This window comes from Empedobacter sp. 225-1 (assembly GCF_030328185.1).
Taxonomy (GTDB): Bacteria; Bacteroidota; Bacteroidia; order Flavobacteriales; family Weeksellaceae; genus Empedobacter; species Empedobacter stercoris.
Window position 1 is genome coordinate 1 of sequence record NZ_JACALO010000031.1, and the last position, 41,345, is coordinate 41,345.

The 41,345-nt window shown below is 31.1% G+C and carries 39 protein-coding genes; 12 read left to right on the plus strand and 27 right to left on the minus strand.

The annotated features are described in order from the left end of the window. Positions 1 to 362 precede the first annotated feature (362 nt). Positions 363 to 1,460, minus strand: a complete 1,098-nt coding sequence (locus HX088_RS09880; RefSeq protein ID WP_171623586.1) for a calcium:cation antiporter — start codon at positions 1,458 to 1,460, stop codon at positions 363 to 365. Positions 1,461 to 2,374: 914 nt separating this feature from the next. Here HX088_RS09880 and HX088_RS09885 point away from each other — a divergent pair. Beyond that, a complete protein-coding gene (locus tag HX088_RS09885; RefSeq protein ID WP_171623587.1) occupies positions 2,375 to 2,566 on the plus strand; it encodes a cold-shock protein in 192 nt (63 codons plus the stop codon). Between the two features lie 241 nt (positions 2,567 to 2,807). Here HX088_RS09885 and HX088_RS09890 read toward each other — a convergent pair whose 3' ends face one another. From HX088_RS09890 to HX088_RS09900, 3 genes are read right to left on the minus strand one after another with little or no spacing between them, the layout of a single operon-like run. Beyond that, positions 2,808 to 2,975, minus strand: coding sequence for a T9SS type A sorting domain-containing protein (locus tag HX088_RS09890; protein WP_286484052.1), 168 nt, complete (start codon positions 2,973 to 2,975; stop codon positions 2,808 to 2,810). A 32-nt stretch (positions 2,976 to 3,007) separates the two neighbouring features. Further along, entirely contained in the window at positions 3,008 to 3,559 is a 552-nt protein-coding gene (locus HX088_RS09895) for a lipocalin family protein (RefSeq protein WP_286484053.1), read from the minus strand. 2 nt (positions 3,560 to 3,561) lie between these two features. Then, positions 3,562 to 4,404: an alpha/beta fold hydrolase gene (locus tag HX088_RS09900; RefSeq protein ID WP_284583516.1), complete on the minus strand. Its 843-nt coding sequence runs from the start codon at positions 4,402 to 4,404 to the stop codon at positions 3,562 to 3,564. 187 nt (positions 4,405 to 4,591) lie between these two features. Here HX088_RS09900 and HX088_RS09905 point away from each other — a divergent pair, with 187 nt between their 5' ends. Continuing rightward, complete coding sequence (locus HX088_RS09905) at positions 4,592 to 5,806, plus strand: NAD(P)/FAD-dependent oxidoreductase (RefSeq protein ID WP_038330343.1); 1,215 nt, start codon at positions 4,592 to 4,594, stop codon at positions 5,804 to 5,806. Between the two features lie 63 nt (positions 5,807 to 5,869). On the opposite strand, the gene HX088_RS09910 is transcribed toward HX088_RS09905, so the two are convergent. After that, entirely contained in the window at positions 5,870 to 6,028 is a 159-nt protein-coding gene (locus tag HX088_RS09910) for a lmo0937 family membrane protein (protein ID WP_115000514.1), read from the minus strand. A 46-nt stretch (positions 6,029 to 6,074) separates the two neighbouring features. Continuing rightward, positions 6,075 to 8,684: a cyanophycin synthetase gene (gene cphA, locus HX088_RS09915; protein WP_286484056.1), complete on the minus strand. Its 2,610-nt coding sequence runs from the start codon at positions 8,682 to 8,684 to the stop codon at positions 6,075 to 6,077. Between the two features lie 145 nt (positions 8,685 to 8,829). On the opposite strand from cphA, the gene HX088_RS09920 reads away from it, so the two are divergent. Both HX088_RS09920 and HX088_RS09925 read left to right on the plus strand, forming a co-directional pair. Then, a complete protein-coding gene (locus HX088_RS09920; protein ID WP_171623593.1) occupies positions 8,830 to 9,711 on the plus strand; it encodes a cyanophycinase in 882 nt (293 codons plus the stop codon). 2 nt (positions 9,712 to 9,713) lie between these two features. Further along, entirely contained in the window at positions 9,714 to 10,556 is an 843-nt protein-coding gene (locus HX088_RS09925) for an isoaspartyl peptidase/L-asparaginase (RefSeq protein ID WP_284583513.1), read from the plus strand. 4 nt (positions 10,557 to 10,560) lie between these two features. On the opposite strand, the gene HX088_RS09930 is transcribed toward HX088_RS09925, so the two are convergent. The 3 genes from HX088_RS09930 to HX088_RS09940 form a co-directional block, all read right to left on the minus strand. Next, positions 10,561 to 10,830: a hypothetical protein gene (locus HX088_RS09930; RefSeq protein WP_171622171.1), complete on the minus strand. Its 270-nt coding sequence runs from the start codon at positions 10,828 to 10,830 to the stop codon at positions 10,561 to 10,563. Positions 10,831 to 10,842: 12 nt separating this feature from the next. Beyond that, positions 10,843 to 11,832, minus strand: a complete 990-nt coding sequence (locus tag HX088_RS09935; protein WP_171622172.1) for an SDR family NAD(P)-dependent oxidoreductase — start codon at positions 11,830 to 11,832, stop codon at positions 10,843 to 10,845. A gap of 183 nt (positions 11,833 to 12,015) precedes the next feature. Continuing rightward, positions 12,016 to 14,127: a catalase gene (locus HX088_RS09940; RefSeq protein WP_188319935.1), complete on the minus strand. Its 2,112-nt coding sequence runs from the start codon at positions 14,125 to 14,127 to the stop codon at positions 12,016 to 12,018. A gap of 431 nt (positions 14,128 to 14,558) precedes the next feature. On the opposite strand from HX088_RS09940, the gene HX088_RS09945 reads away from it, so the two are divergent. Genes HX088_RS09945 through HX088_RS09955 form a run of 3 tightly spaced genes read left to right on the plus strand, consistent with a single transcriptional unit; the run spans position 14,559 to position 16,212 of the window. Beyond that, complete coding sequence (locus HX088_RS09945; protein ID WP_286484061.1) at positions 14,559 to 14,972, plus strand: Crp/Fnr family transcriptional regulator; 414 nt, start codon at positions 14,559 to 14,561, stop codon at positions 14,970 to 14,972. A 19-nt stretch (positions 14,973 to 14,991) separates the two neighbouring features. After that, positions 14,992 to 15,843, plus strand: coding sequence for an SDR family oxidoreductase (locus tag HX088_RS09950; RefSeq protein WP_171622175.1), 852 nt, complete (start codon positions 14,992 to 14,994; stop codon positions 15,841 to 15,843). Positions 15,844 to 15,852: 9 nt separating this feature from the next. Next, positions 15,853 to 16,212: a hypothetical protein gene (locus tag HX088_RS09955; protein ID WP_171622176.1), complete on the plus strand. Its 360-nt coding sequence runs from the start codon at positions 15,853 to 15,855 to the stop codon at positions 16,210 to 16,212. Between the two features lie 232 nt (positions 16,213 to 16,444). Here HX088_RS09955 and HX088_RS09960 read toward each other — a convergent pair whose 3' ends face one another. The 11 genes from HX088_RS09960 to HX088_RS10010 form a co-directional block, all read right to left on the minus strand. Next, positions 16,445 to 17,044 carry a Crp/Fnr family transcriptional regulator gene (locus HX088_RS09960; protein WP_286484062.1) on the minus strand — a complete coding sequence of 200 codons (600 nt, stop codon included), beginning with the start codon at positions 17,042 to 17,044 and terminating at the stop codon, positions 16,445 to 16,447. Between the two features lie 191 nt (positions 17,045 to 17,235). Beyond that, a complete protein-coding gene (locus HX088_RS09965; protein ID WP_284583511.1) occupies positions 17,236 to 17,802 on the minus strand; it encodes a YciE/YciF ferroxidase family protein in 567 nt (188 codons plus the stop codon). A gap of 53 nt (positions 17,803 to 17,855) precedes the next feature. Then, positions 17,856 to 18,452, minus strand: a complete 597-nt coding sequence (locus tag HX088_RS09970; protein ID WP_286484065.1) for a KGG domain-containing protein — start codon at positions 18,450 to 18,452, stop codon at positions 17,856 to 17,858. Positions 18,453 to 19,339: 887 nt separating this feature from the next. Further along, positions 19,340 to 20,611: a chloride channel protein gene (locus HX088_RS09975; RefSeq protein ID WP_286484066.1), complete on the minus strand. Its 1,272-nt coding sequence runs from the start codon at positions 20,609 to 20,611 to the stop codon at positions 19,340 to 19,342. Between the two features lie 47 nt (positions 20,612 to 20,658). Continuing rightward, the gene (gene hmpA, locus HX088_RS09980) at positions 20,659 to 21,864 is read right to left on the minus strand and encodes an NO-inducible flavohemoprotein (protein ID WP_286484067.1); all 1,206 of its coding nucleotides are present in this window, start codon (positions 21,862 to 21,864) and stop codon (positions 20,659 to 20,661) included. Positions 21,865 to 22,228: 364 nt separating this feature from the next. Further along, positions 22,229 to 25,312 carry an efflux RND transporter permease subunit gene (locus tag HX088_RS09985; protein ID WP_286484068.1) on the minus strand — a complete coding sequence of 1,028 codons (3,084 nt, stop codon included), beginning with the start codon at positions 25,310 to 25,312 and terminating at the stop codon, positions 22,229 to 22,231. An 11-nt stretch (positions 25,313 to 25,323) separates the two neighbouring features. Beyond that, a complete protein-coding gene (locus HX088_RS09990) occupies positions 25,324 to 26,373 on the minus strand; it encodes an efflux RND transporter periplasmic adaptor subunit (RefSeq protein ID WP_286484070.1) in 1,050 nt (349 codons plus the stop codon). A gap of 65 nt (positions 26,374 to 26,438) precedes the next feature. Then, positions 26,439 to 27,764, minus strand: a complete 1,326-nt coding sequence (locus tag HX088_RS09995) for a TolC family protein (protein ID WP_286484071.1) — start codon at positions 27,762 to 27,764, stop codon at positions 26,439 to 26,441. 16 nt (positions 27,765 to 27,780) lie between these two features. Further along, complete coding sequence (locus HX088_RS10000; protein WP_188319933.1) at positions 27,781 to 28,068, minus strand: cupin domain-containing protein; 288 nt, start codon at positions 28,066 to 28,068, stop codon at positions 27,781 to 27,783. Further along, on the minus strand, positions 28,065 to 28,520 hold the full coding sequence (locus tag HX088_RS10005) for a hypothetical protein (RefSeq protein WP_171622186.1): 456 nt from the start codon (positions 28,518 to 28,520) through the stop codon (positions 28,065 to 28,067). Before HX088_RS10005 ends, HX088_RS10000 begins: the two co-directional genes overlap by 4 nt. Before the next feature lie 12 nt (positions 28,521 to 28,532). Beyond that, positions 28,533 to 29,129 (minus strand): TetR/AcrR family transcriptional regulator, encoded by a 597-nt coding sequence (locus tag HX088_RS10010; protein WP_171622187.1) that lies wholly within the window; start codon positions 29,127 to 29,129, stop codon positions 28,533 to 28,535. A gap of 319 nt (positions 29,130 to 29,448) precedes the next feature. Here HX088_RS10010 and HX088_RS10015 point away from each other — a divergent pair, with 319 nt between their 5' ends. Next, positions 29,449 to 30,894 carry an FAD-dependent oxidoreductase gene (locus HX088_RS10015; protein ID WP_286484072.1) on the plus strand — a complete coding sequence of 482 codons (1,446 nt, stop codon included), beginning with the start codon at positions 29,449 to 29,451 and terminating at the stop codon, positions 30,892 to 30,894. Between the two features lie 76 nt (positions 30,895 to 30,970). Here HX088_RS10015 and HX088_RS10020 read toward each other — a convergent pair whose 3' ends face one another. Next, a complete protein-coding gene (locus HX088_RS10020) occupies positions 30,971 to 31,432 on the minus strand; it encodes an Lrp/AsnC family transcriptional regulator (protein WP_225539524.1) in 462 nt (153 codons plus the stop codon). Positions 31,433 to 31,760: 328 nt separating this feature from the next. Between HX088_RS10020 and metK the strand changes: the two genes are divergently transcribed. Further along, positions 31,761 to 33,020 carry a methionine adenosyltransferase gene (gene metK / locus HX088_RS10025; protein WP_286484073.1) on the plus strand — a complete coding sequence of 420 codons (1,260 nt, stop codon included), beginning with the start codon at positions 31,761 to 31,763 and terminating at the stop codon, positions 33,018 to 33,020. A 61-nt stretch (positions 33,021 to 33,081) separates the two neighbouring features. Here the strand turns inward: metK and HX088_RS10030 are convergent, their stop codons facing one another. Then, positions 33,082 to 33,459 (minus strand): hypothetical protein, encoded by a 378-nt coding sequence (locus HX088_RS10030; RefSeq protein ID WP_286484074.1) that lies wholly within the window; start codon positions 33,457 to 33,459, stop codon positions 33,082 to 33,084. Between the two features lie 99 nt (positions 33,460 to 33,558). After that, a complete protein-coding gene (locus HX088_RS10035; RefSeq protein WP_284583500.1) occupies positions 33,559 to 33,942 on the minus strand; it encodes a hypothetical protein in 384 nt (127 codons plus the stop codon). Positions 33,943 to 34,087: 145 nt separating this feature from the next. On the opposite strand from HX088_RS10035, the gene fabG reads away from it, so the two are divergent. Together fabG and menD are read left to right on the plus strand one after the other, a co-directional pair. After that, the gene (gene fabG / locus HX088_RS10040) at positions 34,088 to 34,831 is read left to right on the plus strand and encodes a 3-oxoacyl-[acyl-carrier-protein] reductase (protein WP_171622256.1); all 744 of its coding nucleotides are present in this window, start codon (positions 34,088 to 34,090) and stop codon (positions 34,829 to 34,831) included. Between the two features lie 82 nt (positions 34,832 to 34,913). Continuing rightward, positions 34,914 to 36,584 (plus strand): 2-succinyl-5-enolpyruvyl-6-hydroxy-3-cyclohexene-1-carboxylic-acid synthase, encoded by a 1,671-nt coding sequence (gene menD / locus HX088_RS10045; protein WP_286484075.1) that lies wholly within the window; start codon positions 34,914 to 34,916, stop codon positions 36,582 to 36,584. 40 nt (positions 36,585 to 36,624) lie between these two features. Here menD and HX088_RS10050 read toward each other — a convergent pair whose 3' ends face one another. The 4 genes from HX088_RS10050 to HX088_RS10065 all read right to left on the minus strand — a co-directional run bounded on the left by HX088_RS10050 (position 36,625) and on the right by HX088_RS10065 (position 40,824). Next, a complete protein-coding gene (locus HX088_RS10050; protein WP_171622194.1) occupies positions 36,625 to 37,038 on the minus strand; it encodes an SRPBCC family protein in 414 nt (137 codons plus the stop codon). Positions 37,039 to 37,041: 3 nt separating this feature from the next. Beyond that, positions 37,042 to 39,360 carry a hypothetical protein gene (locus HX088_RS10055; protein WP_286484076.1) on the minus strand — a complete coding sequence of 773 codons (2,319 nt, stop codon included), beginning with the start codon at positions 39,358 to 39,360 and terminating at the stop codon, positions 37,042 to 37,044. A 66-nt stretch (positions 39,361 to 39,426) separates the two neighbouring features. Next, positions 39,427 to 40,182 carry a peroxide stress protein YaaA gene (gene yaaA / locus HX088_RS10060; RefSeq protein ID WP_171622196.1) on the minus strand — a complete coding sequence of 252 codons (756 nt, stop codon included), beginning with the start codon at positions 40,180 to 40,182 and terminating at the stop codon, positions 39,427 to 39,429. A gap of 21 nt (positions 40,183 to 40,203) precedes the next feature. Beyond that, the gene (locus HX088_RS10065) at positions 40,204 to 40,824 is read right to left on the minus strand and encodes an L-threonylcarbamoyladenylate synthase (protein ID WP_171622197.1); all 621 of its coding nucleotides are present in this window, start codon (positions 40,822 to 40,824) and stop codon (positions 40,204 to 40,206) included. 290 nt (positions 40,825 to 41,114) lie between these two features. Here HX088_RS10065 and HX088_RS10070 point away from each other — a divergent pair, with 290 nt between their 5' ends. Then, positions 41,115 to 41,291: a hypothetical protein gene (locus HX088_RS10070; protein WP_286484077.1), complete on the plus strand. Its 177-nt coding sequence runs from the start codon at positions 41,115 to 41,117 to the stop codon at positions 41,289 to 41,291. Positions 41,292 to 41,345: the final 54 nt, after the last annotated feature.

Genomic DNA, 41,345 nt, shown 5'->3' on the forward strand with positions numbered 1-41,345 from the left:
TTTAGCACTTGGCTAATCATTGGGGGCTAGCCCCCAATGATTTAATTTGAGTTGCACTTATTTGTTGAACTTAGAAATTATAAATATGAGTTAAATTTATACTACAATTAATTTAAGAATTATGGCAGACAATAAACAAAACACAAAAAACGAAAGTGTCTCCGTCGTAGAAATACCTACAGTTCTGGAGCAACCTATTGATCTAAAATTTGCAGATCACTACATCTATTGCCCTATTTGTAGTATAGAGATTAATTTAGAAAACCGATTAATAAGAGATGGTGATTCGGCATATTGTGAGGATTGTGAACATAAAATACTTCTCAGAGTGGTTAAAATTTAGATAAATATGCAACTATATTTTAAGGAAATACTATTGTAAAAAGATAAATTAGAAAAATTGAAATCAATACAAATCCTTGCATAATATTGGTTTTTCCTGTTGCCAAAGAGATTGTAATAATAAATAATGATAATCCCAATAAAATAGTAGATTTAGTATCAATTCCCAAACTCATTCTTATTCCTGTAACAACAGATGTTATTGCTATTACAGGAATACTAAGCCCAATACTTGCCAAAGCAGAACCGAAAGCTAAATTCAACGATGTTTGAATTTGATTATTTTTCGCAGCCCTAAATGCAGCCAAACATTCTGGAAGAAGTACAATACCCGCTATTATTACACCTACAAGAGATTTTGGTGCACCTGCCCATTTTACCATATGTTCCACATCTTTTGAGAGTAATTTTGCTAATAATACCACAATACCAAGACATAAAATTAAAAATACAATACTGATGTACATTTCTTTACGAGATGGTTTTTCAGGAAGTTTAGGTAACACCATATTTTCAGATAATTTGTTCTCTGGAGAGACAAAATAACTACGGTGTCGAATCGTCTGCATCATTGTAAAACCAAGATATAAGCCTAAACTTATAATAGACACAAAAATTAATTGGGTAGATGTATATTCACCTCCATTATGACTAATCGTATAATTAGGTAAAATAAGCACAAAAATAAGAATAGAAGTAAGCGTAATTAAAGCGGTACTCACACCTTGAAGTGTAAAATTTTGTACCTTGAACTTTATAGAACCTATAATAAGACATCCACCTATAATTCCAGTAATGATAATCATTACAGCTGCATACACAGTATCTCTGGCAAGTGTGATGGTTTCCAAACCTTTTGCTCCCAGCATAATTGAAATAATCAAAGCAACTTCGATTACAGTAATGGCAAATGCCAAGAGAAGCGTACCAAATGGTTCCCCTACCCGATAAGCAATAACTTCAGAATGGTGCACAGCAGCAAGTACACTTCCTATAAGCATGAAAGATAAAATAAACGAATAAAATGTTCCAGAAAAATAGTAGTGACCAAAATAAGCCAACCAGCCAAATATAGGAATAAGGATGGTCCATACTAAAAGATATATTTTTTTCTTCATAGAGGTTAACAGTGTTGTTTTTGTTCATTTTAAAAAATTAAAAATGAATCTATTGTTTCATTTCATATACACAAACGATAAGAAACATTCATTTAGAAATAGGAGGAATGAACTAAACTTATATAGTTCTACACATCTTAGATTAAAGTATTAAAATCAAAGTGGTAAGTGAATAAAAGTCTAGAAAAACCAGAAAAAAACATTGAACAATCTTTGAAAAAATAAATTGGAATAAGAATTATCGAATTTAATTATATGCATATAATATATCTTCAAATGTAGTGTAAATCCATAAACTCATTAGTATAAATGATAGATTATTTTGGATGATACCGCCCGAAAAATTGTCAATTATATCCTGAAGCAAAAGTTATTGGATTTATAGTATATAAAAATATGACAAAATTAACTGAACAATTAAACTAAATTTATGACGTTAATAGCTACTACTATTGTGCACTATATAGTAAGATGGATTATAAAATAATTAGCTCCTTACACTTTTTAGATTTTAAATATTTGCAATAATATTTAAAATTTACTGCTATTTAAATAAATATTATTTAATTTTATTAATATATTTTTATTTTCAACTATTTTAGTATACATTTGTACAAATATCAGAGATGAGATATTATTAGTTACAAACTAAATAGTTTGATTTACATTTTTATTATTTTTAGCTTTTTGCTAAATTCCTTTAAGACTACTGTAATTTTTTCCTTTTAATTTATACTTTTTATTATTTACAATTTTTAAATTGTTTTAATCTCCAATATTACCGTTAATTATCACGCGTTAAGTTGATAAATTATAGAGAATAATGAAATAATTTTTACTAAAGAAAAAATTAGTTCCTTTTGATATAAGGTAATAATTATTTATTTATTCTCTACTTTTTAAAAATATAAATTATGCAAGAAGGTATAGTAAAATTTTTTAATGATGCTAAAGGATTTGGTTTCATTACAGTACAAACAACAGGAAATGAAATTTTTGTACACACATCTAATTTAATTGATCATATAAAAGAAAATGATAAAGTTTCTTTTAAAGTAGAGCAAGGTCAAAAAGGGATTATGGCTACTCAAGTTAGAAAAATGTAATTCTTATTTATTTTATCATTTCTATAGTATACATTTAAATAAGTAAACTTCAATTTGAAAAAATAATTTAATTATATAAGGCTGATTCTTAACAAGAATTCAGCCTTTTTTTTATTCAATATATTCTTAACCTTCATTATTTTTAACAGGCTATTATCTTATTTATAACGAAAGCTCTTTTATGATTTTTAGTATTCAGAAATTGGTTGTTTTACCATTCATTTGAGCTCTGGACGAATAGCTATTTTTTTATCAATTTTAGGGTTTCTGATGTAGCGTCTAAATAATCAATTTTTACAATATAATTTCCTGGCGTTAAATGCTGAACAGTTAATGTATTTTGATTTTGAATAACTTGAATCAGTTTTCCAGTTAAGTCAAAAATACCCTCTGTTTCATTTTTAAACACAGAGGGTATTTTATAAACAAATGAATAGAAAATCAATCTTGCTTTGTCCACGTTAATTGGGAAATATCATAACCTTTTTCTTCTGCATATCTCAGGTAATTTTGTTTTATATTTTCTGGTATGCTTTTCTTTCGGGATAATATCCACATATACTCGTGGCTTTCACCAAAAACTAAAGCTGTTTCGTACGCTGGATCCATCATCACAATATTGTAGCCTGAATAAAACGGACCAAAAAAAGAAACCTTCAATGCTCCTCTTCCTTCTTCTCCGTTAAAAGTTGCTTTTCCGTGTGCTTCTTTCCACTTCTCTTCTTTAGCATCATACCCACGATTATGAACTTCAATTTTTCCATTTTTACTCAGAAAATAAGTTGCTGTAACTTGACTTAGATTTTTTTCATACTTAAAATCCAAACGAGCCATTTCGTACCATTTTCCCATGTATTGTTGTGGATCAAAATTCTCTACGACCTCAACAAAATCTGGTATTTTTACTTTTCTACAATTTAACCATGCATAACAAAGTCCTCCTATTCCTGCTATTGCTACCCCAGAAACAATCGTTTTATTTATTTTTCTCATTTCTAATGTTTCTTATGTTCGATACTTAAAAGAAATTCTATCAAATCCATATTCAACTGTTCTTTATGCGTAATATTCAGTCCATGCGGTGCATCGTCATACACGATATAAGTTGAATTCGAAATCAGTTTTGCCGCTTGATCACCCGCCGTTTTTATTGGTACAGTTTGATCATCTTTTCCATGAATAATTAATGTTGGCACCTCAATCATTTTACATTCAGTTCTAAAATCTGTATCCATCCAAGAGCGTGCAGCTTTTAGAGTTGCAATAGGTGAAGCATGAGAAGAAACAGAGAAATCAAAATCTAATTGTTCTTTGCTTACAGATTTTTTTAACAAACCATGATTGTAAAAGCCTTTATGAAAACCTTCTAAAAATTCCAAACGACTTGTTTCAAGTTGCATCACAATCTCATCCAAATCCTTTTGTGGAACACCATGTTCATTATCGGGTGTTTGTTTTACAAGCGGAATGATTGAACTGATTAATGCAATCTTCGAAATATTCTGATTTCCATAATTCGCAATATAGCGTACAACTTCTCCTCCTCCCATCGAAAAACCTACCAACACGACATTTTTTAGTTGTAATTCGTCTATAAGCGCATGTAAATCTTCTGCCAACGCATCATAATCGTAACGATCCCAAGTAGCACAAGATTTCCCAAATCCTTTTCGATCATAGGCGATACAACGGAAACCAGCTTCTACAATTTTCGGAATTTGATATTCCCATGATTGTAAACTCAGCGGCCAACCATGTATCAAAATAACAGGCTGTGCAAGTTTATCACCGTAATCAATATAATTCAGTTTATAATCTTTTCGTTTTAATTTAGCCATAATTTTATTTTTAAGTGATTTTATAATCTAACTTAGATTAACTTCTAATTCATCACAAGCATCAAGCCAATTATCACATTTTTAAATGTTTAACATTTTCAAAATTATTTCACACAGCAAAAGAGATTTACTATTTTTGGCTTGATTTTTAGGGTATAGTTTATCTAAACCACTTAACGCAATAAATATGGATTTACATTCTGGATTACCTTATTGGATTGTTAAAAATGAATTTTTTGACTTATACAATCCACTTCGAAATGATTTTAAAATTGATGTTGCTATAATCGGTTCTGGCATTACAGGTGCATTAGTAGCTCATGAATTATGCGAAGCAGGAATAGAATGTGCGTTAATTGATAAACGAACTATTTCTACTGGAAGTTCTGCCGCAAGTACAGCACAATTACAATATGAAATTGATACGCCTTTATGTAAATTAATTCATAAAGTTCCCAAAAAAATTGCTATCGACGCTTATTTTAATTGTTTACAATCAATTACAGATATTGAAACTATTTTTAAGAAAACAAATATTGATGCTGATTTTACAAGAGTTCCAACCGTCTTATTGGCAAGTAATAAAGCTGGTGTTGAGTTATTAGATAAAGAGTTTGAAATAAGAACAGAAGTTGGCTTACCTGTAAAATATTTGCATGCACAACAATTAAAAGAATATCAAAACATAGACGGAATTGCTGCATTACAAAATGATACCTCAGCTCAAATGGATGCATATAAAGGAGCGATTAATTTACTGAAATATCATCAACAAAAACACAATCTAAAAATTTACACGCATACAAAAGTTGAAAAAATACAAGAAACTAAAAAAGGTTGCAAACTCATCACACAGCATGGCCATACTGTTTCGTGTAAATATGTAATTGTTGCAACTGGATTTGAAGCAGGGCAATTCCTTCCTAAAAAAGTGATGAATTTGTTATCTACCTATGCTATTTGTTCCGTTCCAATTGATGAAAAAATGATTTGGCCAAACCGTAGTTTAATTTGGGAAACTGCAGAACCTTATCTATACATGAGAACTACAAAAGATAACCGTTTGATAGTTGGTGGTGAAGATGAAGATTTTCAAAATCCTGAAAAAAGAGATGAACTACTTCGTACTAAGGTCAAAATTTTAGAACGAAAATTCAAAAATCTATATCCTACTATTGAATTTAAAACTGAGATGGCTTGGTGCGGAACATTTAGTTCGACTGATGATGGTTTACCTTATATGGGAGCATGGAAAAAAGGAGATCGTACTTTGTTTGCTTTAGGCTATGGAGGGAATGGAATTACATTTTCTATGGTTGCAGCTCAGGTTTTAAAAAATATTATTCTTAATAAAATTGATGATCGTTTAAAAACTTTTGGTTTTGATCGAATAACAAAATAGGGTTATATATTTAAAAAATAATCTGAAAGAATTTTGATATATTCTTTCAGATTATTTTTAATACTAAGGTTTTCGGCCTGTAATTAATCTGTACAATAAAGCTATGATAGCAAGTACAAGTAATATGTGTATAAATTGACCTACTGCTTGGCCGAATCCGAAATAACCTATAGCCCACAAAATAAGTAATACTACAGCAATAATTGAAATTAGATTTCTCATAAATTTTGATTTTAATTAAACATTTACTTTTTATAATTTAAATTGTTTAGGAATTTTTGTTCATATGAAATTGCACTACTTCTATAGCATTGGAAACAGCATCGCTAAGTGCGACTATAAAATCACCTTTTTCGGCTTTTTTTATGGTATGTTCAATGGCTTCAATTTCGTTGGGTATGATTTCGTAAGGAAAATCCTGTTGAACTTCGTTGATCCCTTTTACAAGCAACTGTATTATTTCTTTTTCTGTTCGCCCTCTTAGGTGTCGTTCTTGTCTAATAATGATATAATCAAACATTTCGGCAGCAATTCTTCCACAAGATTGGATATCTTCATCTCTGCGATCGCCTACCCCAGAAATAATACCAATTTTTTTATTCGCTTTTACATTCGATAGATAATCTTTTATAGCGATATATCCGGCAGGATTATGGGCGAAATCAATTAAAATTTTAAACTCTTTAAATTGAAAAATATTCATTCTACCAGGAGTTAATTTTGGGCTTGGAAAAAAAGTCTCCAAAGCTGTTCTAATCGTAGAAATATCTATACCTGATAAATACGCTGCCAATACAGATGCCAGCACATTCTGAATCATAAATGCAGCTTTACCATTCATCGTCAATGGAATATTACTTACGTCTGCAATACATATTCGTTCTGTTTTGGTTTGGATTACAATGGTATCTTCTGTATAAAATGCAACTGTACTTCCATTTCTTATATTGTTTTGAATCTCTATATTTTTTTCATCCAAAGAAAAATACGCAATTTGACATTCTAATTTTTTAGAAATCTTCATCGAATACTGATCTTCAGCATTTAAAATGGCCCAGCCCTCTTTTTTAACACTTTCTACTACCACAGACTTTACTCTCGCTAATTGTTCTAAAGAATGAATATCCTTTAACCCCAAATGATCTTCGGTAATATTGGTAATGATTCCTATATCGCAAGTGCGAAATGCAAGTCCTTCTCTAAGAATTCCTCCTCTTGCTGTTTCTAAAACTGCAATATCTATGGTTGGATCATTTAGAATTTTTCGTGCACTAATCGGTCCTGTTGTATCCCCTTTTTCCATCAGCTTATTTTGTATATAAATACCGTCTGAAGTTGTATAACCGACATTTTTTTTATGTTGTTTAAATAAATGAGCGATTAGTCGTGTAGTCGTAGTTTTACCGTTGGTGCCAGTAACTGCAATTATGGGAATAGTGGTGGATTTTTGAGGAGGGAAAAGCATATCTACAACCGAAGAAGCTACATTTCGAGCAATCCCTTTTGTTGGAGATAGATGCATTCTAAAACCTGGCGCTGCATTTACTTCAATTACAACTCCTCCGGATGAATACAAAGATGCTGATAAATTGGAAGCAATAATATCTATTCCGCATATATCTAAATTAATAACCTTAGCAATTCGTTCGGCTAAAAGAATATTATCTGGATGAAGTTCATCTGTTACATCAATTGATGTTCCGCCTGTACTAAGGTTAGCGGTTGATTTTAGATAAATGATTTCATCCTTTTTTGGAATAGATTGTAAATCGTAGTTCTTTGATTTTAATAATGAAATCGTATGTTGATCAACTTTTATTTTTGTTAAGACTTGTTCATGGCCTTCTCCTCTATTAGGATTGTTATTTTCAATTTGAATTAATTCTTTTATCGTAAGTTTTCCATCTCCAATTATATGAGCAGGTATTCGTTTGGCCGCAGCAACTACTTTTTTATTGATGACCAATATTCTAAAATCATAACCTTTTACAAATTTTTCTACGATTATTTTTTGACTAAATTCTCGTGCATTCTGGAATGCTTTTTCAGCAGTTTCATATTCATTTATATTGGTGGTTACTCCTCTTCCGTGATTACAATTATATGGTTTAATAACAATTGGATAGCCTATTTCATCTATTATTTTTTTTAAATCTTCTTCATTTTCGCCTATACCACCATCAGCGATAGGAATAAATGCATCCTTTAATAATTGTTTGGTTCGAAATTTATCACATGCAATCTCAACAGCCAGATAGTTGGTTTTATCTGTAATTGTCGCCTCTAATCTAGCTTGATTTTTACCATATCCCAATTGGATATAAGAATGATTATTTAATCGTGTCCATGGTATTTTTCGGTTTTCTGCTTCATTAATTATACTTTGTGTAGAAGGACCGAGTTTATTTGAATTCCATATTTTAGTCATATTTTTAATATCATCTAAAATGGAATAAGACGAATTAGATATTAATGCTTCTGCAATTCTAACAGCTGCTTTTGCTGCATATATCCCTACCTGCTCATCTTGATAAGCAAATACAACATTATAAGTACCTGGCGTATTTGTTTCGCGAGTTCTGCCAAAGCCTGTATTCATACCCGCTAGGGTTTGTATTTCTAATGCGATATGCTCAATTACATGCCCCATCCAAGTTCCTTCTTTTACACGAGTAAAAAAACCACCAGCTACCCCTTCAGAACAACGATGCGAAAACATTGTAGGTAACCATGATTGTATACGTTCTGCAAATCCATCAATTTTGTTCGTTGGAAATTGTTCTAAGCGACCTAAATTCAATCGCATTTGAATTAGTTTTTCTCTCTTGATACTCCAAAAATTTGGTCCTTTTAAAATCGATATATTTTCTATTTTCATATGTGGTAAGTGTTAAAAAATTTAGTAAATCATTACAAGAACTAGACCTTTTTCCCTTATTAACACTATTTTACCATTATTTTAAGGTTTATTCTCCTCTTGTCCAGTTAATATTAATTAAATTGAAGTTATAAAATCAATAATGATGAGTATTAAAGGAAAATTAATAATTGTTGGTGGTGGTATTAATACAGCTGAGAACATTCCACCTCATTTACCAAAACAAGAAGTACTGAATGATTTCTTTTATCAAAATGGTATTCTAAAAAAAATTATAGAAGAATCTAAACATAAAGAAAATTCGCGAATTGAAATTATTACAACAGCTTCACAAACGCCTAAAATTGCAGCTGAGTCGTATATTAAAGCTTTCAGTCTTTTAGACGCACACAATGTTGAACATTTAGACATCAATACACGTTTAGATGCTATTCATCCTGAATCACTGAAACGATTAGACGAAGCGGATGTTGTTTTATTTAGTGGTGGCGATCAACTCCGATTAACTTCTACCATAGGCGGTACCCCTTTTCAACAAAAATTACTTCAAAAATATTACCATGAAGAATTTATTTACGCAGGTACTTCTGCTGGTGCTGCGGCTGTTTCTTCCAGCATGATTTATCAAGGAGTGAGTTCAGACGCATTACTGAAAGGAGCTGTAGAAATGAATAGCGGTCTTGGATTAATTGATTCCATTTTAGTGGACACACATTTTATTCAAAGAGGAAGAATTGGACGTTTATTTCAAGCTGTAACTGGAAATCCAATGAAAATTGGGATTGGTCTAAGTGAAGATACAGGGCTAATCATTAGCGAAAATAACAACAAAATGACAGCAATAGGTTCTGGATCTATCATACTGGTTGATGGACGAGAAATTTTAGACACCAGTCTTTCTCAAATTGAGATTGGGTATCCGATTTCGATCAGTCATATTATTTGCCATGTGATGACGCGGAATGACGTTTTTCATCTTGATCAAAATAAAATTTCAATCAAAGATTCTCAATACAACAATCAATAACTATGAAGTTAATTATTCACGGTGGTTTCTTTTCCGAATCATTGACAGATCCTGAAACCAAATTTCAAAAACAAAATGCATTAATTAAAATAGTTCAAAAAGGCTATGATTATTTAACCACTCATACCGCTACAGAAACAGTCGTTTATACAGTCAGTTTATTAGAAGATGATCCGTTATTTAATGCAGGATTAGGGTCTCAAATACAATCTGATGGTAAAATAAGATTGAGTGCAGCTTTAATGGATGGAAAAACACTTAAAATGTCTGGTGTTATCAATATAGAAAATGTTGAACATCCAATTTTAGTTGCAGAAAAACTAATGACTTACGATGATCGCATTTTAGCAGCTAACGAAGCAACTGAATTTGCTCGTAAAATTGGATTTGATTATTTTGATCCTGAAATTGAACAACGTAAAAAAGAATACGAAGAAAAATTAAATTCAGCTAAAACAAGTACTGTTGGATGTGTCTGTTTAGATGCCGAAAATAATATTGCTGTTGCAACCTCAACTGGAGGAAAAGGTTTTGAACTACCTGGTCGTGTTTCAGATTCTGCAACTGTTGCTGGAAATTACGCCAATCAATATTGTGGTATTAGCATGACTGGCGTTGGAGAAGATATTGTAAGTGGCGCAATGGCTGCAAAAATTGTTACCCGCGTAACGGATGGCATGAGTATGGAAGATGCATTTGCCAAAAGTTTTGATGAACTAAAACATGTGAATGGATTTGCAGGTGCAATTGGTATAGATCGCAATGGAATTATTTTTCATCAAGATAGCTTTCCAACAATGGTTTTTGCATCATTTGATGGAATAGAATTAAACTATTTTGTTTGATTTTTTATAGCTCATCATTCAATAAATCAAACAATTTTGTTTGGATATATTCTACTACCTCCATTTTTTCTTGATTAGACAATTGTACATCAACATGATCATTTACATCATTTACATCACCTCCGTCACTTATAATCACTCCTTCTCGCGTATCAGTTTTACAATTTTCTGACAACTGGTTTTTATTATTCTCGTAGCCTTTTTTGTAAGCTCGGTTGTACAATTCAATTAATAATTCTTGAATTTCGTCTGATTTTAACTCTTTTAGTTTCATTTGAATATATTTTTAATTAATATTTTTTCGAATTCTTGTTGCTGTATAAAGTCCTATGCCTATAATTAGACCAATTGAGACTAATCTTTTGGTAGAATCTGAAAGAAGTACCGTACTTGTCTCTCCATAGACTTGATGCGGTTCTTTTGAAGGTTTTAAAATATTACCTTCATCATCTTTCCCTTTTGCTTGCTTCATCATTCCTCTCATCACAGCAGTTATAAGATTTGTGAATGTATGCGGAAAAATCCCGTGAATAAGCTTTATCATATAAGAACTAACGTCTGGAAAAGTATCTTTTTTAGGTTTTAATGTCAACTTGTAGATTACTTTTGCTGTTTCCATTGGATCGGCAGCAAATGGAGGAATTTTAAAATCTAATCCTGAATATTTTGCTGAATGCATATTCCCTGTAGATCGTTGTATTTGAGGATAAATATTACAAATATGAATTTCTGGATAAATACTTAATTCGCTTTGTAAACCACTCATTACGCCTTTAATTCCAGATTTTGTAGCCGAATATACAGCACTAAATGGTGCTGGCAAATAACCTCCAATTGAAACATTATTAATTAAAATGCCTTGATTTTGTTGTTTAAAAACAGGTAAAACATAATAGGCTCCATGCATATAGCCCATTAAATTTGTTTTAATTACTTGCTCGTGAATTTCCATCGGAATATCTTCAAATTTTCCACTCGCCATCACTCCCGCATTATTTACCCATACATCAATTCTTCCAAATTGACTAAGACAATATTCGACCAATTCTTTCACCTCTTCAGCAGAAGACATATCTGTTGATTTATAAACAGTATGACTACCTAAAGCATTACATTTTGAAACAGCCTTTTCTAAAGCTTCGACACCTCTTGCTGCTAAAATTATATTGTATCTCTTTTTTGCAAATAACTCGGCAGTTGCTAAACCAACCCCACTTGAAGCTCCAGTAATGACGGCTATTTTTGTTGTTAATGATGTTTGACCTCTATGTTTCATATTTTTTCTTTTAAGAATATTATTAAAAAAGTGAATCAAATTTAAAGGCATTGAACTTCGTAATACACAGTATAATTGAATATTAGTGCTTGTAAAAATTTAAAAGTATTTCAATAAGATGTTATTCAAAAAGCTGCATTGAAATTTATTTATTTGATAAATTATTGTAGAAAAAATCTCTCGTTATGATGGAACTTTTCTTGCTTTTTCGCGGTCCCAAATACGATGTAATTTCATCGAATTAATAAACTCATCTACCCAGTTTTGGGTTCCATCTTCTAATACAACTCCTTTATCTTTTTCAACAAATGATTTTTTTAATAAATCTTCGGTTCCTTTTGCAAAAGCTAATATTTTACAATGTCTATAAGCCTCATTAATAAACTCATAATAATCTGGATTTGAAATTAACGAACTAAGAGATTTACCTGATGGAGTAAACACTGCATCATATAATACAGAAGAATCCGTAAGATACGAATGGTAAATATTTTCTTTATCACCTTCATCATAGATTAACTCTCCAACTTTAGATGAAATTAAAACACCTACTGCGCCTTCTTTTTCCAATGCTTTTTTTAATTGATCTACACTTTTTTTAGAAACACCATTATCTACTAAAAAGGCTACTTTTCTGGTTGTTATAGTTCCTTCACCTTCTTTAACTTTCATACTCAAAGCAACAGATGAATTTATTTCTTGTTTTTTAGGCTGCAGAGGATAATTGGGATGATTTTGCCTTGCAAAACTTAATGTCAGTTCATCCAACTCTTTTGGAGGTACTATACCAAGATTATCACCAACTTTTTGAGCAAGAGTTTTATCAATTTGATAAAGGATAGCTACTTGTCTTTCTCTAATTTTTGAGTCGCTCACTTTGCTTAATTCAAAACTAAAAGCATCTATAATATGTTGTTTTTCTGATTCAGATTGAGAATTAAAAAATAAAGTGGCTTGAGAAAAATGATCCGCAAAAGAATCAGATCTTCCTCTTACTTTCATTCCTTGTACTTCTTGTTGATGAGATTGAAAACCTTCTTCACCTTTCAATATAGCATGATAAGGACATCCTGATGCTTTACTATTTGGAAAATAACTTACATCTCCTTTTAAAATATCCATTCTATTTGTTCCATCCTTCTGATTGTTGTTTTTTTGATTGATTGATCTATTAATTGGTATTTCATGAAAGTTTGCACCACCTAATCTATAATTTTGAGTGTCCATATATGAAAATACTCTACCTTGTAATAAAGGATCATCTGACAAATCAATACCTGGAATAATTCTTCCTGGATCAAATGCAACCTGTTCAGTTTCTGCAAAAAAATTGTCTGGATTACGATTAAGTGTCATTGTCCCAATAAGTTTTACAGGCACTAACTCTTCTGGAATAAGTTTCGTAGGATCTAATAAATCAAATGGATAGTTCATCTCGTCCTTTTCAGGTATCAATTGAACACCCAAATCCCATTGTGGAAAATTTTCTTTTTCAATATTTTCCCATAAGTCTTGTCTATGAAAATCAGAATTAAAACCTGAAATTTTTTGTGCCTCGTTCCAAGCTACTGAATGAACTCCCAACTTAGGTTTCCAATGAAATTTAACAAATGTTATTTCACCTTTACTGTTGATTAATTTAAACGTATGAACACCAAAACCTTCCATCATTCTAAAACTTCTTGGTATCGCACGATCTGACATTAACCACATAATCATATGAGAAGATTCTGGCATAAGTGAAATAAAATCCCAAAATGTATCATGGGCAGAAGCTGCTTGTGGCATTTCAGTATCTGGCTCAGGTTTTACAGCATGTACTAAATCAGGAAAGTTCATGGCATCTTGTATAAAAAATACTGGAATATTATTTCCTACCAAATCGTAATTTCCTTCTTCTGTATAGAATTTGACTGAAAAACCTCTTACGTCTCTGGCTAAATCGGTTGAACCTTTGAATCCTGCAACTGTTGAAAATCTTGTAAAAAGAGGTGTAATTGCTCCTTTTTGTAAAAACTTTGCTCGAGTAAATTCAGAGATATCTTCATGAATTTCTAATATCCCATAGGCTCCACTTCCGCGAGCATGAACCACTCTTTCTGGAATTCTTTCTCGGTCAAAATGCCCTAACTTATCAAAATAAATGTGGTCTTGTTGTAAAGATGGTCCTCTAACTCCCAGTTTCAACGTATTGTTGTTGTCATGTATTGCAACTCCATCATTTGTAGTTAAAATCTGGTTGCTATTATCTACAATATATTTTTTTATTTGTTCAGTTTTCTTATTTTTCTTCATTTAAATTTGGTTTAATTAACTAATAATCAAAGATTAATCCATTTACAACTTTTAGATAAAATGATTTATATTTTGAACCTCTCCGTGTGATTAGCAGAATCTGAATAATTTGCTGTCATTTGTTTTTTTTCTACAACTTATAGTTGTCAGAGCAAATAAGAGTACTAGTGTTGCAATAGTTCTCATAAAATATCTTTTTGTGATTAGACAAAACACAATGACAATCGACTTCGTCATTATATTTTCAAAATTAGATAGTGAAAAATGCAAAGATTATGATTACGATCATATTGTACTTCAATAAAATAGATGTATATCAAATTGATTTTCATATCAATAAAACTAAAAAAAGCATTCTTCATTATGATTACACTCATAAATAGAGCTGTATACTCTTGTTAACTTTAACTAACTATTAAAAACGAATTATTATGTTAATTAGCGACAAATTATTGTTTGATTTTGGAGGAGAAAAAGAAACGTATAAACAAGGTGATACAATTGTGAAAAAAGGGAAATATGCAGAGTTTTATTATCAAATTTTAAAGGGGAAGGCTATTAGAAATAACTTTTATCAAGAAAAAATTATTCTAAAATCTATGCTTGTAAAAGGACAAAGTTTAGGAGAAGCTTTTTTATTTACCAATAACTCTTATTCGATTACAATTCAAGCGATTGATGATTGCCATATTATTCGATTAGAAAAGTATAAATTTTTCAATCTTTTAGAAGAACATCCTCATTTATATTTGATTTTATGTCAATGTATGAGTGAAAAATTAGTTTACAAATTCAGCAAAATACAATCTATATCTACTAACACATTACGCAATAAATCTCGATAATTTTTAAAAAATTAATCTTATGAAAAAAATAAAACACGAAAAACAACAACAAAATAGACCTGGAATTGAAGAAAACATGAAACCTATTCCCAAAACGGATCCTATAATTTATGCGAAAGAAGGAAAATTAAAAGGAAAAGTAGCGTTAATTACTGGTGGTGATAGTGGAATTGGTAAAGCAGTTGCGCTGCTTTTTGCGAAAGAAGGGGCTGATCTTGCAGTAGCTTATCTTAACGAAGAAATTGATGCGAAGGCAACTAAAAAAGAAGTTGAAAAGTATAACAGAAAATGTTTACTGATCAAGGGGGATTTATCAAAAGAAGAAAATTGTCTTGCCGCAGTAGAAAAAACAATTGAATATTATAAGCAGATAGATATTTTAGTCAATAATGCTGCATTACATTGGGAAAGCGAATCTTTGGAAAATATAAGCAGCGAACAATTGATTAAAACATTTCAGAACAATGTGTTCTCATACTTTTGGACAACTAAATTTGCTTTAGTTTATATGAAAAAAGGAGGTTCTATTATAAACACCACATCTGTTACAGCTTATCGAGGAAGTCCAAAATTAATCGATTATGCTGCTACAAAAGGGGCTGTTGTTTCATTTACTAGAAGTTTATCGTCTAATTTGATAGCAAGCGGAATTCGAGTAAATGCTGTTGCTCCAGGTCCAGTTTGGACACCTCTTATCGTTTCTTCTTTTGATTCTGAAAAAGTAGCCAATTTTGGTACTGATTCTCCAATGAAAAGAGCAGGAATGCCAAATGAAGTAGCTCCTTCGTTTTTATTTTTAGCTTGCGAAGATTCTCAATTTATAAGTGGACAAGTCTTGCACCCGAACGGTGGAGAAATAATAAATGGTTAAAAAAAAGATATGCATATATATAAACTGGAAATAACTCAAACAGAACACGAATTTTTAAGTTTAATTCATGAATTTATATTCGGATCAGCAACAGCGCATTTATTAATTGATCCTCCATTTATCATTCAATCTATTGATAAAATTAGTCAAAAGACGAACTGCACACAGAAAAAAGAATTTCTAAATCAACTGATTGCAGAATACAAAATAAATGCTCTTGAATATGTTAATCAGAACAACATTTCAGATGAAGGAACTCTTTTTACAAAAAATATGCTTATTCGTTTTTACTCAAAATTCTCTTATTATAAAGTCCAAAAAGAACAGGAATTAATTCGGATCATCCATAACGAGTTCTTAGAAATATAATGCATTAACAAAAATTAGCCAATTATCACATAACAATGATAATTGGCTAACACAATAATCAAATTATTTTCTTTTATTTCTATTCTTTTTTCGCTTTCTGAGCCAAAAAAATAGAAAAATCCATCCACCTATAAGCAAAATTATATAGGCGAAAATATGTAAACTTGATATAAAAAATTCTTTAAATTGTGGAAACATAATCGTTGATTTAGGATGTTAAAAAATTTACTTTTTAATAGAGTATTTTTCCTTTATGCAACCGTAGCATGTCTTGAGATTCCATTAATTTTACTGTGCGTATAACAGTTTCGACACACATTCCAGTTAAACCAGCTAATTGTTGACGAGTAAGCTCTACTTTGAACGAAAAAGGTGTTTTGATTTCTACTGTATCATTTTTTAAATAATCTAATAATCCTTTTAACCTTACAATAGGACTGTTAATAGAATTATTTTGCATCATCAAAAACTTGTAATATAACTTTTCTGAAATACATCTACTCAGATTTTTATACAAGTAGGGATTCGAATTTAATAATTCTAAAAAAACAGATTTATTTAATCGTAAAAGAACTGTATCTTCTAAAGCCTCTGCATTTGTTGGATATTGATTATCCAGAAACAAGAAACATTCTCCAATACTTTTGCCTGGCGAAAGAATATTTTGAATAGATTCTTTGCCTTCTTCATTAAAATGGTTAAGTTTTACTTTTCCGACAAGGATTTGAAAATAAAAAAATGGATAACTACCTTCTTTAAAAATATATTCTCCATTTTTAAACGAGACCCTTTCTGCTCCATACTCGTACAATAATTTTTCATTAATTAGCATAGTGTTAATTTTTTGTGGTTTGTAATTTTTTAAGAGGAGTTGAGAGAAAATAACATATGCAAAGCTTTCAATAAACATACCATACGATGAATCAATATGTTAAACTTTATCGGTTTAATGCTTTTCATATAAAAGATCTCTTATTTTTCATTTATTCATAATAAATATTAATAAGAGATCTAATCACAGAACTAATTTTCTTCTTCAGCTTCAAAATTTATTGAAGTTTCAGCAATATCGGTTAGGTTATCATCCGTTTCTTCTTCTTCAATCAATGTCTTTTCGAGCAACTCAGCTACTTTATGATGCTCCATTGTAATTGCCAATTGAACTAAACCACCATAAGTAGCAATTTCATAATGTTCTATCTTTTGAGCTGCAATGATTAGAGCTGCGTCTCGTGTCATTGTACCTTCTTTTGTGGATTTAATAATTTCATCTGCCTCTTTTATTAATCCTTTAATCGCTTCACATTCCTTTTTTTCAACCTTTTCATCCAACAAACCAAATATCTTTTCTAATCGACTGATATGTTTTTTAGTTTGTAATTGATGATCTTCAAAAGCATCTTGCAGTTCTTCTGTAGTAGCCGAATTTTGCATTTTCTCTAATCCGTCTACTAATGCATGCTCCGCATAATATATATCTTGAAGTGCTGAAATAAAGAATTTATGTAATGCCGACTTTTTCATTTTATCATCGCTATTATCGGTTGATTTATCCATTGTATCAATTGGATGAGATTCTTTCTTTGCCATACTTTTTTATTTTTAATAAAATTGCCTCTCCGAAAAGAGGCAATACAAAACAATTAACCATTTCTTCTACCTCCGAATCCAGATCGACTCGAATTTGAAGAACGCCCTCCTCCATGAGATGCTTTACCTCCCATACGAGCTATACGTGTACGTTCCGCTTTACTCATAGATGCAAAACCTCTTTTTGAAGTTCCTGATCCACTACCCGAACTTCTGCTGTTTCCGCTTCGAGAAGAACGATTACGAGAAGAGGAATTAGAAGATGATCTTCGGTTATTAGATTGTGAGGAAGAAGAACGATTTCCACGACCAGAAGAACGATTATTAGAAGAAACAAATCGACCCATACTATCTCTTTCTGGCATATTTCTTCTGTTATTTCTTCTATTGTCTTGGTAATCGTCGTCATCATAATCATCGTCATCATAATCGTCGTCATAATCGTCATCATCATAATTATCTTCTTGATAACCATTTGCAAAATCATCATAATCTTCTTCATAATCAGAAAAATCATCATCATAGTCTTCATCTTGCGAAGCATCATTAAAGCCATGATCATAACCCAGCTGATAGATTTCTTCTAATGTTGATTTTGCATTGCTTGAATTGTTGTGCGAATTGTGATTGTTTGAATTACTCCTTTTCATAATTGTAGTTTTGTAATTTACTACATAAATAGACTAGTATTATTCATGTAGTAAATTGGATTTAACTTTTATTGAAATACTAATTAGATTTCTTTCTATGCTAAATTATTCACATAAAGATTGTGATATTATGATTCAAATCATATCCGTTTAAAAACATTTATAAATCTTAAAATCAATATAATAAAAAAATACCCGCATTATTTTGCAGGTATTAGAAAAGAATAAAACATTAATAAGTGTGATATGTAAAAGTAATTAATTTAACCTTGATTTTTACCAATAAGGAGTCGTAATACTAACGAAATAAAAGCCATAAATAATAGAAAATGTACTACACCATAATACGAAATTCGCAATACTAAAAATAAAAAAGCCCAAAAAATGACTAAAATAACTGCTATTAAAATAAATGAATTTTTCATCATGAAGTAATTATTTAGACCAAAATTAACCTCATCTATTTCTTGTTTTTATGATTCAGGTCATATTTTATTAAGGAAAATTTGAATTTCTTACTTCGAGTTATTGTATAAAAAAATAAAACAAGCAAAAACGATTTATACAAATAATTTGTAGATTTTTAGGTCTAAAAAAAAAAGAAATAAAGGACTTTTTAATTAAAAGAAATTCAAAAATGCATTCTTATATCTGCAAAAATCACCTTGCAGTTTGTTGATTTCAATACGTAAAATAAAGATACTTGAACCTAAAATAAAGTAACCAAAGATTAGTTTTGAACGCATCAATTAAACTATTTTCAATAGATTATTTCACGTTTATTATAGAACTATTTTCATTATAATTTAGCTTCTAATTCAATGAAAATTTTAAATCTATAAGCGATAAGTTTCTGCCACAAAATTTACGTTTTACATGATTAATGATTATTTTCTTACTGAAAGTGTATAAACCGTATAGGGAAAAATCCTTTTTGATAAAAAATAACTGACAAAAGTTAAGGCAATTAAAGGCAACCAAAGTACATACGAATTAAAAATTCCGAAGGTTAAAAATATAGCAGTGAAAGAAGCGTGCAATGTAGCTCCTACTGTTAATGCTACGCCTAATATTACAAAGTTTAAAACCAATACATCAGGCACAAAATACATTTTAGTCAACATTCCCACAATTAAACCTAAGCAAGCACCTGCAAAAATACTTGGTGCAAAAACGCCACCATCACCACCTAACTTCAGTGTTAAACCAGTTGTAAAAGGTTTTACAATGACCAAAATTAACGCAAGCAACGCTATGCTAAGTATATAGCTTTTTTCTTGTGTAAATTGAATAATGGTGTGATATCCTGATCCATATAATTCGGGTAAGAAATACAAAATACTTCCCAAGAAAATAGAACCGATAAGTAATTGCAATAATGGTCTGTGTTCAAAAAAAGAAGCCTTCTTTGAATATGTCACAACCTTTGTCATATATACACCGTAAACTCCCGATAACATACTTAATACAATAAAAAATGGTAGAGCTTCATACTTCCAATCGTGAACATACTGACTGAGATCGACCAACGGATGAACATTCATTAAGAAAAGTATGGCGGTTGCAAAAGCCACGCTAAGAATATGTGTAATCCAAAACACTTTTGTTTTCTGTTTCCTTATGGTTTCATACGAAAAAAACAAACCTGCCAACGGACTACAAAACAAAATAGTGACACCACTGGCAATAGCGGCTCCCATAAATTCTTTTCTGTATTTTTTAAAAATCACATCTTTTCGCGATGCCATATCACCCAAAGTTGCTGTTGCTACAACGGTTGAAACTTCTATTCCTGTGGTTCCACCAAAAACAACGGTAAGAAATCCATTAAAGAAATGCGACAACACTTTATATGAAGGAATCTTTTTCTTTGATTGAACTGCTTCTAATACTTCTGAAATTCCTTTATTCTTCTTTTTATTAAATACAAATTGACGTAAAACATAAATCAAGGCTAAACCAATAAAAGGAAAAACAATAAAAAACAATTGAAAATCTTTTGCTTTGTGTAGCAATAAATGTTCGTATTGTTCCACCAAAGTTTTAAACATTAACGTTAGCAAACCTACTACTATACCTACCAATGCAGAACACAAAGCAATACGACTCCATTTTACCCATTGGTAATTTTTTCTGGATACGTGCGTTTTAAAATTCATAAATACAAAAGGAGAAGCTTAGCTCCTCCCTACTTAATTAAACTTTATTATAAAGATTTTGGCCCAAATTCTTCAAAGAAAATTTGTTCCTCATTAACTTGGTTCGTTTTTAAATCGTCAATCATTTTTTCGATAAATGGACGAGGTCCGCATACATAATATTCAGCGTCGCTATCAAATTTCCAATCTTCTATTTTTGTAAAATCGATATGACCTTTCAAAACACTTGCATCTGCTACCGACTCTTCTACTATATCGTAAAATTGATATTTACGAACGTTGGGATGATTGTTTTGAATATTTTTGATTTTATCAGCAAATGCATGTACTTCTTTGTTACGACACGCATGTATCCAAACCACATCTTGTTGCGCTTCTTCGTTCAAATCTAAAGTTTCTAACATAAACAACAAAGGCGTTTGACCAATTCCACCGCTGATAAATACTTTTTTGTTTGTATTTTCTTGTAACACAAAATTACCTGCAGGAGCGCTCAGTTCAACTTCACTACCTTCAACAATATGATCGTGCAAAAAATTACTAATCATACCATTTACTGCAATGTTTGGCCCTTGTTCACGTTTTACAGAAATACGGAAATACTCAGCATTTGGCGCACAAGAAATGCTATATTGACGAATTTGTTCCAAATTCATTTCAGGTAAAAATACTTTGATACTTAAATATTGCCCTGGTAAATGATTTGGAATTGCTTTTCCGTCTTTTGGTTTTAAGTAAAAAGAAGTGATTTCGGCAGATTCTTCTACTTTACTTTTCACAATAAATGTACGCCAACCTATCCAGTTACCCGTTTCTTCTTTTTTGTTTTGATACATTTTCTGTTCGTGCCCAATCATCAAATCTGCCAATTGATTATACGCTATAGTCCATGCTTCAAGTACTTCCTCTGTAGCTGCGTACTGTAAAACTTCTTTAATCGAAGCCAACAAATGTGTACCTACGATCTCATATTGTTCAGGTTGTATATTTAAACTGCTATGTTTGTGCCCAATCATATCTATAACAGGCATTAATACTCCTGGATTTGCAATATTTTCGGCATAAGCCAAAACCGCCATTGCTAAAGCTGTTTGTTGTTTTCCCGAATGCTGATTTCCCATATTAAACAGGTTTTTCAATTCAGGATGATGTGTAAACATTCTCTTATAAAAATGTTTGGTAAGTGCCACTCCGCCTTCTCTTAATAAAGGAACAGTTGCTAAAATTATTTGTTTATTTTGATCTGTAAGCATAATTAATTTTATAATTGTGCGGCAAATTTAGGCTGACAATTTATAGTGCTTCTATGACTGCAATCATAAAAACATGTTGATATTTTTAATTACGACCATGGTTGAATTAGCTGTTAAAATGAGTGGTGAACGTGTATTAGTTTCAGTTTTATAAAGAGATATAAATGACAGTGTTGAAATGTCTTGATAGATAAATTTGATGTGATATTAATAAAACAATTGATCTAAATTTGAAAAAATAAAGTGATTATATGAAATATATCACCAGAAGTACAATTATGATTAAAAGACTTATAAAAAAAATCCGAAGAAGTAATAATTTCTCCGGATATAATAGTTAAAAATATAGTGCTTAAAAACGAAATTAATTCATCTTTTCTTTTATTGAATCTACAACATAATACACCATAGGTACTAAAAAAACTGTCAATGCCAATGATGAAAGTAAACCTCCGATAATTATCCACGCCAAGCCATTTTTCCATTCTGATGCTGTTCCACTCGCCAATGCAATAGGCAACATCCCAATCGCCATAGATAAAGTTGTCATCAAAATTGGTCGCAAACGTTCTTTTCCTGCTAAAATCAAGGCTTCTTTGTAATGTATTCCACTGCTTTTTAGTTGATTTGTAAAATCTACGATTAAAATTGCGTTTTTTGTGACTAATCCCATTAGCATAATCAATCCAAGTAAAGCAAATAAACTCATGTTATTTAGAGACAAATTCAATGCTAAAAATGCACCAATAATTGCAACAGGTATAGCAAATAGCGCCACAAAAGGATAAATAAAGCTATCATATAAGGCTACCATAATCAAATAGATAAGTAAAAATGAAATTAATAAAACCGAACTCAATGCTCCAAAACTATCATTTTGTCGTTTAATTTCGCTTCCCCAAGTGAGTTCCATATTTGCAGGTAAAGGGTTATTTTCAAGATAAGCGACAACGTCATCTGCCACTGTTCCAGAAGGTCTACCTAAAGCATCTGCCGTTAAGGTTACTGCTGCTTGTCTGTCTTTTCGTTCTAAAAGTGAATGCGAATTATCTCTTTCAATTGCTGCAAACTGAGAAACCTCGATCGGAATACCCATTGGATTGATTATATGAAGTTGGTTAAGGTCATCATAATTTTCTCGACTAAATTTATCCAACCAAATACGAACAGGATATTCTGTTCCATTTTCAGTTAAAATAGCATCGTCATTCCCCGTAAAAGCTGTGCGCAAATTTGTACCCACATAAGCTGTCGTTAAGCCTAAACGTTGCATTTTATCTTTATCTGGAATTATTTTCAACTCTGGACTTCCTGTCTCGACTGATAATCGAACATTATCTGCGCCAGGAATCTTTTCAATCATAGCTTTTAAATCATGACCTGATTGTAAAACTTGCTCCAAATCGCTTCCACTCAAAGTAATTTCTATCGTTTCTGTTTTAGGGACTAAACCAATAACTGTAATAGAAAAACTAATACCTGTATATTCTTTTTGCAAATCTTCCCTTAAATTTTGCATAAATTGTTCTGTAGAGAGGTTATTAATTTGATTTTTAGGCTTTAACTGAATATTCAATTCGGTTTTGTTGACAGCACCAACTCCAATGCTTCCTATACCTGTACTTGGTCCACCTACATTACTAAAAACAGCTGAAACTTCGGGTTGATTTAGAATATAATTTTCTATTTTTTGTGACACTAAATTATTTTGTTGAATAGAGGTACTTTTATCAAACTCCAATGCCAATCGAAACTTTCCTTGATCGCCGGTAGCGATTAATTCTTTTCCTATAATTCCTTGTTTCATCATTACCGCAGTTCCTACAAATAGTAACAAAACAAATCCTGTAAAAAGCAATTTATGACCTAAAACCCAATTTAAAGTTTTGCCATACCAATTGATAAATTTGTCTAACTGATGTTCAAACCAAAGTAAAAAACGATTAAAAATAGTCGTAGGTTGTAAATCTTCTTTTTTTCCAATGCGTGAAGCTAACCAAGGAGTTAACGTAAACCCTACCAATAAACTTGTTAACGTAGAAGTAATCACTACTACCGAAAACTGTTTGAGCATATCGCCTACAAAAACTTGTAAAAATAAGATGGGTAAAAATACCACTACATCCACCAATGTAATAGAAAGTGCTGAAAAACCAATTTCCATTCGTCCGTCCAAAGCTGCAGTTGTTTTATCCTTTCCTTTATCCAAATGACGTTGAATGTTTTCTAAAACAACAGTTGCATCATCCACCAAAATACCAATAATTAAAGACATGGCAAGTAAAGTCATCAAATTAAGCGTATAACCTAATAACCACATCACTGCAAAAGAAGTAATTAAAGAAGTTGGAATAGCGACCAAGACAATCAATGCATTTCTGAAACTACGCAAGAAAAGTAACATGACCAATGCAACTAAAATAACAGCTAAAATCAAATCATACATCACCGAATTAACAGCTGCAATAGTTGTATCCGTACTATCGTCAGTGACTATAAATTGTACATTAGAGCTTGAATTTTGTTCTTCGATCGATTGGAACTGTTCTCTTATCAATTTCGAAACATCTACGGCATTGGCATCTCCTTGTTTCTTAATCAATAAACCTATCCCATTTTTACCATTGTAACGACTGTAAGAAGTAATTTCTTTCACTCCCTCTTCTACAGATGCAATATCTTTAACGTAAATCGGACTATTTGGAAAAGGCATTGCAATTTGTACATGTTGAATTTCTGAAAGTGTATTAAATTTCCCAACTAATCGAACCGAGTTATTTTCTTGGTCAGTTTGCAATTTACCAACAGGAATATCAATTCCAGAACGATTAATGGCTTCCACTATTTGATTCATAGAAATTTTGTAAAGCTTCAGTTTTTCTTTATCTACTTTTACTTGAATTTCTCGTTCTTCTCCACCTAAAATGGTAATTTCGGCCACTCCTTTTAATTGTTGAATTTGCGGTAGAAAATCGTCTTTCATTTTCTGGTAAAATACAGTCGATTCTAAATCGCTTGTTGCACTCACCGACATTATAGGCAAATCATTAGGTGACACTTTGCTCATCACAGGACTCTGAATATCCTTTGGTAAATCCTTTCGAATATTATCAATATAGCGTTGCGCATCCTGCATTGTTTTATCCAAATCTGTTCCATATTTAAGATTGGCAATGATCACAGAAGCGTTGGGCAATGATTTTGTAATCAAATAATCTACACCTTCTAAATTAGAAAGTGCATCTTCTATTTTTCGGGAAACAGAAGTTTCAACTTCATTGGGTTCTGCTCCGGGATAAGCAGTACGGATAACCACAACAGGTTGATTAAAATCGGGCATCAGTTCATAGCTCAAATTCTTAAAACCAATGATTCCTAAAAGCGTAAATACACTAAAAAGTACAATGATCAATGAAGGCCTTTTAATGGAAATTTCTGAAATGTTCATTATAACTGATTTTATTTTATTGTGATATTCGCTCCATCAAAAAGGTTGATAAATCCATTGGTTACAATTACATCTCCTTGGTTTAAACCGCTTGATACAACTGCTGAATTACCTACATTTTTTCCTACAGTAATTGGTTGTATGATTGCTTTTCCATTTTTTATCAAATACACTTTTAGCTTGTCTTTTTCTTTGATAATTGCCGAAGAGGGAATAACAATACCTTGATTCTGTTTGCTATCAGAAAGACTTAATTTACCAAACATTCCTGCTTTTATAGATAAATTATTGATGTTATTTACATGGAATTGTATAGGAAAACTATTACCACTATTAGCTTTACTTCCAATCATTTTAGTCGTTACTACAAGTGGAAAATCGGGATAAAGATCCGCGCTAATTTTATAAGCTTGATTGGTTTGAAAATAAATCAAATCATTCTCTGGAATATTGATTGTAAAACGTAAACTGCTTATATCTGTAATCTGCAATAAAGGAACTGCAGGCGCTGCAAAACCACCAACCTCATTTAATTTAGCTGTAATCACTCCATTGAACGGAGCCTTAATAGCTGTTTTTCTAATTTGTTCTACTAAACTTGCTTGCTGTATTTTGGCTGATTTTAGATTTAATTTCGTTTTTTCCAACTGAATACCTTGTACTGCATCGGCTTCTGCTAAAATTGTATAACGTTTTACATCATTTTCTAAACCTTCAATCTGAACTTCAATTGTTTGTAACTGATATTTTAACAACGAGTTATCCAATTGTACAAGGGTTTGCCCTTTCCTTACTTGGCTTCCCATATCTACTAAAACAGCATTAATTTTTCCTTGAATATCCGAACTAATTTTAGATTCTTTATTCGGTTCAAAAATTCCTGTATAGGAATTCTCTGTATCTATCGCTCGCAAACGAATACTGTCTACACTTACAACAATCGGTTTTTCTTTATTGAATTGATAAACCTTACTTTCGGTAGTTTTCTTATTGCTTGTAAGTCTAAAAACAACCAATCCGATGAGAATAATCCCCACTATTATCCAACTTATCTTTTTCATATTACCTAAATTAACGATGTATAACTAAGCACTAAAAAATGAGTAGCGCATTTAGTTTACTACGTTTAGTTTTTAATGATTCCTTTCAGTTTTTTTATTTCTAAATCAGCTTTTAAATAATCCATTATAGCCAATAAATAATTTTGCTGCGCTTCTCTAAGTGCATTGTCTGCCAATAAAATATCCGTTAATGTTGCAACACCTTGTTTCTGTTGTAGAATTGATTGTTCGTAAATTGACTGGGCTAAATTTATTTGATTTTTAGTGTTGATGATTGTTTGTTGTGCCATCGTTTTTTGTCGTTCACTATTCTCTATCTCTACTCTATTTTTATCATCAATCAATTGCGCTTGCAGTTCGTTATTACTAATTTCTAATTTTTTCTGATTGATCTTTTGAAGAGTAACCGTTCCGTTGAAAATTGGATAATTGAGTTGTAAACCTACAAAGCCAATGGGATAAAATTTAAGAAAATTATCTGGTGCTTTATCATAACCAAAACCTGTTGTTCCATACGAAGCAACCAAATTAATTGTCGGAAGAGTTTTTGATCGATTTAAAACAGTTAATTCATTGTTTAATAACTTATTCTGAGTTTTGACAATTTCAAAATCAACTGTATTTTCTCTTGTATAATGGTTCAGCTGTTGTTCTTCCAATTCAGCAATTACGTCCACATCTTGTTCCATAGGAATTCCAATATTCAATTTCAACATATTTAATATTGAACTGTATTTATTCGATACATTTTCCTTTTGTGTACTAAGTTGATCAGCTTGCAATTGTATTTTACTAACATCTGTTCCTTTTGCCAAAAGTTGTTCTTTCAAAAGTTGCATATTCTTTAATAGCTTTTGTGTATTTATCCAATTACTATCCAAAAAATCAAGTTGATTTTTAAGAATTTGAGCATTGTAATACAAGGTCGTAATGTCGTATAAAACTTGTTCTTCCGATTTTTGAAATTGAAGCTGACTAAGTTCATTGGCGATTTTAGCATTCTCAATTGCTCCATAAACCTGTGGATTATACAAAGGCATTGTCAATCGGACATTTGCATTGATATTATGCGGTACGCCAAATTGTATATTTCTGAATTGTCCTTCGGGCACTTGCGGATTAAAGACATTCATTGGCATCAATTGTGTAGGCAATTCTATAAAATAATTATAATCAACATTTGCTGCAATTTTCGGAAGCAAATTAGCTTTTGCTTCTTTTTCCTTGTACGTACTGATATTGATGTTGTTTTGATTGACTTTCAACGTTTTATTATGCAGAATTGCCGAATCAATGCATTGCTTTAATGTCCAAACTTCTTGTGCCTGAACTGTATGCCATCCGATAAAAAAGAGCGGAATGATCAATAGTTTGCGAGCGTTCACTAACATTTTGGAGTAAATTTTTTTATTTTAAAAGAATTAAATGTGATTTACAAGTTGCATTTAACCAATGTTTCACATGAGGTTCTATAGAAATATAATCGCCTTGTTTTAAAGTAATTTGTTGCCCTTTTTCATCTTCGTAAGTTGTTATCCCACTAACGCATACAAGAAGTGCTGCTGTTTTTGTAATATGTTCTTTTAAAATAGCTTTTTCTTCTAATCGAATAGCCGTCGAAGTTCCCATTTCTCCTTTAAATAATAAAGTTGCTGAAACTTCTTTTTCCTGTTGATGTAATTCTTCTAAATTCATTTGAAATTTTTATGATAATCTTGATATGATTGTTGCAAATTTGTAACCGCATGCGTTGCTTTTGCTGAATCGGTTTCTGCTTCTAATGTTTTAACTATTTCCAAGTGTGGAAGTAACCATTTGTGCAATTCATCGTGACTCTTTCCTTGCATTGTACAACTTTTTATGAGTTTACTGTTTTCAGATTTAATTTCTTCTGCAAGTAACTTATAGTCTGTACCATTCGTTTGGATATAAGTATTGACTAATTCTTCACCCTTCGATACAAAAGGTTTCATTTCTTCATTCACTTTCCATTTTTCGCCATTGTTTAGCTCGATAATATCAGAATTTTCGTTGTGCTGATGAGCTGTCTCATCTTGAACTTCTGATTGCATTGCATTTTTTTCTGATGTAGTGTTACAACTCCAAAAGAGCATGACACTCATTGCTACTACAATTGTTTTTTTCATGTCCTAAAATATTTATTGTTTCTTATTTTCAATCATTTCTAATAGAGTTTCTAAAACTATTTTTCCATCATTTACCAAATCTGTTGAATGCCCCGAAATTTTCCATTTCAGTACAGTCATTCGTATTGACCCAAGAATAATAGTTGTAAGAGTAGAAGCATTAATTCGTTTATTATACTGACCTTCTCTTTGCCCTCTTTCAATATTAGACTGCACAAATTGTTGCATTAATTCTATTATTTCAGAAACTTTATTGCTTAAACTTCCGTCAAAATGAAAAATACTTTCTGCGAAAATGACACTTACAATTGCTGGTTTTTCTGTAAATGTTTGCAATTGAGAATTAAAAATAATTCTAAGTTCTTCTTCTGCTGTTGCATTATGATTCATGATAATAATACTGATACGCTTCTTCATTTTCGTGATGAAATAATGAAGTAGACAAAGTAAAATTTCATTCTTACTTTTGAAATGACGATACAAAGCAGGCTCCGACAATCCAATATCAGCTGCCAAAGTTTTGATGGTAAGGTTTTGAATCCCATATTTATCAATACGAGCTGTTGCTGCTTCCATGATTTCGATCTGTCGATCTGTAAAATTTTCCATCTGAATTAATCGTTTCTATTAGTGGTTAGTTAGTATTCACTCGCAAAAGTAACAACTAATAATTTATCGTACAATTATTTTTGACTTAAAACTTTTAAATCTATCTTGTATTTGATTATTTTTTTCCTTTTAACTACTATTTTCAATAAATAAAGTCAAAAAAAACAACTGTAAATCCTGGTATTGATTGTCATAAATTCAACACTACATTACTCATTTTTTTAATTTTATAAACGCACTTTTCAGCCAAAAGAAATCGTGAAATTTCTTTATTAATCTTATTTTTGCAAAATAATTTTGTCTTTAAAAAAATATAAATTTGAGTAATATAGTCAATTGGATAAGTTGTAAAGCTTGTAACGGTCATGGAACAAAAAGTCAAGGCGTTTCGAAAAAAAAACTTTTACGCTATGAATTTGCTCTCGCTCAATATAATAAAGATAAGAATACTCGCTCTGCTCCGATAAAGCCAAAAAAATCCATGCAAATTTGTACTTCATGTTCAGGTACTGGATTGACCATTCATAATGAACGTCCTGTAGCGGATGAAAACAAGTATCCACATGTTGCGATAATAGGTGCTGGAATTGGTGGTATTGCGTTAGCTTTAGCCTGTTTGCATCGACAAATTCCTTTTACTCTTTTTGAAAGAGATCGCACGTTTAATGATCGTTCGCAAGGATATGGTTTAACATTACAACAAGCGAGTAAAGAGATGAAAAAGTTTGGTATTCCTACTTTAGATAAAGGCTTGATTTCTACTTTACACTTGGCGCATACAATTGATGGTAATGTGATTGGTGAATGGGGATTAAGAAAACTAATTCATAAAGAATCTGTAGAAACAAGAAACAAGAATAAACCTACTAATATTCACATCGCCAGACAATCTTTGCGTTTAGCTTTCTTAAATCAATTAGGAGGAAATAGTCACGTTTTATGGAACCATCAATTAATTGATTATAAACTAAATGACAAGATTGAATTAACCTTTGATGTTGATGGTGTTCAACAACATTTTAAAGCCGATTTATTGGTTGGTGCAGATGGAATCCGAAGTTCGGTTCGTCGAACATTGATCAAAGAAGAAATAAATCCTTTACGTTATTTGGGCTGTATTGTTATTTTAGGAATATGTCAATTAAGTGCATTAGAAAATTTAAATAATCCCTTATTAGATGGCTCAACTGTATTTCAGACGGCTAACGGAACAGAACGTATGTATATGATGCCTTATGATGAAAATGCAGTAATGTGGCAATTTAGTTTTCCTATTTCAGAGGAAGAAGCAATGGAATTAAGTAAAAAAGGAGCTAAAGAATTAAAAGCTGAAGTCGTAAAAAGAACACAATGGCATTCTCCTATTCCCCAGATTATTGCTGCAACTGAAACCGAAAAAATCACAGGATATCCTGTGTATGACAGAAATCTATTAGAACAAGATTTATTAAAAAATGCGGGGCCAGTCACTTTACTTGGCGATGCTGCGCATCCCATGAGTCCTTTTAAAGGACAAGGTGCTAATCAGGCGTTGTTGGATGCGTTGTTATTAGCAAAAAAGATTAAATCCGTTTGTCAAAATCAAGGAAAAAATCATGATTTGCGTAACGATATTTTACAACCTTACGAAAAAGAAATGATTGAGCGTAGTAGTGTGAAAGTCAAAAAATCGGCAGAAGCTGCAAAATTTCTGCATTCGGACATTGTTCTCAAAGAAGGAAATGTAACCTTTGGGTCGAAATGGTCTTCTAATTTAGAGCAATAACTTAAAAACAATTATATTCTAAAATAATAAAAGAGGAACCAAAATTCCTCTTTTTTCATTTTAAATTTATAACTGATTAGACCAATTGATAAGCTGTGTCATCTTTTACATCACTAATAACAAACGTACTATGAGAACTTCCAATAACTTTGATCGTTGTTAGTTTATTCACCATAAAATCTCTGTATTCGTCCATATTCTCGAAAGACATTTTTACAATGTAATCATAATCCCCACTAACATGAAAACAAGCTTGAACTTCTTTCAAATTTTGAATTTCAGTTTCAAAAATTCGAATATTATCTGCCGAATGTTGCTGTAATTTGATGTGACTAAAAACAAGTAACTCTTTATTTATCAACCTTCTATTAACTAAAGCTACGTATTTAGAAATAATTCCTGATTTCTCTAATTTTTTTATTCTTTCATGAATAGCAGTTGATGACAAGTTCAACTTATCAGATAATTCTTTGTAAGTAATTTTACTATTTTCCTGCAAATACATCAGTAGTTGTTGATCGAGAGTATCAAATTTCATTGTACAATTATTTTTTTTCTAAAGTAACAATATTAATTTGAAAAATAATCTAAAAAAACAACAAAAAGTTATCATCCTTAGAAAATATATTCTAAAATTATTCATTTTCATTATTTGTATTCTGAAATTCAATTCAATCCTCATAATAGTCTACTAAATTAATAGAATAATAATTCATCTTTTTCTTTTCTAATTCATTTTATTCATTGTATATTTGAACTCGAAAAAATCGAGAGGAAAGATTTGACTGATTGCAACCTCATAAAATAATTGCTAAAACAGGACTTCAGTTATTTCCTCCCCTCATATATCTTAAAAAAATATAGAAATGTCATATTTATTTACATCAGAATCAGTTTCTGAGGGGCATCCTGATAAAATTGCCGATCAAATTTCTGATTCAATTCTTGATCACTTTTTAGCATTTGATGCTAAAAGTAAAGTAGCTTGTGAAACCTTAGTAACAACTGGACAAGTTGTATTAGCAGGAGAAGTAAAATCAAATTCTTATATTGATTTACAACGTGTAGCAAGAGAAACTATCTCTGAAATTGGTTACACTAAAAGTGAGTATATGTTTGATGCAAACTCTTGTGGAATTTTTTCTGCAATTCACGAACAATCTCCAGATATTAATCAAGGTGTTGACAGAAATTCTGATGAAGAACAAGGTGCAGGTGACCAAGGAATGATGTTTGGTTACGCAACAAGCGAAACAGAAAACTATATGCCTTTGGCATTGGATTTATCGCACAGATTATTAAAAGAATTGGCTCATATTCGTAAATACGAAAAAGATTTATTACCTTATTTACGCCCAGATGCTAAATCTCAAGTAACAATTGAGTATGATAACGACAACAAACCAGTTCGTATTGATACAATTGTTATTTCTACTCAACACGATGACTTCGCTAACGAAGAAGCGATGAGAGATAAAATTACAAATGATTTAATTAGTATTTTAATTCCTCGAGTTAAAGCACAATTACCAGTTCATTTGCGCGATTTATTTACAGATAATATCACTTATCACATTAATCCAACAGGGAAATTCGTTATTGGAGGACCTCACGGAGATACAGGTTTAACTGGTCGTAAAATCATTGTTGATACTTACGGTGGTAAAGGTGCACACGGAGGTGGTGCATTTTCTGGAAAAGACCCATCAAAAGTAGACCGTTCTGCAGCTTATGCGGCTCGTCACATTGCTAAAAACTTAGTTGCTGCTGGTGTTGCAGACGAAGTATTAGTTCAAGTTTCTTATGCTATTGGTGTTGCTGCTCCAGTTTCATTATTGGTTAATACTTTCGGAACTGAAAAAGTTAATTTAACAGAAGGAGAAATTTCTAAAAAAGTTTCTGAAATCTTTGACATGAAGCCTTTCGCTATCGAACAAAGATTGAAATTAAGAAACCCTATTTACAAAGAAACTGCTTCTTATGGACATTTAGGTCGTGAACCTAAAACAGTTACAAAACGTTTTGAATCAGCTAACGGACAAGATGTTGTTGAAGTTGAAGTTGAATTATTCACTTGGGAAAAATTAGACTTTGTAGATCAAATAAAAGAAGCTTTTGGCTTATAAGCTGAAATTTTTATACCCATAAAAAATCCACTCAATGAGTGGATTTTTTTTATGATTATTATTACTTTATTCCATTAACCAACCAATACGAATCACCAATTTGATAAGATATATTGATACTATCTTTTGTCATTACAATGAATTTCGTTGGTGACCAATTTACATTTCGAAGTGAATTAGAACCTGTCATTTCCATCTCAATATCCTCAATAGGATCAACATGTTTGTTATCTGCTGTTTCAAAATCAAACCTGTATAATGTGTTATTTTTTGACACTCTTACAGTACCGCTGTCCTTTACTTCAGTTCCCAAAGAATCTCGAAAAATAATAAATCGTCTTTCATATTTTTCTTTGTAAACTATATTTTGGCTATCATCTTCATTAGAACACGAAAATAAAGTCATCAAAATAGTCATCAAAAATATACTCGTTCTCATTCAACTCTTCTTTATACATTTAACTATTTTCAGCAAAAAATATTGCACAAAAAAAGACGTTCTATTTTAAACGTCTTTCCTTCTACATTAATTCGTTACTTATCTTGTTGCATTAGCAGTCCAAACTTTTCCATCTCTTGTATACAAAATCGTTAGTTTATCACTATCAATTCTAATGTACGAAGTCTCATCAGCACCAATACTCACTAAAGTATTATCACCTTTTTTCTCAAATTCAACTCCATTTAAATCAGGAATTTTATCCGAAAAAGCAAAATTGTATTTTGTACCACTTGCAATTTTCGTTACAAATACACTACCATTATCAGAACTTAGTCGATTATCTCCGTCAGTATAACTAATACTTCCTTTATAAGTTCCTGCAAAAAAATCATTATTTGCTGGATCATCGTCATCACTACAAGCTGCAAAAATGAATAAAGCGAAAAATGTTACCGCTAATAATTTCAATAGATTCTTCATGTTTTATATTTTTTTGGGTTTTATATGATTGATATTTTCAATTATAATACCATTAAATGTTAAAGAAAATCAATAAAGTAAATTTTAACATTTTTAACTCTCGCAAAAAATCGTACTTTTGGAACAATATATAATACCTATAAACATGAATTTATTGCAAGGTAAAACAGCAATCGTTACAGGCGCAACTCGCGGTATTGGAAAAAGTATTGCTGAAGTTTTTGTGAAAAATGGCGCAAACGTTGCCTTTACTTATGCTTCTTCTGTAGAAAAAGCTAAAGCTTTGGAAGAAGAATTGGGACAATTTGGTAAAGTTAAAGGTTATCAGTCTGATGCTTCTGATTACGAAGCGGCTCAAAAATTAGTTGAAGATGTAATTGCAGAGTTTGGTCAAATTGATATCGTAATCAATAATGCTGGAATTACAAAGGATAATTTATTGATGAGAATGTCTGTAGAAGATTTTGAGAAAGTGATTCAAACGAATCTTAATTCTGCTTTCAACCTAACTAAAGCAGTTATCAAACCAATGATGAAACAACGTTCAGGATCTATCGTAAATATGTCTTCTATTGTTGGAATCAAAGGAAATGCTGGTCAAGCAAATTATGCCGCTTCTAAAGCAGGATTAATTGGTTTTTCTAAATCAGTTGCTTTAGAATTAGGTTCTCGCAACATTCGTTGCAATGCAATCGCTCCAGGTTTTATCGAAACAGAAATGACTGAAGTTTTAGACCAAAAAGTAGTTGAAGAATGGCGTAATGGTATTCCATTAAAACGTGGAGGACAACCAGAAGATGTGGCTAATGCATGTTTATTCTTAGCGTCAGATTTATCAAGTTATGTAACAGGACAAGTTTTGAGTGTAGACGGAGGTTTACATACTTAATTCTTAAAAATATCATACTTTTTGAAAGGTTTTGTTTAGTAAATTTGCTAATCAAAACCTTTTATAATTTAAGACAACTACGTTGAGAAAAATATCAAATAAATTAAATGTTCAATTGATTGCTGAAACTTTTTTGGCTTTTGGAATTGATTATATCGTACTATCGCCGGGATCTCGAAATGGAGCATTAACGATGCAGTTTGCCAATGACAAACGTTTCAAAACTTATAGTGTTATCGACGAGCGTTCGGCTGGATTTGTTGCGTTGGGAATGGCACAGCAACTTCAGAAACCTGTTGTCGTTTGTTGTACTTCGGGTTCGGCAACTGCAAATTATTACCCAGCGATTACAGAAGCTTTTTTTCAGAATATTCCTCTAATTGTCCTATCTGCTGACCGTCCTGAACATTTGGTAGATAATTTTGATGGACAAACCATTCGTCAAAATAATTTATTCGAAAAACATTCTGTTCACAACGTTCAATTATCAGAAAGTGAGGAAACAGATGATTTGACACGAAATATGTTGTTGACGAAATATGCATTGATTGATTGTATGCATAAATCGGCACCAATTCATATCAACATGCCATTTTCTGAGCCTTTATACGAATCTGTTTCTACGCCCGATATAGAAATTGATAACATCACAATTGATGAAAAAGTATATCCTGAAATTGATGTTATTGATTTTATGAAACGTTGGAATTCTTCGAATCGTAAAATGATTTTGGTTGGTTTGCATCATCCAAATGCCAAATTTGATTATTTGCTTAAGCAATTAGCACAAGATGATTCGGTTGTTGTACTAACAGAAGTTACTTCAAATCTTCATAATGATCGTTATTTTAATAAAATAGATCAGGTTATTTTTCCCTATTCAGAGGAAGAATTAGAAGCTTTGAAACCAGATATTCTTTTGACGATTGGACAAAATATAGTGTCTAAAAAGATCAAAAAGTTTTTGCGTGAAAAACAACCAACGCAACATTGGCATTTAGATGAATATTGGCAACCAGATACATTTCAGGCTTTAACGGACAAAATTGAAACAAAACCTGAATTCTTTTTAGAGCAATTTGTGCCATTTGTCAATCCAAAAGAATCGGATTATTATACAACGTGGAATTCGATTAGAGAAGCAAATAATATCAAACACAAAGAATATATCAATATGATTCCGTTTTGTGATTTGAAAGCCTTCGATTCTATTATTCGAAATTATCCTGAAAATTGGCAAATTCAATATGGAAATTCTACTGTTATTCGTTATGGATTATTATTTGATCACAACGATTCGAATCCTGTTTTCTGTAATCGTGGAACAAGTGGAATTGATGGCTCTACTTCTACCGCAATTGGTGCTTGCATCGCTTCTGAACAAAATACAGTAATGATAACAGGCGATATTTCATTCTTTTATGATTCGAATGCGTTATGGAATGTTAATTTACCTTCTAATTTCAGAATTATTTTGATCAATAATGGTGGTGGAAATATTTTCAAATTTATTCCTGGTCCTTCCGAAACAGATGTTGTCGAAGATTATTTCGAAACCAAACATCATTTCACAGCAGAACATTTAGCTAAAATGTATGATTTTGAATATGAAGTCATTTCAAATTTAACTGATTTAGAAAATTCTTTCAATAATTTTTATGCAGAAAGTACTCGTCCTAAAATTTTAGAAATTGATACGCGAAACGCATCGAATGATGCTATTTTGAGAGGATATTTTTCTTTTATAAAATAGATGAAATCATATAACAAAATAACCTTCAAAAATTTGAAGGTTATTTTGTTTGCACATATTTCTTTATGTTTTGCATCATATTTATCCAAGCATTTTCTGAATGTGATCGTTCAAACTCATCAGCGAAATCTTTACCTTCAATTGATAAATACGTAAAATTACCCACAGATTTTAGATTGAAAATCACTTCAATTTCATGATCAGAGTTTTGTTTTTTGTAATTGTAACGCAATCGTTCATTCTCTAAAATAGACGTTATGAGTGCCTCATCTACAATTTTTTCATTATTCTTCTGCGTTTCAAAAATAATCTTCTCTCCTACTTTCCACTCGTTACAACTCATTTTCATATCGTCAAAACACGCACTAAATGAATCTTCATTTGTCAATACTTTCCAAATATTTTCGGCAGAACTATCTATCGAAATATTTAGCAACACTTCATCTTTTTCCATTCTTTATTCTTCTAATTTTTTATATTCTTCCAATTTATTTTTATAATTCACCGAAACTCTAATTGCCAATAACCCACTTAATCCTTGTAAATCATCTATTTCAAGATATTCGATATCATTTTTAAGAAATCCCTTTTTTATCAATAAATTAATATAATTTGTATATTCTTCTCTCAAAATATCTTCGGTATAAATAATACAAATTTTATGTGGCTGATTGATGCGTTCATTTGAACCTTTAACAAAAGCCTTGCTCAATCTTTTCTTTACGATTTCGTATTTTGCATTGTTGTATCCATTAACATCAAAGCGTTTTTCGTCTAATTTAAACAAAATATCAAGCGTCGTATTGGTTGCATATAGTAACGAAGCAACTTCCAATTTTAACGGATTTTTTTTCTGAATATTTTTGTAACCTTGCTCCAAAGCAATCATCGCTTGCAATTGCCAATACCTTATTTCTCGAATATTTTGGTACGAAAATTTATTTAAAGGCGCTATACTTCGACCAACGTATAAATTATAATCAATTCCATCCGTTTTAAATCGTTCATAATAATGAGGAAAAATCTCTTGCGCATCCTTCTGAAAAGCATCCAATTTATTCGACAAAAGAGAATTTGTCATGGCAATAGACTGATCAAACTTTTTGCGTTCCACATAATATAAACCTGTGGTCGAATCTAATTTATTCAGATATTCTTCTATAATTGATTTCTCATCTTCTTTGACATATTTCGGAATTTCGGGATGTATTTGAAAAGAAATATAATCAAATAATTCACTTTCAAAATAGATTTTATCGACATTATCAATTCGTTCTAAAAAATTTTGCAAATCTTCAATATAACTCAAGAATTTCACTTTATTCGAGCGTTTATGCAATTCTTTACAAATCAAGATCAAATAATTTAATTGATTGATATAATCCATTTTCAGACATTCATTGCGAATATTGGATGAATTTCGCACATCCAATTCACCGTAAATTGGATAAACATTTTGAAAAGAAATTTGAGATTTTTGTTTCGAATTTCCTCGATTTAATAGATGTTCCTTAGCTTTTTCTCTAAATTTCCAATCAACACTTGGGTGCAATGAAGTATATTCGGTTTGGATATAAGCGTTAATTTGATTTTCAAATTCTACCGAATAGCGGTAAATAGATTCTTCTAAAAGCGGTGTAATTTCGCGTAAAAGATTCGCATTAATTCGATTAAAAACTCCAGTTTCTTTTGAAGCAATTTCTAAAACACCAAGACATGAATTTCCATTTTTAAGTGGATAAAGAATTAAACTCTTGATTCCTGAATTTTTAGCAATTTGCAACATTTTGTCTTGAGGAAATTTCGTAAAAGCTGCATCAACACTTGAAACAACATAATAATCAGCTTTCGAAATTTTATTTTGTAAATCAGTACAAGCGATATCAGTTAATTTCAATTTTTTACGATGATCCATCAACAAACTATTATTTAATTGCAAAAGATGGCTAATCTCCAATTGATTTTTATCTGAATTGTAAGCAGAAAAACCAACCTCAAGTTCATTGATTCGAAATATTGATTTTAAAGCCGAAATAATATCAGATCTCACAATATCAAAAGGTTCTCCGTAAGATAAAAGTTTTGACTTCAAGTTAGAAAGTGCGATTTCGGTTGTGTTATCAAAAAATGATACCAAGTTAAACCCTTTGGCAATCCACGAACCAATCGGAATTTTTTTCATCCACAAGGAAGTGTCTTCGTAATTATTCAACAAGTCATCAATTTCATCTTCAGACAATTCGAATTTGTTTTCAGAAGGAAATATTTTAAAATAATCATGATTAATATCCGTTCCCAAATAGGTTTTGTAACCATTTTCATTTTCTATAACCAATTGATTGGATAAATTGAATTCTAAATTTTTATGGTAATATTTTGATAAAATAAAACAACAACAAAACTTATAGAATGTTTCATAATCAAGGTGTTCATAATTAAATTTTAAGCTTGATGTCTTGTTCTCTATGAATTCCTTTAATCGATCGGTTGCAAATATAAATTTATCCGAAAACGGGAAAGTTATTGCTTTCAGGTTATATTTAATAAAAGGTTTTGGAATAATTTTATCGATAATTGGTTCTACATTATGAATTAATTTTTCAAAATCTTCAAATGTTTCCACTCCATCAATCAATTCTGGACGAGTTACTTTTAGGTATTCTAAAAAGGCATTAAACTCTCCAAAATTATATTCAGACGCTTCGAGTTCCTTGAATAAAGTCTCGAACGAATAAATAATTTTTATAGGTAAATTATCTATAAAAGGTTGTTCCATATATTTCTCAAAAATAACAAAAGACTACTTTTTAGCAGTCTTTAAGTTATACATATTATTTGTAAATTATCGTGTAAAAACCAATTTTTCTTCGGTAGATAAATTCTCATCAAAACGATACCCATCTACATCAAATGCTTTTACTTGATCCAATGTTTCAACATTATTTTCTGCACAATAACGCGCCATTGCTCCACGAGCATGTTTAAAATACATCATGATTTTTTTCAATTCACCGTTTTTGTAATCCTGAAATTCTACATCGATCATTGGTGCTTTTAGTGATTTTTTATCCAGAACTTTCGCATATTCATTACTCGCTAAATTTAGGATAAACTCTCCCTTCTTTAATTTTGAATTAAAAAATGACGTTAAAATTTCTTTCCAAAAACCATATAAATTCTTAGAACCATGCACATCTAATTTGGACCCCATTTCTAAACGATACAACATTACTTTATCAGAAGGTCTCAACATACCATATAAACCAGAAAGTAAAAAAGCATTTTTATTGAAATAATCTAATGCTTCTTCGTTTAACGTTTCTGCATTTAATCCTCTATAAACCTCGCCTTTAAAAGCTAAAGCTGCGGGAATAGCTTGTTTAGCTGTTGGCTTTATCGTCCAATTTTGATTACGTTCTACATTCATAGCAGAAATATCTTTCGAAATTTTCATCAATTTTTCAAGATCCTTTGCACTCATTTCTTTCATTACATCCATAATTTCTTGTGATTGTGCTAAAAATTGTGGTGTAGTCGCTCTCCATTTTGCATTCGTTTCAAGATTCATCATCTTTGCTGGAGATAATAATATTTTCATGTTTTCTTTTCTTCAAATAAATTATAAATAATCTTCAATATCACCTTTACCTTCACGCAAAACTTCTACGCCATCTGTCATATCAACAACTGTCGAAGCAACATTATCACCGTAACCGCTATCAATTACAGCATCTACTAACTTTTCCCATTTCTCAAAAATTAATTCGGGATCAGTAGTATATTCCACAATTTCATCTTCATCATAAATAGATGTTGATGCAATAGGATTTCCTAATTTTTCGACAATCAATTGCGGAACAGCATGATTCGGCACACGAATACCTACTGTTTTCTTACCTTTATAAGCGACAGGTAAACTGCGTGAGGCATTCATAACAAAGGTAAACGGACCTGGCAATGCACGTTTTAAGATTTTGAACGTACTATTGTCAATTGGTAATGTGTATTGAGATAAATGGCTCAAATCATTGCAAACAATAGAGAAATGCGACTTTTCGAGTTTAACGCCTTTCAGGCGCGCTAATTTTTCCATTGCTTTAAGATTTGTAATATCACAACCTAATCCATACACTGTATCGGAAGGATAGATAATCAAACCTCCATTTTGTAAAATTTTAACAACTTGATCAATTGATTTTTCTTGTGGATTTTCTGGATGAATTCGGATATAATCTGCCATTTGTAAATCTTTATCCAAAGATACAAAATTGACAACAAATCAATTCATGTATAGATTCTTGTTTTTTATTCACCGATTGAATTAATCAATGTAAATTACGTATTTTAAAATAACCAACGTCTCTATTAATTTAAAATTCAAGAATTTCAAAAACACATAATAAAATTTAATTAACTAATTTTCAATGTTTTAAGTTTTATAAAATCAGAATTATTATGATTATTGAATTATTTTATAAAACATATCAATGTTATAAATAACTTAGTAATAAACAATTAACACAAAGTTATATGAAAAATTTTTATTCAAAATTATTATTTATAGGAGCCTTATCACTCTCATTTTATACTAATCATGCAAATGCACAAGTTTATGCGATTGGTTCTGGACAAACAGCAACGGATGTAACTGATGATGGAAACATTATTACATTAAACACTTCGGATGTATGTTGTCAAAATAAATGAGACACCTCTTTCTAAAAATTAAGAGAGTGTTTGGTTTATAAATTTATTATTTTT

Excerpts from the sequence above, each read along its gene's own strand:
- HX088_RS09995 (WP_286484071.1), bottom strand. The coding sequence starts at position 27,764 with ATGTTAGTGAACGCTCGCAAACTATTGATCATTCCGCTCTTTTTTATC.
- HX088_RS10000 (WP_188319933.1), bottom strand. The coding sequence starts at position 28,068 with ATGAATTTAGAAGAATTACATCAACAGGAAAAAGAAGTTTCAGCAACT.
- HX088_RS09905 (WP_038330343.1), top strand. The coding sequence starts at position 4,592 with ATGGATTTACATTCTGGATTACCTTATTGGATTGTTAAAAATGAATTT.
- HX088_RS09930 (WP_171622171.1), bottom strand. The coding sequence starts at position 10,830 with ATGAAACTAAAAGAGTTAAAATCAGACGAAATTCAAGAATTATTAATT.
- HX088_RS09910 (WP_115000514.1), bottom strand. The coding sequence starts at position 6,028 with ATGAGAAATCTAATTTCAATTATTGCTGTAGTATTACTTATTTTGTGG.
- HX088_RS09990 (WP_286484070.1), bottom strand. The coding sequence starts at position 26,373 with ATGAAAAAGATAAGTTGGATAATAGTGGGGATTATTCTCATCGGATTG.
- HX088_RS09885 (WP_171623587.1), top strand. The coding sequence starts at position 2,375 with ATGCAAGAAGGTATAGTAAAATTTTTTAATGATGCTAAAGGATTTGGT.
- HX088_RS09960 (WP_286484062.1), bottom strand. The coding sequence starts at position 17,044 with ATGCTAATTAATGAAAAATTATTGTACGAGTATGGAGCAGAAAGGGTC.
- yaaA (WP_171622196.1), bottom strand. The coding sequence starts at position 40,182 with ATGAAAATATTATTATCTCCAGCAAAGATGATGAATCTTGAAACGAAT.
- HX088_RS09880 (WP_171623586.1), bottom strand. The coding sequence starts at position 1,460 with ATGAAGAAAAAAATATATCTTTTAGTATGGACCATCCTTATTCCTATA.
- hmpA (WP_286484067.1), bottom strand. The coding sequence starts at position 21,864 with ATGCTTACAGATCAAAATAAACAAATAATTTTAGCAACTGTTCCTTTA.
- HX088_RS09950 (WP_171622175.1), top strand. The coding sequence starts at position 14,992 with ATGAAAAAAATAAAACACGAAAAACAACAACAAAATAGACCTGGAATT.
- fabG (WP_171622256.1), top strand. The coding sequence starts at position 34,088 with ATGAATTTATTGCAAGGTAAAACAGCAATCGTTACAGGCGCAACTCGC.
- HX088_RS09895 (WP_286484053.1), bottom strand. The coding sequence starts at position 3,559 with ATGAGAAAAATAAATAAAACGATTGTTTCTGGGGTAGCAATAGCAGGA.
- HX088_RS09940 (WP_188319935.1), bottom strand. The coding sequence starts at position 14,127 with ATGAAGAAAAATAAGAAAACTGAACAAATAAAAAAATATATTGTAGAT.
- HX088_RS09965 (WP_284583511.1), bottom strand. The coding sequence starts at position 17,802 with ATGGCAAAGAAAGAATCTCATCCAATTGATACAATGGATAAATCAACC.
- HX088_RS09985 (WP_286484068.1), bottom strand. The coding sequence starts at position 25,312 with ATGAACATTTCAGAAATTTCCATTAAAAGGCCTTCATTGATCATTGTA.
- HX088_RS09945 (WP_286484061.1), top strand. The coding sequence starts at position 14,559 with ATGTTAATTAGCGACAAATTATTGTTTGATTTTGGAGGAGAAAAAGAA.
- HX088_RS10070 (WP_286484077.1), top strand. The coding sequence starts at position 41,115 with ATGAAAAATTTTTATTCAAAATTATTATTTATAGGAGCCTTATCACTC.
- HX088_RS09955 (WP_171622176.1), top strand. The coding sequence starts at position 15,853 with ATGCATATATATAAACTGGAAATAACTCAAACAGAACACGAATTTTTA.
- HX088_RS10030 (WP_286484074.1), bottom strand. The coding sequence starts at position 33,459 with ATGAGAACGAGTATATTTTTGATGACTATTTTGATGACTTTATTTTCG.
- HX088_RS09900 (WP_284583516.1), bottom strand. The coding sequence starts at position 4,404 with ATGGCTAAATTAAAACGAAAAGATTATAAACTGAATTATATTGATTAC.
- HX088_RS10065 (WP_171622197.1), bottom strand. The coding sequence starts at position 40,824 with ATGGCAGATTATATCCGAATTCATCCAGAAAATCCACAAGAAAAATCA.
- HX088_RS09920 (WP_171623593.1), top strand. The coding sequence starts at position 8,830 with ATGAGTATTAAAGGAAAATTAATAATTGTTGGTGGTGGTATTAATACA.
- HX088_RS10020 (WP_225539524.1), bottom strand. The coding sequence starts at position 31,432 with ATGAAATTTGATACTCTCGATCAACAACTACTGATGTATTTGCAGGAA.
- HX088_RS09925 (WP_284583513.1), top strand. The coding sequence starts at position 9,714 with ATGAAGTTAATTATTCACGGTGGTTTCTTTTCCGAATCATTGACAGAT.
- metK (WP_286484073.1), top strand. The coding sequence starts at position 31,761 with ATGTCATATTTATTTACATCAGAATCAGTTTCTGAGGGGCATCCTGAT.
- HX088_RS09970 (WP_286484065.1), bottom strand. The coding sequence starts at position 18,452 with ATGAAAAGGAGTAATTCAAACAATCACAATTCGCACAACAATTCAAGC.
- HX088_RS09975 (WP_286484066.1), bottom strand. The coding sequence starts at position 20,611 with ATGAATTTTAAAACGCACGTATCCAGAAAAAATTACCAATGGGTAAAA.
- HX088_RS09935 (WP_171622172.1), bottom strand. The coding sequence starts at position 11,832 with ATGAAACATAGAGGTCAAACATCATTAACAACAAAAATAGCCGTCATT.
- cphA (WP_286484056.1), bottom strand. The coding sequence starts at position 8,684 with ATGAAAATAGAAAATATATCGATTTTAAAAGGACCAAATTTTTGGAGT.
- HX088_RS10055 (WP_286484076.1), bottom strand. The coding sequence starts at position 39,360 with ATGGAACAACCTTTTATAGATAATTTACCTATAAAAATTATTTATTCG.
- HX088_RS10010 (WP_171622187.1), bottom strand. The coding sequence starts at position 29,129 with ATGGAAAATTTTACAGATCGACAGATCGAAATCATGGAAGCAGCAACA.
- HX088_RS10035 (WP_284583500.1), bottom strand. The coding sequence starts at position 33,942 with ATGAAGAATCTATTGAAATTATTAGCGGTAACATTTTTCGCTTTATTC.
- HX088_RS10050 (WP_171622194.1), bottom strand. The coding sequence starts at position 37,038 with ATGGAAAAAGATGAAGTGTTGCTAAATATTTCGATAGATAGTTCTGCC.
- HX088_RS10005 (WP_171622186.1), bottom strand. The coding sequence starts at position 28,520 with ATGAAAAAAACAATTGTAGTAGCAATGAGTGTCATGCTCTTTTGGAGT.